This window comes from Flavobacterium cheonhonense (assembly GCF_035671315.1).
Lineage (GTDB): Bacteria > Bacteroidota > Bacteroidia > Flavobacteriales > Flavobacteriaceae > Flavobacterium > Flavobacterium cheonhonense.
This window is the reverse complement of the sequence record NZ_JAXAVY010000006.1, coordinates 1-57,671: the sequence shown is the minus strand read 5'-3', so window position 1 is coordinate 57,671 and position 57,671 is coordinate 1. Positions and strand designations below refer to the sequence as shown.

Sequence of the window (57,671 nt, the reverse complement as noted above, 5' to 3'; positions counted from 1 at the left end):
AAAGGATTCATTCAAAACTATATCCATCAAATTCAAAACAGCAATCATTCCGTTTACTTTGGCGGCTTGCAATACCGAGCTGAAAAACCTGAAAAATCACAACTGTTGCGTTGGGTTTTCGGGAAAAGTCGGGAAGAAATTCCGCTGTCCAAACGACAATCTCATCCGTATGATTATTGTTTGATTTCGAACATATTGATTCGCAAAACGGTCTTATTAGAACATCCGTTCAACACTGCCATTTACCAATACGGCTACGAAGACTTGGTTTTTATTTTGGAATTGAAAAAGCATCGCATTCCGATTATTCATTTAGAAAATGAAGCTTTTCACTTGAATTTAGAAAGTTCTGCAATTTTTTTGGAGAAATTCCACAGCTCGTTACAAAACTTACAATGGATTTTGGACCATCAAATTTTACAAGCTCAAGACACGGCTTTGACTCGAACATACGCGAAAATCAGTAAATTCGGTTTGACGAGACTGGCCGCTTTTTGTTTCCGAATCAGCCAATCGTTGATGACCAAACAATTGTTATCGGCTAAGCCTTCGTTATTCGTATTCGATTTGTATCGTTTGGGTTATTTTTGTAAACTAAATCTCCGCTAATGCCGTTTTTCTCTGTCATAATTCCGGTTTACAACAAGGCTTCTTTTGTTGGCGAAACACTTAAAAGTGTGTTGGCACAAACGTACACCGATTTTGAAATCATCCTGATTAATGACGGTTCAACCGATGCAAGCGAAACGGTAATCCAAGGTTTTAACGACAGTCGAATTCGCTATTTCCGAAAAGAAAATGAAGGCGTTGCGGTGGCTAGAAATGAAGGTATTGCAAAGGCTCAAGGCGATTTTATTTGCTTTTTAGATGCAGATGATTATTGGCTCCCGAACTTTTTGACTACTTTCAAAAAACAGATTGATGCTTTGCCCAATCACAAAATTTTTTCTTGTGCAGTTGCGATTGAAACCACCAAAAAGATTATCCCGGCGCAATATGCCTTGGACAAGATAACCGATTTTCAAATCGTGGATTTTTTTGAAGCGAGTCGTAAAGAATGCATCTTATGGACTTCCGCTACGGTCATTCATAAAAGCGTTTTTGAGAAAATCGGCACTTTCGATAATCAAATCAAAAAAGGCGAAGATACCGAGTTGTGGATGCGCATCGGTTTGCACTACACTATTGGCTTTATCGGCACTGTATTAGCCCAATACCGTTACGATGCGAACAGTATTTCCAGAAATTGGCACTACTATTTTGAACCTTATACTTTTGAAAAATATGCTGTTTTGGAAAAAGAGAACAGCAAGTTGAAACATTTCCTTGATCAAAACCGATTTTCAGCGGTCATCAAATGCAAGTTGAACGGCGATACCGAAACAGCCAAACAATTGTACAACCAAATCGATTTAGACGAATTGGGCTTGAAAAAAACTATTTTAATGGAAATGCCAAATCCGATTTTGCGTCTTTTGGTTTGGATAAAAAATACCGCTGCCGGCTACGGTTTAGGAAATTCAGTTTTTAGATAGTAGGAATTCGTTATAATCTCTGATGTAATCTGCCTCTTCAAAGATATCAGAAGCAATCACCAAACAAACCGAACCGGAAGAAAAATTTTCCAATTCACGCCAAATGCCATTCGGAATCCATAATCCTTCGTTGGGTTTATTGAGCGTAACCGAAATTTTGTCTTTGCCATCGGTTAACACTACCGTAAAACTGCCGCTCAAAGCCACTAAAAATTCCTGTTGTACTTTGTGTGAATGACCGCCGCGTTCAGCACCACTCGGCACATCGTACAAATAATACACGCGTTTCATGGCAAACGGAATCACATCGCCTTCGATGACGGAAAGATTACCACGAACATCCTGAATTTTGGGGATTGGCAGTATTTTAATGTTGGCTACAGTGGTCATTTATTCGTTTAATAATTGTTGCCAAGCTTGTGTAATGGCATTCAAAGATAAATGTTCTACGCTTTGCTTGGCGTTATTTTTACAGTTTCGGTATAAATTTTCGTCGGCTATGAACAAATTCATCGCGTTGGCTAAGGCTTGCGGCTTGTGGTTTTCGACTAACAAACCGTTAACTTCATTCCGCACAATTTCATTCGGACCGCTCTCACAATCTACTGAAATCACCGGAGTTCCGGCGGCTAAAGATTCTATTAACGACATCGGAAAACCTTCGAAACGGCTGGTTAAAAGCGTCGCTTTCGCATGCTGAATATAAGACAACACTTCTTTTTGAAAAGGAATAATGGTCACGAATTGTCCCAATTGCTTTTGCTGAATCTTAGCCGCTATTTTGTTTTTATCCGAACCATCGCCTAATAAAACCAAGTGAACGCCTTTCGCTTTAGCTTCCGACAATTCATAACCATCAAGTAAGAGCGACAAGTTTTTGATAGCATCTTCCAATCGGCCAAAAAACAAAAAATAGGTTTCAGGCAAACCGCTTGGTTTATCGCTTACCGCATCCGTAAAAATCACCGGATTGTAAATGGTTTGGGTATTGGTCAAATCATATTGCGCTTGGATTTTTTGCTCAATCGCTTTGGAAACTGTTACGATTTTAGTGGCTTTCGTGTAAAGGTATTTTGCCCAAAATCGCGATTTCGGGAAGTACATTTCCAAATTGGCGCTATGCACCATAAAGTAAGTTTTTCGTTGTCCGTAAATCCATTTAGTAAAAATTTCGCGGACTAACATCGGTCGGGAACGAAGATCGATAATCGTATCAATTTGGTTGTCGTGCAAATAGCGCGCGATGTATTTTCCCTTTTTAACCGCGCGGAAAACACCTTGTTCTTGGGCAAACATTTTTCCCAAATTGACCAATCTCCCTTCATACTCATAAGTCACAAAATCGAGAATAATAAGGTGGTGAATTTCGTATCCCAAACCGTGCAACATAGTGCCTAACATAGCTGCAAAACGCTCGGCACCGCCAACACCCAGTGAAGCGGAAACTATAGCGATTTTGCGATTGTTGTTCATTTCTTACTTATATTGCAACGTATTTAAAACGCAGCGGTTATTTTGGCTGTGTAAATATAGGAAGATAATGAAGATTTTACTCATTGGAGAATACAGTCGGCTACACAATTCTTTAAAAGAAGGCTTGCTTTCTTTGGGACACGACGTAACTATTTTGGGTTTCAATGATGGTTTTAAGGCGTATCCGGTCGATTTTCCGTTGGTAAAGAAATGGGATAGCGGATTACTGAAAAAAGTAAAATTAGCCGTTTTACAACTGACCGGTTTTGATTTAACTTCTTATTTCACTTATCGGCAATTTTGCAAAAACCAAGCTTATTTTCAAGGTTTTGATGTAGTGCAGCTGATTAATGAAAATAGTTTTTATTGCGATTATCGTTATGAAACTAAAATCCTGAACTATTTATTTCGCCACAACACAAAAGTGTTTTTGCTGAGTTGTGGCGACGATTATGTGCATGTGAATTACAATTTCAACCATCCGGACAATCCTTCGATAGTTCAGCCGTATTTAGCGGGTAAAATTGCCGACAAAGCCTTTTCGAATGTGTTGAAGTTCCGAACACCATCGTTCAAAAAACTCCACCATTTTATCCAAGAAAAATGCAGCGGCGTAATTGCTTCTGATTTAGATTATCATCTGCCATGGCAAAACCAACCGAAGTATTTGGGCCTGATTCCGAATCCGATTAACTTGGATAAACTCGACTACATCCCGATGGAAATTGACGATACCATTGAAATTTTCCATGGCATCAACCGAGAAAGTTACTTTAAAAAAGGCAATGATTTTTTTGAAAAAGCCTTGACTATTATCCAAGAAAAATATCCGGAAAAAGTGACTATCACAGTTACCGAGAATGTGCCGTATGCGGAATACATTAACCGTTACAACCGATCACACATCATATTAGATCAACTCTATGGTCATGACCAAGGGTACAATGCGTTAGAAGCGATGGCGAAAGGCAAAGTGGTTTTTACCAATGCTTCTGCCCTATTTGCAAAACACTATGATTTAAATGAAAGAGTGGCTGTTAATGCCTTATCCGATGTAGATTATTTGGTGGCGGAACTTTCGGCTTTGATTGAAAACCCGGAAATGATAATGGCTATTGGAAAAAATGCTCGAACGTTTATTGAACGAGAACATCACTACAAAAAAATAGCAGAAAAATACCTCAACACTTGGTCGAAATAAATTTACTACACACTTAACCACTTCATCATGAGTGGCATTTCACCTTCCCAATCTCTGGAAATATCGGTTTTTAAAAGCTTTGCAGGAATACCACCAATTAAAATATTCTGACCTACAGAAGAATAATCTTTGGTACACAAACTATTGGAGGCTATTGAACAATAATCAGGTGTTTTTGTTCCAGCTAAAACAGTAACACGATTACTGATATAGTTAAAATTTCCGATTCGTATAGGTGTTGTCATTGGGTATTTTTCACCGGTAACAGTGTTCATCATTTGGTGCGCTGTGGTATCGCTGAGTTGTGATTCGAAACCAATTCGGGCAAAATTACCTAACTCGATATTTTCGTAACAAATAATTTTCCCACTATTTCCTAATGAAGCCATATTACCCATTTTTAAACTAGCATTTGGACCAACAAAAACGAAATAATCTTTTCCAAATTGCACATGACCATAAAAAGTTACTGTACCCTCTAAACTTAGTTCAGCTATCCCTTTTGACCTCGACATAATTTCATAAGCTTGTCCGAAACCAATCATCCCTTTTTTCAGCGGTGCATTGATGGTTATTTTTCCTGTGAGATGCTTGAATTTTACACTACCATAAAAATAGACTGGCAATTTAATGGCTTGATTTAGCGGAAACATTCTAAAGTTAAAATATAGAGTCTTTATCCAATTTACGGATATAATAAAAATGCATCTTTGATATAATTTTCGTAATGGTCTCATCCTTGTTCTTTTTTCCTAAAAATAAAATCTTTAAAATCCAGTCTTTGATTTAATTCTTTATACGAAAACCAAATCGAAAATAACATTAAAACTGATAACAATATATATCTAAAAGTTACATTTTCAATACCCAAAGTCAAAAAAGTAATGACACAAATTGAAAAACAAAAAGCGAATAGTTTGTAAAATTCCAATGTGAACTCAAATGAATACTTCTTCTTAGTAATGATTTTCAACCCAAAAAAATGGATGATATAGTTGGCTAAAAAAGTTATTCCTAATCCTTCCAAGCCATAAAAATAATACCCTGAAATATTGGTTAACAAAAAAACCGTATTAAATCCGATTGAAGTTCTGATAAACAATTTAGAATCGCCTTTGGCTATAAGAATGTATCCCATTGACCAAGAAACCGCTTTGAGTATCATTCCTAAAATTCCCCAACAAATCAAGGGAACAATCGGTAAGAATTCTTTTGAATAAAGCAATCTTATTACATTAGGTGCGAATAACAAAAAACCAACCACTATAGGTGTTAATAATAAAACGGCTATAACAGATTGTTCTGTAACCATTTTCTTTACCTGAATATTGTCGGAACAAATCTTTGTCAGCCTAGGGTAATAATCGGTAGCCATTGCTGTAAAAACAATACCTACATATGTATTGAGGATGGTTATTGCCGCACTGTAAAAACCAACTTCGGAAATGCCTTTGTAGTTACCGATGAAAACTTGTACCAGATAAGAGGATAATGTGGTAAGTATACCTATTAAGCTTAATGAAAATCCTAGTAATATTAAATGCTTCCCTTCCATTATTACTTCTTTATTGGTCAGTTTGACTATACCAACATTTATCTTTTTACCAAAATAATAAGCAATAAACATGGCTGCCATTGAGGAAAAAAGTATTGACGGGACAATTCCATCTAATTTTAAAAAATAGTATAATGGTAACGAAATCAAAAATCCTAGTAGGCCGCCGTATAAATTGGCCTTCGCTAAAAAATGAATCTTACTCAATCCCTGTAGTAAAACCAAATTACTAGTGGTAAGTTGCCTAAACAATAGGGTTAATGAAATAAAAACAAATGCCAAAGTATAATTTTCATTACCGAAAGAAATTTTACTTAAAATTGGCGATAAGAATGCTAAAACTAATGCCCCAACTATTCCGGAAATCCAAGCCAAACGTTTTATAACAGAAAATTCTCTGATCAATAAATCGGGCTCTTTCTCGGAAGCTGATATAGCTTTTACTCCACTAGTCTCAAGACCAACATTGGTAAAACCGGAGATTAAACTAATGGCTGCATTAAAAAGACCAATCATTCCTACTCCTGTTGGGCCTATCCACAAAGCAATAAACTTTGATTTAAGTAGCGAAATTAAAATATTCAAAAACTGTACTCCTCCAAAAATTGAAGTCGACTTTATCATTTGGCGGTATGAAGATTGAGAATCCTTCATAAAATCAATACTGATTTAAAATTTGTATGATGTAATCAACTTCGGCAGCTGTCAAAACCGGACTCATAGGCAAACTCAATACTTCGCGATGAATGGCTTCGGTGATGGGAAACGAAAGCGATTGCCAAGCTGACAAGGCTTTTTGTTGGTGCGCCGGCACCGGATAATGGATTAAGGTTTCGACTCCGTTTTGTTTCAAATATTCCTGTAATTCGGCACGATTAGCCGTGCGAATCACAAACAAATGAAAAACGTGCTTTTGAAAATCATCACACTTCGGCAAACGAATTTTAGGATTTCGGATTTCCACTAAATACCTTTGGGCAATCGACCTACGAACGGCATTTTCTTTGTCTAAATGAGGTAATTTCACATTTAAAAAAGCTGCTTGAAGTTCATCGAGGCGCGAATTCACACCCAAATACTCGTTGTAATATTTCTGTTCCGAACCGTAATTGCGCAGGGCGAACAACACCTTAGCCAAGTCCGAATCGTCAGTAGTTATGCAGCCCGCGTCGCCTAAAGCACCCAAGTTTTTCCCGGGATAAAAACTAAAAGCTCTGGCATGACTTCCTAAAAAAGGCAAACCATGCGCTTGCGCTGCATCTTCAATAATCAGCAAATTGTGTTGCGAACCAATCGTTGCAATCGCTTCCATATCGGCCAATTGACCGTACAAATGCACTACTAAAATGCCTTTCGTTTTGGCGGTGATTTTGGCTTCAATTTCGTTGGGATTGAGGTTGAAGGTTTCCACATCGGGTTCCACTAAAACCGGAGTTAAGTCGGCTTGTAAAACAGCAAGTATACTGGCTATATAGGTATTGGCAGGCACTATTATTTCATCGCCTTTTTGTAATAAACCCAATTCGATGTAGGCTTTAAAAATCAATACCATCGCGTCTAATCCGTTGCCTACACCTATGCAATATTTCGATTGGGTATACCTGGCAAATTGTTGTTCAAACGTCTGAACTTCATCGCCTAAAACAAACCAACCTTTATCCAATAGCTCTTGCATTTTCTCTTGAAAAGCCGCTTGGTAAGGAAGATTTACTTTATGTAGGTCAAGGAATTTAATCATAGTGCAATTTGGAATATATTTTGAGAATAGACACTACAACCCAACTCTTTTTTTTGATTTAACAGACCTTCGTTGTAGCCTAGTTCGCTGTTGTCATCCACCGTTCCCATATCGAAATAATCATAATCGGCTTTGAAAGAATCAATCAAATACAAGAAAAGATAATCCAAAGCTCGGAATTTTTTTCCGTTTTCGGTCGTAGCGCCGTATTGCGATTTAATCACAGTAGCAGTTTTGAAAAGCGTAATTCCCGCCAAAATTTTGCCGTCACGATACAAATTGTATTGTTCAATATGGTTGGGAAATTTCGATTGTAACGAATTAATTTCAGCTAACGAATGTAAAGGTTTCGTTTGGTATTTCTCCAACAATAAAGGTTCCAATACTTCTTGCCAAAAAATAGTGCAATCGGCCTCTTTTTTCACCACCAAACCTTCCGATTGCAATCGGCGATAGTGTTTTAATTTGCTTTTCGAAATGCTATATTCGGTTCGGAAATCAATAGCCAAATTCATTTTTTGCGCTGTGATTTTCGCTTGTTTATCGGATAAAACTTGTTGTATTTCGGCATGAAAATCAGGCGCATAAAACGGTAACATCGCTTTAATTTCACACTTTACAAAACCTTGAGATTGAAGAAAACTAAAAGTTTCCGACAATACCGTTTCTATTTGACCGATTGGAAATTCATTCCGAAACACAAAGCCTCCATACGTTAGACCTTGGTGGGAAAAAATTTGATTGTCTTTGCAATTTGCCGGAACAACCGCTTGCAATATGTCTTCTTCAAAAACCAGCAATGAAAAATCCTGAAATCGGTCTGCGTGGTATTCCATAAAATTCCTGTCAAACAAAAAAGTGGCATTAGTCGCTTGGCTGATAAAATCATTCCAAAGCGCAAAATCGTCCGAGCAGTAGCGTTTAACAGTATATCTTTTCACGGTTTTCTTTAAAACTTCGGAAAATTAAACATTTATTTTTGAATGGCATTCACACTAAAAAATACGTTTTCCAAAATAATTACTTATTTTTAGCTGATAAATAGCGTTTTACCTTGAATTGGAAACATAAATTTGGTTGTTTTATGGTGCTTTTTTTTCACTTCCTCGAGGTGAAAGGACAAGACATTTCCTTATACCAACAGTTCAACGGCCATTATGATTTTACCTTTATCGGCAACACGATGAATACCGCCGAAAACAATTCCATAAACCAACCGGTAACCATCACTTCTTCAGCTGCCGATTTAAATTTAAATGCTGATGCTACTGTTGTGAAAGCCTATTTGTATTGGGCAGGATGCGGCGATGGCGACTTTTCGGTCAAACTCAACACCACCACCATGACGCCGGATAGGACCTTTAGCTATGTTCGAGATTTTGACGGTGTAGTGTATACCTATTTCAGTGCTTTTAAAGACATTACCAATTTTATACAAACCAACGGAAACGGGAGTTATACTTTATCAGAATTAGATGTTACGCCCTATGTCCCACTGCATTTGCAACGCCGAACTAACTTTGCTGGATGGGCGATATTGCTGGTGTATAGTCGCCCCGATTTGCCACTGAACCAAATCAACATATATGATGGTTTGGAAGGCGTACCGGATGATTTGACCATCACACTAAACGACCTCAATGTAATTGACAATCAGAATTCTAAAGTCGGTTTTTTGGCTTGGGAAGGCGATTCGATTTTGGCCACAGAAGAATTCCGAATCAATGGCGATTTGCTGTTCAATGCGCAAAATCCGTACAACAATGTCTTTAACAGCACCAACTCGATTACCGGAAGTACCACCTTGTACAACATGGATTTGGATATCTACAACATTCAAAACAACATACAAATTGGTGATAACAAAGCCGAAATTACGCTTTCTTCTTCGCAGGATTTTGTAATGATTAACACCGTAGTGACCAAATTTAATAGTCAGGTTCCGGACGGCACTATCGTCATCAATGAAGTGCAAAAACAGTGTAATTCAAGAACCATTACCATCGATTATACTCTTTCTAATCTGGATTGTACCGGACCTTTACCACCTAATACACCGGTGACGATTTATGCCAACAACAGTGCATTGACCACTTTTGAAATTGGCGTGGCTATCCCGATTGACGGAACATTGAGCGGGCAAATTACGGTTACCATTCCCGATACTATTCCCAATGATTTCAACCTAACCATTGTAGTAGATGATAAAGGCGACGGTACCGGAACTGTGGTTGAGTTAGAGGAAAATAACAACGTCTTTAATATAACAGTAACATTGATAAGCTCGCCACCGTTCAATCTTTTGCCCACACTAATAGCTTGTAATGAAGGTTTTACCCAAGGAACTTTTAACTTTTCGGCTTATGCCGATTGGGTGAAAGTCAATTCGGATGACACAGTTGCTTTTTATGAAAATTCAGAAGATGCGGAATACGCGGTCAATCCAATACTCAACACTACGAATTATTTGGCTAATGTAACTCCGAAAGAAATTTTTGTTCGGATTAACAATGAAAATTGCTACAGCATTACCTCATTTTTACTGACAACCCGCAACTGTCCGCCAACCGTTTACAATTACATTTCGGCCAATGTTGACGGCTACAACGACGTTTTTACCATTGACGGCTTAGACAATATTTTCCTGAATTACCGGATAGAGATATACAATCGTTGGGGAAAACTAATTTGGACCGGCAATCCCAATACCGAAAAATGGAACGGAACAGCCCAAAACGGCATTTCATCTGATCAAGTTCCGGACGGGACTTACTTTTACCTCTTGTTTTTAAACGATCCCGACTACCCGAAACCGCTCAGCGGCTATGTTTTTTTGGTGCGTTAACTACATGTTTTGGGTGTAGTAATTGTAGTCTTTTAAAACAGTTCGAATAAACTCTTGCGTACTGCCTAAATCATTTTTTATACCGGTTACTTGTTCTATTTTGGCGGTGAGTTTGTTCAACACCACAAAATCGGCTGTCTTCATGGCGTTTTGAAAAGTTTCTTTGATGATGCGAGCGTCGTTATCGGACAACTTAATCACTAACGGATAACGAGGTTGGTATTCCTGTCCGATTTCTTCCAAAATAGTACTATTAATTGTTACCTTGTTTTTAAGTGTAATAACCGCAGTTCCGGCAGAAATATCGCCTAATCTCTGAGTTTTGCTATTCACTACCATGGTTATCAAACCGATGATACCGCTTCCTATGGAAATATCAATCACGCGAAATAACCAACGAATCAAATAATCTCCGAAACCGGCTTGGTAACCATCAATTTTAACCACTTTAATCTTTACTAATTTTTTGCCTAAGGTTTGACCTTCCAACAACGCTTCTTGTACTAAAGAATAAAAAGCAATGGGTAAGAAAAACAGCATATAGACCGCAGCTTGCGACCAATTATCCAATTGATTTAGCCATCTGTCAATTTCAAAAAAACTAAAAAAGACATAATAAACGATGATAAAATAAGCCGCTTTCACCAGTAAATCAAGCATATACGCGCCAATTCGCTCCCCTACAGAAGCCGCTGTAAAATTTATAACAACATTTTGAGTAGTATTTATAGATAGTTGTGACATAATTCTTATTTTAGCCTTCCATGAGGGAAGTTGCATTCATAAAACAAAACAAACAAAAGTGGCTCGACTTTGAGCAAGCGATTTTTGGTAAAACTAAAAAAAATCCTGATGAAATGGCTAGTTTATACATCCATTTGGTCAATGATTTGTCGTACGCGCAAACCTATTATCCCAAGAGCAAAACTGTTGTTTATCTGAATTATTTGGCTTCACAAATTTATCAGAAAATTTATAAAACCAAGCGCGAAGAGCAAAATAGATTGGTTTATTTTTTCTCGGTAGAAGTGCCGTTACTCGTTTACCAATACCGCAGGTACTTGCTTTACGCCTTTATCTTGTTTTTTCTTACGGTTGGCATGGGCGTACTTTCGGCCAAATACGACGATGGTTTGGCGCGTCTCATTATGGGCGATGGTTATGTAAACATGACCTTAGAAAATATAGAGAAAGGTGATCCGGTGGCAGTTTACAAATCGGGGAGCAATTGGGGAGGATTTATCGCCATCACCCTAAACAACTTATTTGTTGGCGTAAAATGTTTTATTTACGGTATTTTCGGTGGAATAGGAACCTTTTTAGTCTTGTTTCAAAATTGCATGATGTTGGGTACTTTTCAGTATTTCTTTTACGAACATGGTGTTTTTTGGGAGAGTGTTAGGGGAATTTGGATACATGGTTCTATGGAGATTTTTGCCATTGTGATTGAATCGGCATGCGGATTCATACTCGGCGCCTCTATCCTATTCCCGAGAACTTTTTCCCGACTGAATTCGTTTAAAATTGGGTTCAAAGACAGTTTAAAAATCTTCTTAAGCACGATTCCGTTTACCATAGCGGCCGGAATGCTGGAAGGTTTTGTTACCCGATATGCATTACAAATGCCCAATTGGCTGAATGTGTTTATCATTTTAGGAACGCTTTCTTTGATTTCATTTTACTTTTTGATTTTCCCGTTCATTGTCCATAAAAAACTAAAAGCTTAACTATGTTTACCCTATTTAAAAGAAGAAATTTCGGCGACTACGTAAGCGATACTTTTGTGTTTTTCAAGCTTACCGGAAAACATTATCTCAAAAATTATTTCACTATCAACGGTGCCTTATTGTTGATTTTAGTGGCTGCTTCATACTTTTTATTCCAGGTCTATTTCGACTTTTTCCTCAAAATTGATCCGAACGGAAACAACTTTGATTACCTTGAGAATTACCTCAATAACAATATTGGTTTGGTTGTTCTAATCGCCGTAGCCCTTTTATTGTTCATGATTTTTTTGAGTATGCTGAATTATGCGGTGCCGGTCATTTACATGGATTTATACCGAGAAAAAAACGGAAACGCCTTTGGAACGAAAGAAATTTTAAGCCGATTCAAGGCTAAATTCGGGCAAATCGCCGTATTCTTTTTAGTGACTGTTTTCCTGATTACACCAATATTGATGGTTGTTTTTGCATTGCTCTTTCTGCTTTGCTTTATCCTCATCGGAATTCCGCTTTTACTTTTTGCGATTCCTACCGCTTTCAGTTGGATTACCCTTAGTTTCTTTGAATACCTTAACACCGACAAAGGTGTTTTTCAAAGTTACGGCAGCGGTTTCAAACACTTAACCAAACAATATTTCCCGATTGTAGGATCATCTATGATTATCTACATCATCATTCAAGTGGCCATGACTGTATTCACTATGATTCCGTATATGCTGGGCTTGGTTTCTGTTTTTACCGGTATCGAAGAAGGCAGCAGAGGCACAGATGCTACGGCTACGGTTAGTATCATGATGACGATGGTTATGGTATTCTCTTTGTTGATGAGCTACATACTGAACAATTTATTACTGGTTAACCAGGGATTGGTATATTACAGTCGCCAAGAATTCGACGAAAACAAAAGTGCAGATTTTTCAATTGATTTAATTGGCAGTGAATAAATTCCTTCTTCTTTTTTGGTTGCTTTTCAGCATTTCCAATTGGTCGCAAGAAACTTTAACTGTGGCCGAAAAAGACTCTTTGGCTTTACTTGAAAAAAAGTGTAAAGTCGACCAAACGCCTATGGAAAAGAGCGCCGGCTTGGCTCCTGATTTTAAATCGAAATACAAGGCTAACGAATTTCAATACGAGGTTAAACTCTCCGATAAAAGTTTATGGGATCGATTCAAAGAATGGTTGGCGTATTGGTTCAAGAAAATTTTCGGGATCTCGGATGCCAAAGTATCTTCTAATTATGTGGAGATTACCTTGAAAGTGCTTGCCGGACTTATTGTCATTTATGTTGTTTATCTCATTGTAAAAGTCATTTTAAACAAAGAAGGCCAATGGGTTTTCGGAAAATCTACCACCAAAAAAATCATCCACGACGACGACATCGAGAAGAATTTGGTACATGTTGATTTTGAAAAATTGCTCAAGCAAACCTTAAAAGAAGACAACCATCGTTTAGCTATTCGTTACTATTATTTGTGGACGCTGAAAAAATTATCCGAACGCAATATCATCGAATGGCATGTGGACAAAACCAATACGGACTACTTATACGAAATTCAATCGAAAGAGCTTAAAGATAACTTCCAATACCTCTCGTATTTGTACAATTACATTTGGTACGGTGAGTTTGAAATGAATGACACAACTTTCAATCAAGCCCAAAAGGCTTTTGAAAAAACGTTACAATCGTTGCGATAATGAACAGAACTTTAAAAATATACATCTTCTTATTGGTCATCCTGATTGCCGGAGTGATCTATGTAGATGCTGTTCGTCCGAAACCGGTCGATTGGTCGCCGAGCTATGTTTTAAGGGATAAAATTCCGTTCGGATTGTATGTTTTCGACCAAGAAAGCAAAACCATTTTGCCAAAGCGTAATATTGAGAAAGTCAGAAAATCTGCCTACGAGTTTTTAGACGAAAACTACGACTACAGTCAGGACGTCGACAGTTATAAAGTGAAAGGAACGATGCTCAGTATTTGCGATACGTACATCATCGATGACGAATCCACCAAAGAACTCTTCTATTTTGTGAGTCATGGGAATACGGCTTTTATCAGTACACAAAATCTGCCGGAAATTTTCACCGATTCGCTGAATATCAAACTTGACGCCGATTTCGAATTCAAATCACAAATCGATTGTTGGCTGGCCAATCCGAGTTTAGGCCCTCAAAAATACGATTTGTCCAAAGGCGGAAATAATGCTTATTTTTCGAGTATTGATACCTTAACCACAACCATTTTAGGTTATCAATCGGGCAAAGACAACAAACACGTGAATTTTATCAAAGTCCCATACAAAAAAGGGAACTTCTACATTCATTTGCAACCCAATGCCTTTACCAATTATCAATTGTTAAAAGACAACCATTACCAATACACCGAAAAAGTCCTGTCTTACTTACCGAAAGGCAACATTTATTGGTTGGTTAATCAACAAGAAGGCGCAGTCGAATCGGGTTCAACATTGCGTTACATCACCAGCCAACCGGCGCTAAAATCCGCTTGGTATTTGTTCTTGATTGGCATGGTAATCTTCATGATTTTCAACGCCAAAAGACGTCAACGCGTAATTCCGATTATCAAACCATTACCGAATACTACGGTCGATTTTACCAAAACCATTGGTAATTTGTACTATCAGGAAGGCAATCACCAAAACCTCATCGATAAAAAAATCATTTATTTCTTGGAACGTGTTCGCAACGAATATCTGATAGACACGGCTGTTTTAGACGAAAACTTCATCAAGAAACTGCACGCCAAAACCGGCAAAGACATTAAAGACATTGAACACTTAGTATATTTGATTAATTATCAAAAGAAAAGCTATCATCAAAGTATCGAAACTGATTTAATAGAAATCAATAAAGCAATAGAAAAAATCATCAGCTAATGGAAAATACAGAAAACTTCGAAGCTCAGGAAAATGTAAATTTCGAGTCCCGATTGAATTTGGAACCGCTACGCGCCAGCATTGATAAAATCAAAGCCGAAATGGAAACGGTTATTGTAGGCCAACACAAAATGATCGACCAATTGTTGGTATCCATTTTGGCCAACGGTCACGTATTAATTGAAGGGGTTCCGGGCGTGGCCAAAACCTTGACAGCGAAAATCATCGCCAAAACCCTTTCAATCGACTTCAGCCGTATCCAATTTACACCCGATTTAATGCCGTCGGACATCTTGGGAACTTCGGTATTCGACCTTAAAAAATCGGAATTCGAGTTCAAAAAAGGGCCGGTATTTTCAAATTTGATACTGATAGACGAAATCAACCGTGCGCCGGCCAAAACCCAAGCGGCTTTGTTTGAAGTTATGGAAGAACGTCAAATTACCATTGACGGTCATTGCTATACTTTAGAGCAACCTTTTATCGTATTGGCAACTCAAAATCCAATCGAGCAAGAAGGAACGTATCGTTTGCCGGAAGCGCAACTCGACCGTTTCTTGTTCAAAATCAATATTGATTATCCAAAACTAAACGAGGAAATCGACATCATCAACCGCGAACATACGTTGCAAAACAAAGGAAAGCTGGAAGACATCCAAACCGTATTGGCAGCGTCTGACATTATCAATTACCAACAATTGGTAAAACAAATTTTAGTCGAACCAAATCTGTTGGAATACATCGCTAAATTGGTGGTCAATACCCGAGAAAATGCGTTCTTATATTTAGGTGCTTCACCTCGTGCTTCCATCGCTATTTTGAATGCTGCCAAAGGATTTGCGGCCATTCGTGGACGAGATTTTGTAACACCGGAAGATATTAAAGACGCTGCTATTCCGGTATTGCAACACCGCGTAATTGTTACACCTGAACGCGAAATGGAAGGACTAACCAGCGTAGAAATCATCAAACAAATTATCGAAAGCATCGAAATCCCGAGATAAATCGGTTGCCGACAAAACGGAACATTATGATGAACTTTATCAAACAGCTATACCTCAACAATTTCTTTTTCTACTTGCTTATCGGCATAGTAGCACTGTTTGGTATGGCCTTTGTTTTTCCGGCTTTGTACAACGCAACTTGGTATTTGCTCTTCATTCTATTGGTCTTTTTGGTAATCGATATTTTGATTCTTTTCAGCAATAAAAAAGGCATCGAAGCACATCGAACCACACCTGAGAAACTCTCCAACGGCGATGAGAATCCGATTGTAGTAACGGTTAAAAACTTCTACACTTTTGCCATTCAAGCCAAAATTATCGACGAGATTCCGTTTCAGTTTCAAGTCAGAAATTTTGAAATCAAGCGAAAGATCAAAAACGCGGCACAAGACGAAGTGCAATACTATTTACGACCAACAGAACGAGGTGAATACCACTTCGGCAACTTAAACGTTTACGTGACTTCGCCTTTACAATTGATTTCCAAACGATACCGTTTCGACAAAGACCAAATGGTGCCGACATATCCGTCGTATATCCAATTGCGCAAATATGATTTGATTGCTTTCTCCAACAATTTATTCCAATACGGTGTTAAAAAAATCCGTCGGATTGGACATACGATGGAGTTTGAGCAAATCAAAGAATACGTTCCAGGCGACGATATTCGCACCTTGAACTGGAAAGCCACAGCCAAGAAAAACAGCTTGATGGTGAACCAATTCCAAGACGAAAAATCGCAAAACATTTACATGGCTATCGACAAAGGTCGCGTGATGAAAATGCCTTTCAACGGAATGAGTTTGTTGGATTATGCCATTAACGCGACTTTGGTTTTATCGAATGTCATCTTAAAAAAGCAAGACAAAGCCGGAATGTTTTCGTTCTCTAAAAAAGTCGAAAACCGCGTAGTAGCCGAAAAGCGTACGTCGCAAATGCAAAAAATTCTGGAGAATTTATACAACGTTAAAACCGATTATTTCGAAAGTGATTACTCGCGTTTGTATGCCGACATCAAGAAAAACATCAACCAACGCAGTTTGATTATCTTGTACACCAACTTCGAAACGATGGATGGTTTGTACCGACAACTACCTTATTTAAAAGGAATAGCTAAAAGTCATTTGTTGGTAGTCGTCTTTTTCCAAAACACCGAATTGTATCAAATCACCAACAAAAAAGCCGATACCATTCAAGATGTTTACGATAAAGTCATCGCCGAAAAATTCATCTTCGAGAAAAAACTCATCGTCACCGAACTCAAAAAATACGGTATCCATTCTGTTTTAACCCAACCGGAAAATCTTACGTTAGATACCATCAACAAATACCTTGAAATCAAGGCGCGCGGCATTTTATAAAAAGTGAGTACTTTTACGGCATGAAACAAATCACCAGCGCTCAAAATCCGTTTATCAAATCTTTGGTGCTTTTGCAGGAAAAAGCCAAAGCCCGAAAGCAATCCGGTACCTTTCTGATTGAAGGACTGCGCGAAATGGAGCTGGCTATTAAAGGGAATTACACTTTCGAAACCATACTCTTTTTACCCGAATTGGTCTCCGAAACCGAAATCAGAAAACGAATTCCTAATTCGGTAGAATTCATCGAAATTTCGAAAGAAGTCTACCAAAAATTAGCGTATCGCGATACCACTGAAGGCATCATAGCTGTTGCTCAAACCAAATCGCTGGGTTTAGCAGATTTGAAGTTACCCGAAAATCCGCTCATTGTAGTGATGGAAGCCATAGAAAAACCCGGAAATATAGGCGCCATGTTGCGTACTTGCGATGCGGCTAAAGTCGACGCCGTGATCATTGCCAACCCCAAAACCGATTTGTATAACCCAAATATCGTTCGCTCCAGCGTTGGTTGTTTGTTTACCAATCAAATTGCCATAGCTACTACTGAAGAAGCGATTGCCTTTTTACAACAAAATCATATTCATTTCTATAGCGCAACGCTGCAGAATTCGACGGCTTATCATACCCAAAACTACACTACTCCTACCGCTTTGGTCGTAGGCACAGAAGCCACCGGATTGTCACAACCTTGGCGTGATCAAGCCACTCAAAATATCATTATCCCAATGCAAGGCGCCATCGACAGCATGAACGTTTCGGTAGCTGCCGCCATTTTGATTTTTGAAGCCAAACGCCAAAGAGGATTTTGATTTCAGAATGATGAATACCAATTTTAGAATGCAGATTGTTTAATAAAGTAATCTGAAACAATATACTTTATGAAAAAAACCATATTTATCGCGATTTCCCTTTTTACATTGGGAAGTCTTTCGGCCCAAATTACAGAAAAAGAAGTAGATGTTTTGGTGGAAAACACCTTAAAAACGTTTAACGTGCCCGGCATAGCGGTTGGCATTGTCAAAGACGGCAAAATGGTTTTAGCCAAAGGTTACGGTGTTGCCAACATCCAAACGAAACAAAAAATGGACGCCAATACTTTGGTCGGTATTGCCTCAAACAGCAAAGCATTTACCTCCTCCGCTTTGGCCATTTTGGTAGATGAAGGCAAAATCAATTGGGACGATAAAGTAAAAAAATACTTGCCTGAATTCAAGATGTACAACGATTATGTGACGGAAGAATTCACCATCCGCGATTTACTGACGCACAAAAGCGGACTAGGATTAGGTGCCGGAGATTTGATGATTTGGCCCGACGGACACGATTTCACGCCCAGAGATATCGTGAGAAATATTCAATATTTAAAACCGGTTTCCGGTTTCAGAACCCAATATGACTACGACAATTTGTTATATGTGATTGCCGGTGAAGTGATTGAAAAAGTCTCCGGAAAATCTTGGTGTGATTTTGTGGAAGAACGTTTGATGAAACCTATCGGCATGACCAAAAGTGCTGCTTCATGGAGAAGACTAAAAGACACCACCAATGTAGTCGTACCGCATGTACCAACCAACGGAAAGCTCGAAATTGTACCGCGTTACACCAATCCGATTTTTGATGCAGCGGCCGGATTGTATGCTTCGGTAAACGAATTGAGCCATTGGTTGATTGTACAAATGAACCACGGAAAATATGACGAAAACCAACAACTATTCTCCGAAAAACAGTGGAAAGAAATGTGGACGCCGCAAACCATCTTACCCATGAACAATCCGCATCCGTACAGTTCTAATTTTCGCAGTTACGGTTTGGGTTGGCGTTTAGAAGACATCAACGGCCATTTGCAAGTGTCGCACACCGGCGGTTTGGATGGCATTGTAACACAAACCATCATGATTCCGGATGTAAAATTGGGCATCATCGTATTGACCAACCAACAAAACGGTGCGGCCTTTACTGTGATTTCGAATACCATAAAAGACAGTTATTTGGGCTTGCCGAAGTTTGATCATTTGGCGTATTTTGGGCAGGAACGCCGAGCCAAAGAAGACAACGCTGATAAAGTAACCGATGAAGTTTGGGCCGAAGTCAATCAGAATTTGACAGCGAAAACCAAAATCGATTTCAAACAATATACCGGAACTTTCAAAGACAATTGGTTTGGAGAAGTGACGATTTACGAGCAAAAAGGCAAATGGTATTTTGCCTCCAAACGTTCTAAACGATTGGTGGGCGAAATCTTCTGGCAAAAAGACCGCAGTTTTGTGGTGAAATGGAACGTGAGAAGTTTCAATGCCGATGCACACATTTTCTTCGATTTGGATGCCGATGGCACAATCAATCACTTCAAAATGAAAGCCATTTCGCCTATGACGGATTTCAGTTATGACTTTCACGATTTGGATTTTCACAGGGTAAAATAGTGTCTGATTGGATGTTAAATTTTCAAGATTTTAGTGCTTGGAATTTTCATCATTTATTCCTATTTTAGTGAATTGAAGACAAGGCTATGATTGAGATTGATTTAGAAGAAGAAAACAAGGCAATTGCCCGTGAATACAAAGAATTGCTCCGCATCAGTTACCAAACACTGACGGATGCTGACAAAAAGCTGATTCGCAAAGCTTTTGACGTGGCAGTAGATGCCCACAAAGACCAACGCCGCAAATCCGGTGAAGCCTATATTTTCCATCCGATTGGCGTGGCTAAAATTGTAGCCTCCGAAATTGGTTTGGGTGCCAGCAGTATAGCAGCAGCCTTAATGCATGACGTGGTAGAAGATACCGACGTGACTATCGAAGACATCGAGCGCATGTTCAATCCGAAAATTGCACACTTGGTGGAAGGATTGACCAAAATAGCGCAGGTCAAAAAAGACATGAACATTTCAATGCAAGCGGAAAACTTCCGCAAAATGTTGTTGACTTTAAACGATGACGTTCGGGTAATTTTAATCAAGATTGCTGATCGCTTGCACAATATGCAAACTATGGATTCCATGCCGGAATACAAACAAGTCAAAATTGCTTCGGAAACACTTTATATTTATGCGCCACTCGCCCATCGATTGGGATTGTACAACATCAAAACCAAACTGGAAGATTTAGGTTTGAAATATACTGAACCTGATGTTTATCTCGATATTGTCAGCAAAATCAAAGAAACCAAAGAAGAACAAGACGCCTACATCGCCACGATATCGGATGTGTTGAAAAAATCACTCAACGAAGAAGGCATTGAATACACTATCAAAGGTCGACCAAAATCCATCTACTCCATCCGCAGAAAAATGGCGGCTCAAAATGTGACTTTTGATGAAGTATACGACAAGTTTGCGTTGCGCATCATTTATAAATCCAATTTACACGACGAGAAGTTCTTGGCTTGGAAGATTTATTCCATCGTAACCGATCATTATCGTCCGAGTCCGAGTCGTTTGCGCGATTGGATTTCCCAACCCAAATCCACCGGTTACGAAGCTTTGCACATTACCGTTATGGGACCGAAAGGCCGTTGGGTGGAAATTCAGGTACGCAGCGAGCGCATGGACGAAATTGCCGAGAAAGGGTATGCAGCGCACTACAAATACAAACAAGGCGCTACAGAAGAAAGCGGTTTGGACGTTTGGTTAAACCTGCTCAAAGAAGCTTTGGAAAGTTCGGAAACCAACGCGGTGGATTTTGTGGAAGATTTCAAAATGAATTTGTACGCCAAAGAAATCTTCGTCTTTACCCCAAAAGGAGAAATCAAATCGTTACCGAAAGGCGCGACTTCCTTAGATTTCGCCTTCAGTATACACTCGGAAATCGGCATCAAAACCCGAGGAACGCGCGTGAACGGAAAATTGGTACCGCTGAATCATGAACTCAAAAGCGGTGATCAAATCGAAGTAATCACTTCGGTTCATCAAAAGCCAACGATTAACTGGTTGGATTATGTAACGACTTCTCGCGCCAAGAACAAAATACGAAACGTACTTAACGAAAATACCAAGAAAATTGCCGAAGACGGAAAAGAATTGCTGACTCGTAAACTGAAACATTTGAAGATTACTTTGAATGAAAACGTGGTAAACGAATTGGTTAATTTTTTCAAACTCAAAACCAGCTTGGATTTGTTTTATCGCGTGGGTATCGGATCGATTGAGAACCAACAGCTAAAAGATTTCGCTGCACAAAAGAGCAACAGTTTGATGAACTTCTTCAAGAGTAAAATCAAACGTTCGCCGAGCTCTAATCCGGATGACATCAATAAACAAGAGTTGAGTAAAAACTATGATTTGTTGGTTTTTGGTACAGAGCAAGACAAGCTCGATTATAAATTGGCCAGCTGTTGCAATCCTATTCCGGGCGATGAAGTTTTCGGTTTTATTACGATCAACGAAGGCATCAAAGTCCACAAAAAAGATTGTCCAAATGCCATTACACTGCAATCCAATTACGCTTATCGCATCATGCCGGCCAAATGGATTGATTCGACCCAACAGGAATTTAAAGCCACACTCAAAATTACCGGTATGGACAGTTTGGGATTGACTAACGAGCTGACCAAAGTAATCTCGAACAACATGCACGTGAACATCCAAAGCATCTCGTTGAGTGGTGAAGCCGGTATTTTTAACGGGCAAGTTTCGGTGATTGTCCAAAACAACAACATACTTAAAAAACTGATAGACAATATCAAGAAGATTGATGGTGTAGACAAAGTAACCAGGGTCTATACGAATTGAGTTAGAAGTTTTGAAACTTTGAACTCGAAACTTTGAACTCGAAACTTTGAAACCTTAAACAAAAAAAATTACCTTTGCGGCATGACACAAATTGCATCCGATAATCTAAAAAATCAAGAAACCGTAAAAAACGTTTTTACGCTCTACTTGGAAAATAACGGGCACCGTAAAACCCCTGAGCGCTATGCGATTCTTCAGGAGATTTACGATAGCGAAGAACATTTTGATATCGAAAATTTGTACATCAAAATGAAAAACAAAAACTACCGTGTTTCAAGGGCAACCTTATACAACACGATTGAACTTTTGTTGGATTGTGGTTTGGTGCGCAAACACCAATTTGGACAAAACCAAGCGCATTACGAGAAATCGTATTTCGACAAACAACACGACCACGTAATCATGACCGATACAGGCGAGGTAATTGAGTTTTGCGACCCAAGAATTCAAACCATCAAGCAAACTATCGAAGATATTTTCGGGATAGACATCCACAACCACTCGTTGTATTTTTACGCTACTAAAAAATCCTAAATACCAATAATGCCGCAACGAAATTTCTTTAAAATCACCTTTATAACTGTATTCGTATTCTCAACCGTTTACAAAGTGGTTTTTCAGCTATTTTTGGGCGATTTTACAACGGCTTTCTTTTTGAAAACCTTAGCAGTAAGTTTTACTACTGCTGTGGTTCTAGGTGTACTGAATCATTTCTTACAATGGGATTTCCTCCCGAAAAATAAAAACTAAACAACTTACAAACCACAACACAACAACACAATGACTGTAGATTTACTACTCGGATTACAATGGGGCGATGAAGGAAAAGGAAAAATTGTCGATGTACTAACTTCAAAATACGACATTATTGCGCGTTTTCAAGGCGGACCAAATGCAGGACATACCTTGGAATTTGACGGTATCAAACACGTGTTGAGAACAATTCCATCCGGGATTTTTCACAGCAATAACATCAATATCATTGGAAACGGCGTCGTGATTGACCCGGTAGTTTTTAAAAGCGAAATTGATGGCTTGGCCAAATTCAACCTCGATTTAAAATCGAAATTGATTATTTCCAGAAAAGCCCATTTGATTTTACCGACACATCGCTTGTTAGATGCTGCATCTGAAGCGGCAAAAGGAAAAGCCAAAATCGGTTCCACCTTAAAAGGTATCGGACCAACATATATGGACAAAACCGGTCGTAACGGAATTCGCGTAGGCGATATCGAATTGGCCGACTTCAAAGAAAGATACCGTGCTTTAGCCGACAAACACGAGGCAATGATTGCGTTTTATGACGTGAATATCCAATACAACTTACCCGAATTAGAGAAAGAATTCTTTGAAGCTGTTGAAGATTTGAAAAAACTCACTTTCATCGACAGTGAGGAATATTTGGCACAAGCCCAAAAAGCCGGTAAATCCATTCTTTGTGAAGGCGCTCAAGGTTCGTTATTAGACGTTGACTTCGGAACTTATCCGTTTGTCACTTCTTCGAACACCACAGCAGCCGGCGCTTGTACCGGTTTAGGTATCGCTCCAAACAAAATCAAAGAAGTATACGGTATTTTCAAAGCGTACACCACTCGTGTAGGTTCCGGACCATTCCCAACGGAAGATTTTGGTGAAGATGGCGATGTTATGGCCAAAGTGGGTAACGAATTTGGCTCGGTAACCGGCAGAAAAAGACGTTGCGGTTGGTTGGATTTAGTGGCTTTGAAATACGCTATCCAAATTAACGGCGTAACCCAATTGATGATGATGAAAGGCGATGTACTTTCAGGCTTTGACACGCTCAAAGTTTGTACCGCTTACAACTACAAAGGCGAAGTGATTCACCATTTACCATACAATATCGAAGAAGAAAACGTAACGCCGATTTATACCGAATTCAAAGGCTGGCAAGCCGATTTAACCGGTATGACAACTTACGAGAACTTACCGAAAGAATTAAAAGAGTATATCGAATTCATAGAAAGAGAAGTCGAAGTACCAATAAAAATAGTTTCGGTTGGACCGGATAGAAAACAAACGATAACGCGATAAATAAAAAACCCTTTCTCCCGAGGCTTCGGGACTGAAAGGGTTTCTTTTTATAATTTAAAGATAAACGACTCGCTTGGTTTGATATTCAAATGAATGGTTCCTTTACCGTTTACTACGTTGAGAACAGTACTACTACCATATAATTGGTCTTTTACCGTGTAACTGCCATCGGTTAATTTCCAAGCGGCTATTATATCCTCAGGCACTATTAAGTCAATTCTGCTGGTGGTAACCCAAGAGAAATTGGCAATAACAATCAGCTTTTCATCTTCGCTGTAACGTACGAAAGAATATAATCCCTGATCGTAATTTTGCGTCTCTTTGCGATTCACTGATTGAATTTCTTGGAATTTACCCAACATAGCGCTACTGTTTAAAGTAAAATTCAGCAATCGACTGTAAAAATCACGCAACGCTTTTTCGCTGTTGGATAGTTGACCTCCATCAAATTTACCACCGTTCATCCAGCGTTGGTGGTGCGGCACTCCGATATAATCAAAGATAGACGTTCGGGAACGTTTGCCAAAACCGGCGTCTTCATTGCCGGGCTCGCCCACTTCTTGTCCGAAATAAATCATAGTTGGAGAAGAACTAATCGTAGCCGAAACTACCATAAGTGGCTTCCCTTTTTCGGGAGTGCCGGCAAATTCCGGACTGGCCAAACGCTGTTCATCGTGATTGTCTAAGAAATGTAGCATATGATGTTCGATATCCGACATATTGTTTTGGATATCTGAAAGTGCATCCGGTAAGGCATTACCTTTGATCACCGCTTTCAAATGGTCATACGTTTCTACCTTATCGTATAAATAATCCATTTTACCCAACTTGATGTAATTGCGGTATTCCTTCGGATTGTAAACTTCAGCCAACAAAAAGGCTTTGGGGTTTTTCATTTTGATACTCGAGTTCATATAGCTCCAAAACTCATACGGTACCATTTCGGCCATGTCATAACGGAAACCGTCTACGCCTTTTTCAATCCAATACAACGCAATATCGCGGAATTTCTTCCAAGAATCCGGCACGTCTTTATCTTTCCAAAAAGCAAAGTGAGCGGCATAATCCTTTTCGTCATATCCGGCAGGCAATTCCGGGAAGTCTTTGGTGCCATCGGGTCTTACACCATAATTTACTTTTACCGTTTCATACCAATCATTAATATCCGGTTTGGCCATACGCGATCCGTTGCCGGTCCACTTGGCCGGAAACTCCGAAAACTTACCGTCACTAAGCGGATTTACTTCTCCGTTGAGCGGTTTATAATCCGGAGAGGTCGGCACTTCAAAAGGCGTATTCGGGATGTAATAAAAATTATTGTTTCGGGCATATTCCACCGAAGTGTCATCGTCGGCCCCAAAATCCTTTACCCCTTTCGGGTTGGTTAATCCTTTGTAGTTTCGGGCAATATGATTGGGCACAATATCGATTATCACTTTCAATCGATGCTTGTGTGTACGGGAAATTAAAGCTTCAAATTCTTCTAATCTTTTAGCCGGATCTACCGCTAAATCAGGATTTACGTTGTAATAATCTTTAACAGCATACGGCGAACCGGCGCGGCCTTTTACTACATCGGGATCATCATTAGAAATACCGTATTTGGTGTAATCCCTAATCACATCGTGGTGTGGCACTCCGGTATACCAAATATGAGTAACCCCTAATTTTTTAATTTCTTGCAAAGCGGTATCGGTAAAATCATTGAATTTCCCAACGCCGTTTTCTTCTATAGTGCCCCAAGGTTTATTGGTGGTTTTCTTATTACCGAACAAACGGGTAAAAACTTGGTACACTACATACTTTTGGGGCTTTTCTACAGCCTCTACTTTTTTCATCATTGGCACATTTTTATTGTTTTGTGCTACAGTTGCATTCAACGTACAACCCACAGCCATCAGCAGTAAAATTTTTGTTTTCATAGTATTTCGGCCCAACAATTAAAGCGTTGCGGCGTTGTGACAAATATAAAGAAATGATTGAAATATGAACACCATAAATAATTCTTAATAAAGGCTTGTATTGCTGCTATTTTCATAAATTTGCCCACTCGAATCCTTTGGATTGAGCTGTAAAAATTAAAATTCAACCATTTGAAAAAGTTACTTTTTTACATCGGATGTTGTTTGTTGGTTGTTAATGGGATGACTGCCCAAAAAAAATCATCACAAATTAACGTAGAGTATTCCGATTTTGCCGACATCAACCAAACCGAAATTCCGGACGCATTATTGTTGCGAGGCAATGTAAGAGTGAGTCATGAAGGCGTAGTTTTTACTTGTAACAAAGCTTATTTCTTTCAAAAAGAAAACTATATCAAGGCTTTCGGCGATGTCCAAATGGTACAAGGCGACACGCTTTTTTTAAACAGTAAATACGCCGAGTACAATGGCGAAATCAAGCAAGCGTATGCCACCGGAAACGTAGTCATGCGTTCTCCCGAATCAAAATTGGTGACCGATACCATCAACTTCGATCGCAATACCCAAGAAGCTTTTTACAATACTTACGGGACAATTACCAACCGAGAAAACACCTTAAAAAGTAAATCCGGACGCTATTATGCCAACGAGAAAAAGTTCCGTTTCCTGACCGCCGTAACCATTACCAATCCGAAATACACGATTAAATCGAATCACTTGGATTATTACACCAATTCGGGTCACTCCTATTTATTTGGTCCTTCTACCATAACCAGTAAAGAAAATTTCATTTACACCGAAAAAGGATTTTACGATACCAAAAAGAATTTGGCCTATTTCAAACGAAAATCCTACATCAAATACAAAGACCGCCGCATTGAGGGCGACAGTTTGTACTACGATAGAAACCGGGAATATGCATCGGCGACCAACAATGTCAAAGTCACCGATTCTATCAACAAAGGGGTAATCAAAGGCCATTATGCCGAAATTTATCGCAATCTGAAAACCCAAAAAGATTCGATGATGATTACCAAAAGAGCCGTGGCCATAACTTTAGTGGAAAACGATTCGATGTACGTGCACGGTAAGAAAATGATAGTAACCGGAAAACCCGGCGAACGCATAGTGCGAGCCTTTAACAACGTCCGCTTTTACAAAACCGATATGAGCGGTAAATGCGATTCGATTCATTCGGACCAAAAAACCGGCTTGACCAAATTGATCAAAAATCCGATTTTGTGGAATTATGAAAACCAGATGACCGGTGATGTCATGCATCTTATCGGTAATAATAAAACCGAAAAATTGGATTCACTTAAGGTATTGAACAATGCTTTTATCGTTTCAAAAGATACGCTCGGCACCGGATACAATCAGGTGAAAGGGCAAAATTTATACGGTAAATTTGAAGACAATAAGTTGCGGGAAGTCGATATCATCAAAAACACTGAAGTCATTTATTACATGCGCAATGACCAACAAGAACTCATTGGCATCAACAAAAGCGTAAGCAGTAAAATCAATATGGTTTTGGATAAAAATACTATCGAAACCATTACCAATTACAACCAGATTGACGGCGATATCTATCCCGAAAAAGATTTACCTGAAAACGCCCGAAAGTTACGCGGATTTATTTGGCGCGGTGACGAGCGCATCAAGTCGAAAGACGATATTTTCCCTCCGGAAGAAAACGAATTAGACGCCAAAATTCAAGCCGAACGCAAAGCCGAAATGGATCAAGACAACAAACCGCTTTTGCCTTCCAAAGAAACCTTGGACTACGACAAAAACAATCCGAGTCCGAAAGCCAAAGTCGCCAAAAAAGAGAAAGAGAACGGAGCAAAAGCCAAGGCACAATAGTCTCAGCATTCAGTCTTATTTCATGACCGATAACTGACAACTGACAATCTACATATCATGAAAGCAGATTTTTTAAAATACCAAGCACAAACTTCTCCCTATCCGTTAGGCATGGAAGTATCACATGCTGTTGGTTCTTATATTTACGATACTCATAATAAAAAATACCTCGATTTTGTAGCCGGAGTTTCCGCTTGTTCGTTGGGACACCAACATCCGAGAGTAAATCAGGCCATTATTGATCAATTGAACAAGTATTCACACGTGATGGTTTACGGCGAATACGCCCAACATCCGGCTGTGGCCTACTGCAAATTATTGGTGGAACATTTGCCGCCAAGTTTGAACAAAATTTATTTGGTCAACTCAGGTACCGAAGCCTGCGAAGGTGCTTTGAAATTGGTGCGTCGTGTTACCGGTAGAAGCCAATTGATTTCTTGCCACAACGCTTACCACGGGAACACTATGGGTTCGATGAGTGTGATGGGTTTTGAAGAACGCAAGCAAATCTTCCGTCCTTTGATTCCGGATGTCGATTTCATTACGTTTAACAACGAAGCCGACTTGGAAAAAATCACCACCAAAACCGCCGGAATTATCTTGGAAAGCATCCAAGGCGGAGCCGGTTTTATCGAGCCTCAAAACGATTTCTTGGCTAAGGTTAAAAAACGTTGCGAGGAAGTTGGCGCTTTAATGATTATTGATGAAATCCAACCCGGATTTGGTCGTACCGGAAAATTATTCGGATTTGAAAACTACAATGTAGTGCCCGATGTAGTGATTATAGGTAAAGGAATGGCCGGCGGCATGCCTGTTGGCGGATTTATCGCCCATGAAAAGCATATGGATTTGTTGAGTCACGACCCTAAATTAGGACACATTACCACCTTTGGCGGACATCCTGTCATTGCGGCAGCCAGCTTGGCCACGCTGCAAGAAGTACTGGAAAAAGACTACGCACAGCAATCTTTAGCCAAAGAAAAGCTATTCCGAGAGCTTTTGGTACATCCTTTGATAAACGAAATCCGAGGACGAGGCTTAATGTTGGCCGCTATGACCAGCGACCCGGAAATTACCAATAAAGTAATTTTCAAATGCCAAGACAAAGGATTGATTTTATTTTGGTTGTTGTTTGAAGGTTGTGCCATCCGAATTACGCCGCCGCTCACCATTTCTGAAGCAGAAATCAAAGAAGGTTGCGCCATCATCCTTGAAGCGATGAATGAAGTGATGAATGAAGAATGATGATTAACGATTTCAGATTGTAGATTTAAAATCTTAAATCATAAATCGTTACTCTTAAATCGACAATCATTATTGTTAATTAAATTGTTTACAACAATCAATTAACCCAACAAAAATACGAACCCCGTTTCCCTAATTTTATTAAGGATAATTTTAACACCTACTAGTATGCACCTGGATCACGACGAAGAAGACTACAACTTATCCTTAGCGAAATTTGAATCGATGTTGAAAACCAACAAAGTTTTATTTTTTGATTCAGAGGAATTCGAGGAAATCATACTGCATTATCTCGATATGGGAAAAGCCACTATGGCTAAAAAAGCACTTAAGTTAGGCTTAGAGCAACATCCTAAGTCGACAGGTCTGAAACTGGTTCAGGTAGAAATGTTGGTGTACGAAGACAAATTGGATCAGGCGGAAAAATTACTCAACGAATTGTACGCCATCGAACCTACCAACGAAGAAATATTTATTCAAAAAGCCAATATTTATTCCAAAAGAGACAAGCACGAAAAAGCGGTTGAGTTTTTACAAATTGCGTTAAAATATACCGAAGATTTAGCGGATGTGTACAACTTAATCGGAATGGAATACCTTTTTATGGACAACTTGGAATTGGCCAAAGCGAATTTCATTAAATGTTTGGAAGAAGATTTTGAAGATCAATCCGCGCTTTATAATGTGGTGTACTGTTTTGAGTTTTTAGACCAGAACTTGGAAGCCATCGAATACCTAAAAACGTATATCGACCGTAATCCGTACAGCGAAATTGCTTGGCACCAATCCGGGCGTTTGTATTATGGTGTGAAAGATTACGAAAATGCAGTTCGCGCCTTTGAATTTGCGACCTATATCGATGACGAATTTTTGGGTGCTTTCATGGAAAAAGGGAAAGCCTTAGAGCGTTTAAAACGACACGAAGAAGCCATCGAAAGCTATCAACGTACTATTGAATTAGACGATCCTACTTCTTATGCCTTATTGCGCATCGGAAAATGTTATGAGAAACTGGGCAACAAAGTCGAAGCCTTAAAATATTTTAACAAAACTGTACACGAAGATCCGCTTTTAGACAAAGGTTGGATTGCGATTACCGATTTTTATGTACGCCAAAAAAATTACCAAAAAGCCCTATTTTATGTCAACAAAGCCTTGGCTATAGACGACCAAAATCGTTTGTATTGGAAGCGTTTTGCGACCATCAACAAAGCCATGAATTTGTTTGAAGAAGCCGAATTCGGTTACCGAAAAGCAGTAGAGTTTGGTGATTACCAATTAGACACTTGGTTGTTTTGGGTGGACATGATGCAAAATATGGGCGAAACCAATAATGCGATACTGACATTGATTCAAGCTTCGGAATATTTTCCGGAAGAGTGCGAGATTGAATACCGTTTGTCCGGCTTGCATTTCTCTTTACACGAAGAAGAAAAAGGCAACTTCCATTTGAGCAACGGCTTGCGTTTGAACTCGAAACACAGCACCATTTTAGCGGAATTATTCCCGAGAGTTTGGGAAAGACCATCGGTGCAAGAGTATATTGCCAAACATCAAAAACCGGAATAAATGTCGAAGAGACAATTTGGTCTGATCGGAAAAAACATTGCCTATTCGTTTTCCAAAAAGTACTTTACCGAAAAGTTTGCTTCAGGCCATCTGGAGGATTGTATTTATGACAACTTCGATATCCAATCGATAGAAGCATTTCCGCAACTCATTACTAACAATCCTCAACTCAAAGGCTTAAACGTTACCATTCCTTATAAAGAAGCGGTTATTCCTTATTTAGACCAATTATCTGATAAAGCCGCTAAAGTTGGCGCTGTCAATGTGATTCGGTTCACCAAAAAAGGAAATCTAAAAGGCTACAACTCGGATTATTATGGTTTTATGAAATCTTTGGAACCACTGCTCCAACCGCATCATCAAAAAGCATTGATTTTAGGAACCGGAGGCGCCGCTAAAGCAGTGGCTTTTGCCTTGAAACAGCTCGGTATACTTTATACATTTGTCTCTCGAGAAGAAAAGGAAGGCGTGATTGATTATGAGCGAATTAACGCAACGACTTTCGATAATTATCACATTATTATCAATTGTACACCTTTGGGAACCAGTCCAAATACTGAGGCCTTTCCTCCTATTCCATTTGAGTTTTTTACTCACAAACACATCGCCTTCGATTTGATTTACAATCCCGAAGAAACCTTATTTTTGAAAAAAGCCAAACAACAAGGCGCCATTACCAAAAACGGTTACGAAATGTTAGTGTTGCAAGCAGAAAAGGCTTGGAAAATTTGGAATAAATAGTTTCACCATGTAAGGCATTTAAGTTCGATTAAGACAGATAAAGAACTTATGCCTTTTATGATTCAAATAAAGAATAATGAATATTAAGCTAATCGCCATTGGCAAAACCGACAACAAGGCTTTACAATCGTTAATTGACGATTATACCAAACGCTTGTCTTTTTACATCAAGTTTGATTTAGACATTATACCCGATATCAAAAACGTTAAGAATCTTTCGGAAGCACAACAAAAAGAGAAAGAAGGCGAATTGATTTTAGGCAAATTAACGCCAACCGATCAATTGATTTTACTGGATGAAAACGGTGCTACTTTTTCGAGTGTCGGATTTTCAGATTATTTGCAAAAGAAAATGAATTCGGGTACCAAAACCTTAGTCTTTGTGATTGGCGGACCGTATGGCTTTAGTGCCGAAGTTTATAAAAAAGCCCAAGGCAAAGTCTCGCTTTCCGAAATGACTTTCTCCCATCAAATGGTTCGGTTATTCTTTATAGAACAACTGTACCGCGGTTTTACCATATTGCGCAACGAACCGTATCATCATCAATAAAAGTACGAAGTTAGAGTTTAGTATATGTACTCGCGTTTGGTTTTGATGGTTACGCCTTTTTGGGTAATGTTCAGCTTCTTCAAAAACAATTTGTATTCGATGTATTTCCCAAACGACATGCCTTTGTCATAAGAAAAATAAAGGCGCGTATTCGGCATTTTATTGATAAATTCTTCCAACTGATTTTTAGAAAAAACCAATTCGTCGTAATGCACCAAATCGTTTCGGTCTAAATAAAAATGACGAATGTTAAAATCGGGTTTCTCCAATTTATAACGAATTTCAGTAAACGGTATAAACGCCAAATTTTTCTTTACGGTATCAGTATAGGTAAAATAGTTCTCCGAAGCTTCGTTCTTGTGGGCGCTGTTGTCTTTTTTGTTTTGCAGTTTTTTAATCTCCAAAATCACTTTGCGCAACGGCAAGCGCTTATCAATGTTAAACAACCAATTGGTAGAACTAATGGAATTATTACGATTCACTTCGACCAAAGTATCTTTCTCGTTAGCGTTAAAAAAGAAATAAATCGGCGAATGATCTTTCACTTCAGCCACTATTGTTTCTTGAGCAACCGGCAACAACACTTCTTTGTCTTTGCCGCAGGACATCAACAACATTGAAAATAGTAGTAAGACTGTCTTTTTCATTTTAGTTTTGGGGATTTAATTTTTAGCCATTAAACTTTGGTGCAATTTTACGCATTCTACAGCTTCTTTCACATCATGTACTCTTAAAATAGTGCTACCTTTTTGTAAAGCTATTGTATTCAACACTGTTGTACCGTTAAGCGCAAATTCGGCCGTAGTCTCTAACGTTTTATAAATCATTGATTTTCGGGAAACGCCAACTAATATTGGCAACTCCAAACGGTCGAACAACTCTAAATTAGCCAACAGTTCAAAGTTTTGTTCGGTTGTTTTAGCAAAACCAAAACCAGGATCTACAATCAAATCGTTGATGCCAAAACTTCGGGCTTGTGCTATTTTCTCCGAGAAATAAAACAAGACTTCTTTAGTGATGTTGTTGTACTGCGCCAAACTTTGCATGGTTTGCGGATTACCTTTCATGTGCATCATGATGTACGGCACCTGAAAATCGGCTACGGTTTGCATCATTTGTTCGTCTAAACCACCGGCCGCAATATCGTTTACTATACAAGCACCGGCTTCCAAAGCCGCTTTGGCTACATTGGCTCTAAAAGTATCAACAGAAATCAGGGCTTCAGGAAAATGTTGCAGTATCAGTTGTACTACCGGAACCAATCGTTCGGCTTCTTCAGCTTCCGAAACAAATTCAGCACTCGGCTTACTCGAATACGCACCAATATCGATAAATGTTGCGCCTTCCTCCAGCATTTTTTCTGCTTGGTTCAGCAAGGCTTTGTCATTGGCATACTTGCCGCCGTCGTAAAAAGAATTCGGGGTAACATTTAAAATACCCATCACTTTGGGAATCGTTAAATCGATTAGGTTTCCGCGACAATTGATCGTCATTTTCCGGTGTTTGTGGTGGTTAGACTGACTTCCGTTAAAATATGCTTAAAACTGAAATTACTAAACTGTATTCATCCCTCGGCAATCAAAAAAATTCTTTACTTTTGGGAAAATTTGATACAAAGATACACTGAAATGAGTAATACTTCTCAAGAATATGACAAGGTTATCGCAATTTGCCGACAACTGTACATCAATAAAATGAAAGACTACGGTAGTGCTTGGCGCATCTTAAGATTGCCGTCGTTAACCGACCAAATTTTCATCAAAGCACAACGCATTCGCAGTTTGCAACAAAATGACATCCGAAAAGTTGACGAAGACGAAAGTGGTGAATTCATCGGCATTATCAATTATTCTATTATGGCCTTAATTCAGTTGGACTTGGGTGTAGTAGAACAACCCGATTTAGATTTAGCGAAAGCCACCGAATTGTTCGATGCGAAAGTGGCTTTAACCAAATCGTTGATGGAAGCCAAAAACCACGATTACGGCGAAGCTTGGCGTGAAATGCGCGTGAGTTCGCTAACCGATTTGATTCTGCAAAAACTACTTCGCGTGAAACAAATTGAATACAATCAAGGTAAAACCATCGTTTCGGAAGGCATTGATGCTAATTATCAAGACATGATTAATTATTCGGTTTTTGCGTTGATTCTAATGAAATTTGGACAATAAACAGAAAGAAATCTATTGAATTTTAGTTTTCGGTTTTTGAAACTTATTTGGAATTTGCTTTTTAATATTTGAAACTTAGTATAATGAATACATCAAAAAATAACATCGCTTGGGGCATTCGAATTGTAATTTCGTTTTTGTTTTTACTTTCGGCGGTAGCCAAACTGTATCCGTCGCCTTATTTTGCCATTTCTACTTTTGAGGTAAAGCAATTGTATCCAATGGGCTTTTCTGAAGGATTTGCGCCTTACTTTTCCAGAGTACTAATCGGTATTGAATTGGCTTTGGGCTTTTTGATTTTGCAGAAAAACTTTTTGCGAAGCATTATCGTTCCGGCTACTATATTGTTATTGTTTGTTTTTACGGCTCATTTAACGATAGAAACCATTCAAAACGGTGGAAATTCAGGCAACTGTGGTTGTTTCGGAAGTTTGTTACCGATGACACCTATCGAAGCTATTTTAAAAAACGTAGCGGCTATGGGATTGTTGGTTTGGCTGTTAATGATTGTGCCAAAAAACAATGAAAAAGGACATAACTTTTGGATGCTTACAACGGTAACTTTAGCATCCATTTTAGCGCTATTCATGCTGGCACCGATTCAACCTTTGGAAAGTCAGTTCACTGTTTCCGAACCGGAAGAAAGCGTAAATGATACCGTTGTTGCCAGTCCTATTGATACTGTTGCTACTCAGGTTATCGTAAAAGATACTGTAAAAAAGACAACTGAAGTAAAACCCGAGATAAAAGCGGAACTGAATGAACCAACCAAACACAAATCGGGTTACGCTCAGTATTTCTCACACATCGACAAAGGACGTAAAACACTTTGTTTCTTTGTTCCGGGTTGTGATCATTGTAGAGATGCCGCTAAGGAATTGACCGAATTGCGCAAGAAAACTAAAGATTTTCCGGAAATCTCCATCATTTTCATGAATGAAGAGGCCGATTTGATTCCGAATTTCTTTAAATACGCCGGAGCGGAATATCCCTATAAAATCATCGAAGTGATTCCGTTCTGGAAAGTCTTAGGTTCCGGTAAAGATACGCCGGGTGTCAAATATTTATGGAACGGAAACGAATACAAATACTATTGGGGCATTACCGATAATAAATTCGATGTGATTGATTTTGAGAAGCTTATCAACAAACCTTACTCGGAATTAAAAAAATAAAATAAACGTCACGGCTTAATATCTTTCATAATGTTAAAAACTAAAATTTATTTTAATATTTTTATATCATGGATGTTTTTATGCTTGGGAATTTATTTGTTGTTCTTTAGTGAAAATAACACCCTGCTTTATGAGTTTCCACTCAGAATCATTTTAGGTCTATTACTCGTACCGGTAAATGCCGTTTTGTGTTTGAGATGGATTAATATTTTGAGAACCAATTAGTTTTTTGACACTAAATACCACTTTATGATCAAATACATTATGTCAAGAAAAGACAATGAAAAAGCCTTTTGGGGAATTCTCCTGAGTGCTATTGTCTTTGGGATTGGCTATTATTTTTTGAATTATATAGCCACCATGGAAGAACCACCTTTGGGACATACCATTCACATCCTTATCGGTACCACTTTAATGGCCGTTAGCGGCTTGGGAGTTGTGCTTATTCTAAAATACCTATACGATCAAAAAAGAAGAAAAAAAAGAAAAGAAAACAAAAGAAGAAAGCATAAAATTGTGTTTCTGAAGCATCAAAAAAAAGAGAGTTCAACCATATAGCTAAGTAAAAGAAAACCATGAAAAAAATAGCGTTATACCTTGTGGCTGCCATAACTACCTTGTCGTGTTCCAATGCTCAAATTAAAGAGTTTTCAAAGGAAACCATGCAAAAAGAGTTGGTATTGCCTGACAACAAGAAAGTCACTTTTAAAGAACTTCTAAAAAAACACAAAGGTAAAGTTACCATTATTGAAATTTGGGCTTCTTGGTGCAGTGATTGTGTCAAAGCCATGCCTAAGGTAAAAGAAATGCAAGCCAATCATCCAACTGTTGACATGGTTTTTATTTCGATGGATAAAGCTTTTGACAAATGGCTGGCCGGAATTGAAAAACACGAGCTCAAAGGCGACCATTACTGGGTAACAGACGGAATGAAAGGCGAATTCGGAAAATCGATTGATGTGGATTGGATTCCGAGATACATCATTTTAGATAAAAACGGAAAAATCATCACCTATCGCGCCATAGAAACCGATTTTGAATCGATTAATGCTACTTTAAAAACCCTAGAATAATGAGACAAAAAATTGTTGCCGGAAACTGGAAAATGAATAAAAATGCGGAAGAAACCGAAGATTTGTTAAACGACTTGATAGACCAATTACCTCAGGATGTTGACGCTCAAATTATAGTAGCGCCTACGTTTATCAATTTGGCTTCGGCAGTAGATCATTTGGAGTTTACCAATATAGCCGTGGCTGCACAAAATATGCACCAAAACGAAAATGGTGCCTACACCGGCGAAATCTCGGCCGACATGCTCAAAAGTATCGGCGTAAACATCGTTATTCTTGGACATTCTGAAAGAAGAGCCTATTTTCATGAAACCGATACTATTTTGGCCCAAAAAGTAACTACGGCTTTAAAACACGACATGACGGTAATTTTTTGCTTCGGAGAGGAATTGAAAGACCGCCAAAACAACCAACATTTCAATGTAGTGGAAAACCAATTGCGTGATGGCTTATTCCATTTAGAAAACAACGATTGGGAAAAAATCATTTTGGCTTACGAACCCGTTTGGGCTATAGGAACCGGAGAAACCGCTTCACCGGAACAAGCCCAAGAAATGCACGAATTTATCCGCGAAACCATTCGTAAAAGATACGGCAGTAACGTGGCAGAAGAGGTTTCAATCTTATACGGCGGTAGTGTAAAACCGGACAATGCCAAAGAAATTTTTTCAAAACCCGATGTAGATGGTGGCTTGATTGGCGGTGCTGCTTTAAAAGCCAGTGACTTCGCCGCTATTGTAAACGGCGTATAAAAATTATAAAACTGAACGACTTGAAACCTTTCATTAATTTGAAAGGTTTTTTTTATAATAAAAAGAATAAAAGTGTTTTTTATCGATTTTATTTGCATTTTAACGATTATATGACTTATATTTACTGCGTCACAAATCAAACAAATACCGATGAAATCAAAACTTTTACTATTACTTCTCTTGCTTGGATTTAGCCAATTGCAAGCCCAATTGGATACACAGAAACGATTTCAATCTGATACCCGCAAATATTATGTTTGGAATGCCGATTTTCAAAAATACGAATTAGTAGAAACGGAATACGAACATTCGATCATCGATATACGTGAAATTGGCTCCAAAACCAACGGCTATATCGTAATCAGTATGGTGGATAACGGACAAGTTCGCATGCACCATGGTTCGATTTACAACTTCACTAAAGACAGTGAAAACGAAGGCGCTTGGTCGATACAATCAAAATTCATGCGTGCCCGATTGATTTACAATCCGAAAGAAAACACCATGACTTATATGTATGACAGCAACGACAAGCGCTACAAAAAGCTGATGGTCTTTACAGTCGCACCGGATGAATTACCCGACGCTAACTTAAAAAGTGTCGTAAAAATGGACTAAATTTCTTTTTGACAAAATGCTTTCCTCAAAGCTACGGGATAATTACCTTTGTCAAAAATTACAGTCATGTCAAACATATATTTGGGATATCATTTTACCGTTGAACCGAAAGAACTAGGTTCTGAAATCTTAATCGCCGAATTAGGCGAAAAACCGTTCGAGAGTTTCATTGAAACCGAAGATGGTTTTAGTGCTTACATTCAGAAAGATTTGTGGACGGAAGATATTTTAGAAGATATATACTTGCTGACTTCCCCCGAATTTAAAATTTCTTATACCATAGAAGAAATCGACCAAGTGAATTGGAACGAAGAATGGGAAAAGAACTTCGAACCGATTGATGTGGACGGCAAATGCCACGTACGCGCTCCGTTTCACGCCAAAACCGATGCCGAATTCGATATTGTAATCGAACCGAAAATGAGTTTCGGAACCGGTCACCACGAAACCACGCACATGATGATCCAACATTTATTGGAAACTGATGTAGCCGGAATGAAAACACTCGACATGGGTTGCGGAACAGCCATCTTAGCCATCTTAGCCGAAATGAAAGGCGCTAAACCTATTGATGCTATCGACATTGACAATTGGTGTTATTTGAATTCTATTGAAAATGCAGAACGCAATCATTGCAAAGAAATCACCGTTTACGAAGGTGACGCCGCTATGTTAAAAGGCAAAAAATACGACTTAATCATCGCCAATATCAATCGCAATATCTTATTAAACGATATGCAACAATACGTGGATTGTTTGAACAAAGACGGCATCTTGTTATTAAGTGGTTTTTACACCGAAGACATTCCGTTTATCGACGCCAGTTGCACGGAAAAAGGACTAACTTTTGTAAAGCAATTCGAAAGAAACAATTGGGTTTCTTTGAAATACCGTTATTAATAACACGATCAAGTTTAGTCAATCGAACCCGAAACCATAAACTCGAAAGCGGAAAAATGAGCACGATAGAAAAAATACAAGAAGACGTTTTAGTCGAAGAACAAATCGGAACCAACAACGAAATTGTATTGTACAACGACGATGTAAATACTTTCGACCACGTGATTGATACGTTAATTCGCGTATGCCAACACACCTCCGAACAAGCCGAGCAATGCGCTATCTTGGTGCATTATAAAGGGAAATGTACGGTAAAAACCGGTCCTTTCGACGAGTTAAAACCACAGTGTACACAATTGTTAGAAGCCGGTTTAAGTGCGGAAATCGTGTGATTGCTGATTGCTGATTGCTGATTTTTGATTTTTGATTTCAGAAGTCTAAAATCAGCAATCTTAAATCTTCATTCTTCATTCTTAAATCTTCATTCTTAAATCTTCATTCTTTATGCTTCCAATCAAATTCGTCGTTGTCTTTGATGATAGCGCCAATTTCCACGCGCACAACATCACCAAACTCGGCTTGTAAAATCAACCAGTTGCTTTCGTTGAAATGATTTTCGAAAGAATCAAAATCCTCCGTTGACCACGATTTAAAAGGCAAGTCAGATTTAAGCGTTTCAATATTCTTACCAATCACTTTATTTCCTAAAACCGTACTATCCGGATGGGAACAAGCCATATAACCTAACCTAAAATCTTCATCTTCATAGAAAGTCAGACTCAACTTTTTGGCATTGTACAAATACAGCACATTGCCGTCTTCATCTTTGAATTGTTTCGAAGGCTTACCGTAAAGCGCTTCCACATGGTTTTGCTTCATTCCGAATAGCAGTTGGTCGATACCGTTTTTAGGATTAATTATCATAATTCTAGTTAATTTGAATAAGATGAACGATTAAGATAATGCGTTAAATATTATGAAGAAATTCGACGCATTTAACTATTTTTACACGACAAAAATACAATTTATATGGGACTTTTTTCAGCACTTATGGGCAATGCCGGACAAGCCAGTTCGGAAGATTTACTAAAGCAATACAGCCAGTTATTATTAGACGACGAAAAAATTGAAATGGGCTTCAAACTCATACGCGATGTTTTCATCTTTACCAACAAAAGATTGATTTTGGTCGAAAAACAAGGACTAACCGGAAGCAAAATTGAATACAAATCCATCGCTTACAAAGCCATCAGCCGATTTAGTGTTGAGACCGCCGGTACCTTCGACTTAGAAGCGGAATTGAAAATCTGGGTTTCCAGCGAACAAAACCCAAGCATCACCAAACAATTTACCAAATCGGTTAATGTGTATGAAGTTCAGAAGGTTTTGGCCTATTACGTACTCTAAACCGATTAATATTCAAACACCCCAAACTCACTTTGAATAGTGAGTTTTTTGTTTTCGGACGCTTCCACTCTACCCACAATTCTGGCTTCAACACCAAAAGATTCCGAAATCGAAATGATGTCGTTCGCAATTTCTTCCGGCACGTATAATTCCATACGATGGCCACAATTGAACACTTGGTACATCTCTTTCCAATCGGTTTTGGAATTTTCCTGGATGAGTTTGAACAAAGGCGGTACCGGAAATAAATTATCTTTAATCACATGTACGTTGTCTACAAAATGTAACACTTTCGTTTGCGCACCGCCGGAACAATGTACCATACCGTGGATGTCTTTTGAAGAGTAGTTGGACAAAATAGCTTTGATAATCGGAGCGTATGTTCGGGTTGGCGACAACACTAATTTTCCGGCATCAATTGGAGAATCTTGTACGGTATCAGTCAATTTAGTTTGGCCGGAATACACCAATTCGTTTGGCACTGCAGCATCAAAACTCTCGGGATATTTTTCGGCTAAATAGTTAGCAAAAACATCATGTCTGGCCGAAGTCAAACCGTTACTGCCCATTCCGCCGTTATAACTCTTTTCGTATTTCGCCAGACCGAAAGAAGCCAAACCTACAATCACATCGCCGGGTTGGATATTCGCATTATCGATCACATCATTGCGTTTCATTCGAGCCGTTACGGTAGAATCGACTATAATGGTTCGCACTAAATCGCCCACATCAGCCGTTTCGCCTCCTGTAGAATGAATGGTAACACCGAAAGATTTCAATTCGGCTATCAACTCTTCCGTTCCGTTGATGATGGCAGAAATCACTTCGGCCGGAATCAAATTTTTATTTCTTCCGATGGTGGAAGACAGTAAAATATTATCGGTTGCTCCCACACACAATAAATCGTCGATATTCATGATTAAAGCATCTTGAGCAATGCCTTTCCACACCGAAATATCGCCGGTTTCTTTCCAATACAGATAAGCCAACGAGGATTTGGTTCCGGCACCGTCGGCATGCATGATCAAGCAATAGTCGTTGTCGTTGGTCAAATAATCGGGAACAATTTTACAAAAAGCCTTCGGAAATAAACCTTTATCGATGTTTTTGATGGCGTTGTGCACATCTTCTTTAGAAGCGGAAACGCCACGTTGGTTGTAGCGTTGACTGTTATCAGAACTCATGTTGTGTTGTTAGTTGTTGTGTCGCAAAGGTAAGAGTAATGAAGTAAAATCACAATGCGAAAAAGAAACAATTTGGAAATGTTACCATTGGATTAATTCTCCAAAATCAAAATTTCTACCCTTCGGTTTTCATCGGCTTCGGTTTCGTTGCGTTCCGGGATTTTATGTATAGGACGAGACACACCGAATCCTTTAAATTTCATGCGCTTTCTATCGATACCGTTACGCAACAAATAACTGTAAACGGCGCGAGCTCTTGCGGTAGAAACATCGTTTACATCAACTACGGTTTGGCAACAAATATGGCCTTGAATTTCGATTTTTAACTTCGAATTTTCTTGCAAGATGCAGAGCAAATCGTATAGCACGGTTTCCGATTTCGGTACAACACGCGCAGAATTGTTAAAGAAATAAAGATTGGGCAAAGCTATAGTTTCTCCGGCTTTGGCATTTTTGACCTTTTGCGACAATTCGCTTTCAGTAATTTTAGGAGGAATTTCTGTGTAGAAAATAGTCACACGTCGGTTTTCAGCTTGAACAACAGCTTGCTTAAAGTCCTTTCCGTAAGCCACTTGTTGCAAGGTTTGGCTGAATGGAAGACCGCTCTTTTCCAATAAGATTTTGACATTGGCTATGCGGCGTTCCGCTAAATGTTTGTTGTAATCTTTAGTGTCGATACTGTCGCAAAAGCCTAACAATTGGGTGATTTCAATTGCCTTATGATTGGCAATCCATTCGTTTAAAGCTAGTATCGAATTTTGATTGGGGAAATCTTTATTGAAATCGAAAAATACGTCAAACTGCTTTTGAGTAAATCCCAAAACAGACCAAAAAAACAATACTATGACGCATTTGATTTTCATATTAATTTTCGACAATCAGAATTTCCACTCGGCGATTAGCGGCGCGTTCCACCTCGTTTTTTTCCGGTAGCGGATAAATGGGTTGCGTGCTTCCGAAGCCTTTGTAAGACAAGCGTGCGCGATAAACATCGTTGGTGATTAAAAAGTTGTAAATCGCTTTGGCTCTTTGCGTAGACAAATCGGTTCGGTCGACCGGCATACAACACAAATGGCCTTGGATTTCAATTTTGAGCTGCGGATTATTTTGCAACACCAACAACAGTTCATATAATTTGCCTCGAGATTCCGGTACAATAGCAAAAGTATTGATGACAAAATTAAGATTGTCAATTTTCAGCTTTTCTCCGGATTTAGTATTGCCAACCAGCTTCATAAACGCGCGGTCTAACTTGTACTCGGTTTTGGTACCATTGGGATTTTCGAAGACCAATTTTTCGGGATATTCAATTTCGGGTTTGGATTCTTCAACAATAGGGGTTTCTTTTTTTAAGCCGAGAATCTCTTCTTCTCTGGGAATGTCTTTTTCTAAGATGTAGAAGATTGTTACCCTACGGTTTTCGGCTTTATTGGCCGACTGCTTGAATTTTTCGCCCAAGCTTAAGGTTTTAAAATCGGCTCTGATTTGGATTTGGTCTTTGACTTTGTTGAAAATAAAATCGACTCTTTTTTGGGCTAAAGTATCGTTGAATCCGCTGGTGCCATCTTCATCGGTAAAACCGTGTATGGCAACAATTTTGTTGTTACTGTTAGCCAAAAGCCATTGGTTAAGTCGATTTTCTTCTTTTTTAGTCAGCTCAAATCTATTACTGTCGAAATACAAACTCACCTGCTCTTGAGAAAAGACGGCAGTAAAATAAAACAGTAAAGCAAAAGTAAGGCAATGACGTAACATGAGTAGTTATTTAATAGTATAACGAAGTTACGGCATTTTTTATATAAAAACACCCGACATTTTATTAAACGTCGGGTGTAATTTGAAAGTAAAACTATGCTTATCGTGTAAACAACAATTCTCTGTATTTGGTTAACGTCCAAACTTCATCGTCTACTAACAACTCTAATTTGTCGCAATGTTCTCTGATGATTTCAAAGTATGGTTTCACTTTATCGCAGTAAGCTTCGGCCATTTTTTGTGCATCGGTTAAAGCGTTGGCTTTTTTACGAGCTTCAGTCATGGCTTCTACATTAGAGTTGATGCCTTCAATGTGAGCCGAAATTTCTTTGATTAAGAAGATTTGCTCTTTGGCAATTTTCTCAAAATCTTTACCGAAGATTTCTTTCAAACCGCGTACGTTTTCGATTAAAGTATTTTGGTAACGAATAGCTGTTGGAATCACGTGGTTACGAGCAATATCGCCTAATACTCGACCTTCAATTTGGATTTTCTTAGTGTATTCTTCCAATTCGATTTCGTAACGCGCTTCCACTTCAACGTGGTTCATTACGTTCAAATCATGGAATAATTCCAAGGCTTTTTTAGATACTTTAGCTTTCAACGCAGCCGGAGTGGTTTTGTGATTGCTCAAGCCTCTTTTCTTAGCTTCTTTTTCCCAAGCGTCGCTATAACCATCGCCTTCGAAAAGGATATTTTTAGTTTGCTTGATGTATTCTCTCAACACATTGAAGATGGCTTCGTCTTTTTTCAAACCTTTAGTATCGATCAATGCATCTACTTCTTTTTTGAATTCTTTTAATTGTTTGGCCACAATGGAATTCAAAGTAGTCATGGCATTGGCACAGTTAGCCGAAGAACCTACAGCGCGGAATTCAAATTTGTTTCCGGTGAAAGCAAATGGTGACGTTCTGTTTCTGTCGGTGTTGTCCAACATAACATCCGGAATTTTACCTACAACGTTCAATTTCAAATCCGTTTTTTCTTCCGGAGATAATTTACCTTTAGAAACGCCTTCCAATTCAGCCAAGACTTTAGTCAATTGTTCTCCGATGAAAACAGAGATAATTGCCGGTGGTGCTTCATTGGCGCCCAATCGGTGATCGTTACTGGCAGTAGCGATAGAAGCTCTTAATAACTCTTCATACTCATTAACCGCTTTAATCGTATTGATAAAGAAAGACAAGAATTGCAAATTACTCATAGGCGTTTTGCTTGGAGACAATAAATTTACTCCGGTATCGGTAGCCAAAGACCAGTTGTTGTGTTTTCCTGAACCGTTTACTCCTTTGAACGGTTTTTCGTGGAATAACACTTTAAAATCGTGACGCTCGCCCACTTTAGACATTACGTCCATCAATAATGAGTTGTGATCAACCGCCAAGTTGGTTTCTTCGAAAATCGGAGCCAACTCAAATTGGTTTGGTGCCACTTCATTGTGACGGGTTTTTACCGGTATGCCTAACAACATACACTCTTCTTCCAATTCGCGCATATAGTTTAAAGCTCGTGACGGAATAGAACCGAAGTAATGATCATCTAATTGTTGTCCTTTAGCAGAAGTATGGCCTAACAAGGTTCTTCCGGTTAACAATAAATCGGGTCTTGAGTTAGCCAAAGAACTGTCAACCAAGAAATATTCTTGCTCCCATCCTAAAGTGGCGGTAACTTTTTTAACGTTTTTATCAAAATATTTACAAACTTCAGTTGCTGCCTCATCTACAGCATTTAAAGCGCGCAACAAAGGTGTTTTGTAATCTAAAGCCTCACCGGTGTAAGAAATAAATACCGTTGGGATACACAAAGTAGTTCCGAAGATAAAAGCCGGAGAGGTTGGATCCCAAGCAGTATAACCACGAGCTTCAAAAGTATTTCTGATACCACCATTCGGGAAAGAAGAGGCATCCGGTTCTTGTTGAACCAATTGGCCTCCACCAAATTTCTCAACCGGATCAGAACCATCGTAAGAAGTTTCAAAGAAAGCATCGTGTTTTTCAGCGGTAGTTCCAGTTAACGGTTGAAACCAGTGTGTGTAATGGGTAACGCCTTTAGTCAAAGCCCATTCTTTCATTCCCATAGCAATATAATCCGCCAACTTTCTGTCGATTTTAGTACCGTGCTGGATGGCATCTTTTACTCCTTTGTAAGCATCGGCAGTTAAGTACTGCTTCATGGCTTTATCATTGAATACATTAGAACCGAAAAGCGCCGATTTTTTATCGGCTTCTTCAAATTTTACCGGTTTTCTGCTCGAGGCATCTTTTAAGGCTTGAAAACGCAAAGTTGACATAAAAAGTGATTTTAAATGATTATACCCTTATTAATTTATTGCAAATATAGCAATATTTTGATTTCAAAATAAGGATACCCTATTTTTTTTAGGGGTATTTTAAAAATAAAATATAATAACCAAAATCAACAGCACCCAGACTTGTTGTTATTATTTAATATCTTTTCACAAGGCAAAATCCTATATTTGCATTACCTTTAAATATAGCATCATGACTGTTTGGATTGTTTTTTTAGCACTGATTTTTTTGTTCTTAGCCTTAGACTTAGGTGTTTTCAACAAAAACCCTCATATCATTAAACCTAAAGAAGCCGGAATCTGGACCGGAATCTGGGTTTCCTTATCTTTTATATTTAGTATAGTTGTAGGTTGGATTTATAAAAACGGACTAATAGACAATCCGACGGACATCACTCCATCAGTGGCTTCCATGAAGTTCATCACCGGTTATTTGATAGAACTATCCTTGAGCGTCGACAATATTTTTGTGATTGCCGTGATTTTTGCTTCTTTTAAAATTCCACAAAAATACCAACATCGCGTACTGTTTTGGGGCATTTTAGGTGCCATAGTCTTCCGAGGATTGATGATTTTCTTCGGTGTAATTCTGATTAACAAATTCAGTTGGATGACCTATTTATTTGGTGCGTTTTTGATATTCACCGCTTTCAAGATGTTGTTCAAAGGCGATGAAGAAGAATTCAATCCGAAAAAATCTTTTGTTTACAGAAACCTGCGCAAAATAATGCCTATCACCAGTCATGCCGATGGCGAGCATTTCTTTGTAAAACGCAAACACATTACTGCGGCAACGCCTTTGTTTGTGGCATTGATTGTGATTGAAGTGATGGATATGTTGTTTGCTTTAGACAGCGTTCCGGCTATTTTAGCCATTACTTCGGATCCGTTTTTGGTATTCAGTTCCAACATCTTTGCCATTTTAGGATTGCGTTCGATGTATTTCTTTTTGGCCAATATGTTAGAAAAATTCAGCTATCTGGAATACAGTTTGATTGCCATACTGACTTTTGTCGGAATCAAAATGCTTATCATTCATTACTACAAATTCCCGGAATGGGTTTCGCTAGGCTTTATCGCTTTATCACTTGCTGCCGGCATCTTGGTTTCAATCAGCAGAAAAGACAAAGAATAGTTTATTGGTAAATCCACATTAAAACGGGTTGGGCAGAACCTTTTAGTATTGGATCGATGATTTTCATATTGGCATTAGAAATGGTAGGACAACCCCAACCTTCAGGCGTGCCGTTTGGATACACTTCCTTGTCGGACACTTTTTCCCAAGAATGAAAAACGATATAACGCGATTGTGCATTGCTATTGGTTTCTTCCAAGCCATGCAAAACGTATTTAACGTTGATTCCCCAATCGCTCCAAGCCCTTTGCCCAATTTTATATTTTCCCATAGAAGAGCAATGACTACCGTCTTTATTGCTGAAAGTCGGATCGTCCTTTGACCAAGTTTGACTCCACGGATAATTACAACAACCGTGACCAACAAGCATTTGTCGAGTAATCTTATTTTGTTTGAAATCGTACACAAAAAAACGATTCAATCCCGAGTGAATACTCATGTCAATTAGTATACAAAAATCTTGGTTGAAGTTGTTTTTACGACAAAAAGTAAAAGCCTCCTTAGCCTTTTCATCGGTTTTGGAAACATCGACTTTAGGTTTGTGTTCACTTTTATACTTATGGTTGATACTATTGTAGCCGTAAGCAACAACCACTGCTATTAGCAACAGAAGAAAAATCTTTTTTTTCAAGAGTTGTTTTTTTTATGTATAACGCAACAGTTTGGTTTATAGTATAAAAGACATACAATAATTTAGGCTGGGGGATTTTCATCAAAATTCACCATCCAGTTGATGCCGAATTTATCTTTTAACATCCCGAAATAAGCACCCCAAAAAGTTTGTGTCATGGGCATGAAGGCATTTCCGCCTGCTGCTAATCCATTGTAAATGCTATCGGCTTCTGCCTTACTCGATGTATTAACCGAAACAGAAATATTGGTTCCGATAATCGCATCACCGCTAGCAGATGTACTGTCGCTTCCCATAATAACAGTATTCCCAATCGGTAAAGATACGTGCATAATTCTATTGGCTTCATCCTCGGAAATCGGAGGACAATTGTCATCGGCCGGCATATCTTTGAATCTGCCTAAATATGGAAATTCACCTCCAAAAACGGATTGGTAAAAAAGAAATGCTTCTTCACAATTTCCGTTGAAAATTAAATAAGGATTTACTTGAGTCATTGTATTTTAAAAAATTATAATTAGACATTTTCACAAAACCACCTAAGGAATATTGCTCAACTGAAAATTTTGATAAAAATCATTTTAAACACTTGAAAATCGGAACAAATGACCTCACCTCAATGTCAATTTGAAACTTAAATTAAAGCTATTCTTTGTTGTATAAACTAAAGGTACAAAAATGATTTTAACGAATCACTCGTTTGAGCTGTTTTTCGATAACCGTGTTAATCTCCGGAGACAAATTGGCTTTGTAAACTAAACCAACATAAACCAATGAAACTAAAACCGATTTCAATCCGATATTAACAATGGGATGAAAAGAAAAATCCCAAAAATAGAAAAGGAAGAAACAAACCAACCCGATGACAAACGCATGAATAGTATTGACTGTAAAAGGGAATAATTTCATTCTCAAAACCACAAATAGTAATTTGGCAATACTATATAAAGTGATAGAAATCAAAGTAGCGATTGCAGCGCCTTTAATATAGTACAACGGAATAAATATGGCGTTAAGAGTTATGGCAAAAAAACCTAACAGCAATCCCAAAAACAAAACGGCTCTATAGTATTTAGAATTGAAAATGATGGCATTATTATTTCCTAAAATCAAATCGAAATACTTAGAAAATCCAAGTACAAAAACCACAAAAACACCTTCTTTGTAATTGCCCGGCAGTAACAAATAGACCTGATTAAGATTCACCAAAATCCCAACAAACACTAAACCTCCAACAATTTGCAACGTAATCGAAGTCTTTTTATACAAGTCGTTTAATTCCTCATGTTTGCCTTGAGTCATCAGTTTGGCCGTAATAGGATAGGTAATTTGGTGCATTGCTCGACTCGGCACCGCAATCACAGTAGCCATAAATCCCGCGACAGAGTAATAGGCAATCTTTTCAATCTCCAAGTATTGATTCAACATGGTTTTATCGATGTCAATCAACATATTGGCCACACTACCGGATAAAATAATAAAAGCCGAATAGGTAAAAATCGCTTTAGCATTCCTGGGTATTTTAAAACTGAAAACAATTTTTTTGACATTATTGGCATATCCAAACATCAAAAGCATACTAATCAAATAAGCAATCATTGTAGCAGTGATAAATTGTTCTACCGAGATAACATTAAAATACACGCCGAAAAGGAAGATGGAAATTAATATTCTTAGCCCGACTTCCTTCAAGAAATTGCCATAAACCGATTGTAAATGCACCTTTACCCAAGCGTAAAATATCTCGAAATAGGCCATACATATTCCTATGATCGGAATTTGCCAAATGTAATCGTAAACGATGTCATTTTTTGTTGCCGAAAAAGCAGCAATAGCATCATAAAAGCAAAAACCAAGAATAAAAATCGGGACTATCGCCAGCATAGGAAGCAACAACACAAAACTTAAAAAGGAAACTTGCTCTTGCTCGGATTTGTGCTCTGAGAAGAATTTAACCAAGGTATTGTGTACTCCAAAAGCCATTAACGGAAAAATAACATTGGCCGAAGACAACAAATAACTCGTTAATCCATAAAACTTATCCCCTAAAAAATGCGGATACATGAACAAGGTATTGGCCGCACCAATCGCAAACCCAATATAGGTAATGATGGTGTTTTTGATGGACTGGTTGACAACGATACCCATTTTGAGTTAGGAGTTTGGTGTTACGAGTTTGGAGAGTTGTTCGGTTAAACTCTTGCGGGAGTATTGCTGTAACCCAACCGCATGAACTTTCAAATTATTCGCTTTATAGTCTTGGTAGTATTTCAAAAGTAGTGCTTTTAGTTTTTCTTTCTCGTCATACGTAAAGAAAACGCCGGTATTGGTTGAAGTAATAATTTCGGCAAAATCTGAATCTTCCGGACCAATCGCTATTATTGGTCTTTCCGAAACCATATATTCGAAAACTTTCCCCGGAATAATGCTTTTAGTGTCTTCGGAATCAATTTCAATCAACAATAAAACCTGAGACTTTCTTTGATGCGCTACAGCTTCCTGGTGTGATACATAGCCCAAATTCAGTACAAAATCATTGAGTTTAAATTCGGCTATCGTATCTAAAACTTCCTGACTCACGGCTCCGAGTAACTTCAACTGAAAATCAGCCGCAAAATCCTGATTCTCCTTGGTCAATTCCTTCAAAGCTTTCCACAAAATTCTCGGATTACGCTCCGACAAAAAAGAACCGATATGAGCTATCGTAAACTTTTCATCCAAAGGTTGTTTGGTCACTTGCTCCACATCATAACCATTGGCAATTACGGCTATCGGTTTAGAAGTTATGGCTTCAAATTCGGCTTTAGTAGTTTTGCTAGTTACGATAATGGTATCGGCAGTATTGAGCACTTGATGTTCTAAAGCCTTATGTTTTGTTTCGGCATAAGACGACAATTTCAAGGCTTTGTGATACCCAATAGTCGTCCACGGATCTCTGAAATCAGCTAACCAAGTCACACCTAACTCTTGCTTCAGTTGTAAACCAATGAGATGCAAACTGTGCGGCGGACCGGAAGTCACTATAGTATCTATATTGTTTTCCTGAAGGTACTTTTTCAAATACTTCACCGAAGGTTTCACCCACAAAAATCGGGCATCCGGTATAAAAATATTCCCGCGCACCCAAAGTAGCGCTTTTTCTAAAAACGACTGTTTCTTTTGATTGGGTATAATTCCGGAACTGATTTTCTTGGTTTTATTTTTACCAAAAAAAGAAGCCAATCCGTAAGGTTCAAAGATTTTATGCTTCAAAATGACAGCCTTCTCCGAAACTTCGCTTTCCAAACCACGGTCAATAATGGGATAGGTCGGATTCTCCGGAATATAAACGATAGGTTGAACATTAAAATCAGGCAAGTATTTCACAAACTTCAACCAACGTTGCACGCCAGGTCCGCCGGCCGGTGGCCAGTAATACGTGATGATGAGAAGTTTTTTGGGAGCCGACATTATGCTGCTTTCTTTCCTTTTTGTTCAAAATAAACCACACCAACTATTGCCAAAATCATCAAAATCGAACTGACTAAAGCGATGGTACTTCCTGTTTTTACCACTTGTGGCTCAAAGGTAAACTCAATGGTGTGTTTCCCTTTCGGAATGGCCAAACCACGCAACACATAATCCACACGATGAATGTCAACTTCTTTGCCGTCGATAGTAGCTTTCCATCCGTTATAGAAATTTTCGGAAAAAACCGCAAAACCATCTTGGGTATTGTTAGAGGTATATTTAATGGTATTAGGCAGGTGTTCTTCCAATTTTAAAGTCGCCAAACTGTCTTTTGCGAATCTGGCCGGCAGGGCCAATTTCCCTTCCTCTGTACCACTTACTGTGGCCACGTTTTTGGTATCGATTTTACCCAGAACCTTCATTTCCTCATCGGCTGAATTGACTGTTTTCAACTCGGATACAAACCAAGCATTACCGTTAATGAAAGGATTGGTTACCGCTACGCTTTCGCCGTCATTGGTTTGCAACAACAAGTATTTGATATTTAAGGCATTCATAATAGGAATGCTTTTCTTTAACGTCATGGTTTGCGGGTCGATAATTTTACCTAAATCATTCAATTGTCTGTCGATATGATACTCAAACAACTGCTCGTAACGGCGCGGTCGAACAGCACTGTAACCGCCAACAGATTTGTGGAAATAAGATGTTCTCCCTTGCAATCTGCCCTGAATTTCGTAGACTCTGAAAACAGAATTGTCTTTTAGTATTTGATTATCGGCGTCTGTTGGTTCGAAAGGTTGATCGATTTCGCGAGCGCTTCGGAATTGCTTACCATCGTTGCTTACATAATTCTTATCGATGAAGAACAAATCGCCAACCATAAAAATCCCGATAACAATAACCGCTGTAGTTTGCGCCAATTTGCCTTTCAAATAAAACCACAACAATCCGAATGTAACCACCATAAAAAAGCCGGAACGCAACAAATCGGTTTTAAACAAATCCATACGGTCTTCTTTCAAAGCATCGATAAAACCCTGTCCGAAGGTTTTGTCTTGACCTTGGCTCAACATATCGGCAATTTGACCGTCTAAAGCGCCCGAGAATGAGAAAGCGCCTTTGCAGATAAAAATCAGTACTACCAATCCGATGGAAGTAGCGGCAGTGTACAACAATGATTTCTTTTGATTTTCGGAATTTTTAAAAAACGATTGCAAGCCCATGATGGCCAAAACCGGTATACACAACTCTAAAATAACTTGAATGGATGAAACCGCTCTGAACTTGTCATACATCGGCACATAATCGATGAAGAAATCGGTCAAAGCCGAGAAATTTTTTCCCCAAGACAATAATAAGGAAATGATGGCGCCCGCTAAAAAGGCATACTTAATTTTGCGCTTATCGTGAAATAACGCCAAGACACACAAAAAGAAAACAATGGCTCCAATATAGGCCGGCGCAGCCACTATAGGTTGATCACCCCAATAGGTTGGCGCGTAATTTTCGGTAAACGTTTGAGCTTCGGTTTCGTTAGCTCCGTAAGACAACATATAATTGTAAACGTGTGAATCAGTACCTAATTTTTCACTATTACCGCCACCATACAAGCGAGGCGCGATTAAGTTCAAACTTTCACCTACACCGTAACTGTATTCTGTGATATAGTCTTTCGACATCGAAGCCGTTTCAGTGTTTTTAGAACCATCGGGATTAAAAGTCAACTCGCTTTTACCGCGCATACTAAAATCGGAATACTCTTTAGTAGCCATCAACCCGGAGGCATTGGCACCAAGAGCTAAAAGAACTGCTGCTACAAAGGTTCCGGCGATTTTGGGTAAAGATTTCAATTCGTTTTCTTGTACCAACTTGTATAAAAAATACACGGCTAAAACCAACAACAAAATCAGCAAATAATACGTCATTTGAAAGTGGTTGGCATTGATTTCGAGTGCTGTAGCCAACATGGTCAACAAGCCACCGTGCAAATATCTTCGCTTGAAAACCAAAATAAAACCGGCCACAACTAGTGGCATATAAGCGATAGCGTGGGCTTTAGCATTGTGCCCTACGCCTAAAATGATAATCAGATAAGTGGAAAAACCAAAAGCCAAAGCTCCGAAAAAAGCTTTCAGCGGATCGACTCTAAACACCAATAACAAACCGTAGAACCCTAAAAAATATAAGAACAAATAATCGGCCGGACGTGGTAAAAACCGGAGTGCGTCGTCTAATTTCCCAATAAAATCATTAGGGTAATTGGCGCCTAATTGATAGGTTGGCATACCCCCGAAAGCGGCATTGGTCCAAAAAGGCTCAGTATCAAACTCGGCTCGGAAGTCGTTTTGCTCTTTGGCCATACCAGTATACTGAACGATATCGGATTGGTAGATTTTTTTGCCTTGTAAAACCGGGTAAAAATAGAGTAAGGAAATAAGAATAAAACCAAAAATGGCTAAAAAATGAGGGTAAAACTTTTGAAGTTGTTTCATGCTTTTGGGTTAGGTTTTCAAGTGAAATTACTTAATTTCTTCGAAATCGATGTACTCACCAACAATTTTCTTTTCTTTAGGCTTTTCATTTTTGGAAGCCTGAGCTTGTTGCTGTTGTTGGTACTGCTGTTGCTGTTCTTGAAATTGTTGGGTCGCTTTTTCTACTACTTTCTTGGCTACCACCGGTAAAAATAATCGCGCCAAGAACTTAAATATGTAGTAGAAAGCTAAAATATAAAGTAATGTTTTTAACAATCCGCTAAAAGAGGCCGTATCCATGTTGTAAAATAATTTTTGTCAAAAATACTAAATTCCTTGTTGTAAAATTCGCTTCAGCCTCTTAAATAAATGATAAATTGTATTACTTTTGGGAGACCTTATTCACTTGAAAACCGATGTTATGCTTAAGATAAAAAACTTCAGAGTACTGTTTATTACACTACTCTCTTCTACTGCATTTGCACAGTACACCGATCTTATCAATTCCAACAGACCCGGAAAATCGATGTCGGCTTTCTCTGTTGGAAAAACCGTAATTCAAGCTGAAGGTGGTATTTACGGGATTCAGGAAAAACACGACTTATTGCGATACGAAGCCAACGGATTCGGTACGGAATTAAGTGTGCGATACGGAGCATTTTTTGATCAATTTGAGTTCAATTTAGAAAGCCAATACCAATACGATTGGTACAAAGCACCTTTGGTGAACGATACCCGCGGTGGTTTCAAGCAAATGACATTCGGAGCCAAATACTTGGTTTTTGATCCGTTTTTAAAACTGAAAGATGACAAGCCTAATGTATACAGTTGGAAAGCCAATCACAAATTCAGTTGGAAACAATTCATCCCGGCAGTGGCCGTTTATGCCGGATTTAACCTAAACTTAGGCACCAATCCGTTTTCGTTCGAAAGCGATCCTACTATTAGTCCGAAATTGATGCTAATCACCCAAAATCAATTTGGCACCAAATGGGTTTTTGTGACTAATATTATCGCCGACAAATACATGACTGATTATCCGAGTTTGGGTGTTATAGCAACCTTAACCCGTGGCTTTAATATGCGCTGGTCCGGTTTTGTTGAAATGCAAGGTTACAAAAGCGATTATTATGCCGACAATGTTTTCCGTTTCGGTGCCGCCTATTTGGTTAGAGAAAACATCCAATTGGACGCTTCTATTGCTAAAAACATCAAAGATACACCGGCCATATTATACGGTGGTGTTGGTTTGTCTTGGCGATTCGACAGCAACTACGAAACCAATTACACTCGCATAAAAAACGAGAAAAAAGACGATAAGAAGAAAGATAAAAAATCGAAACGAGACAAAGGTAAAAAACGCAAAGACGAAGTTGAATTAGAAAAAGCACCATAATGATTACTGTAAAAGAAGCCAATACCAAAGCCCTTCTCAAAGACTATGTTAAATTTCCGTTTTCATTATATCAGCATCATCCTTATTGGGTTCCGCCATTAATAAGTGACGAGTTAGAAACCTTCGATAAAACTAAAAATCCGGCTTTTACTTCGGCAGAAGCTTACTTTTATTTGGCCTACAGAGACAGTAAAGTAGTTGGTCGAATTGCGGCCATTATCAATTGGGACGAAGTAAATCAACAACACAAAAAGAAAGTTCGATTTGGTTGGTGGGATGTGATAGACGATATAGAAGTGACCAAAGCCTTGTTAGAAAAAGTATACGAACTGGGCAGAAAAAATCATTTAGAATACGTAGAAGGCCCGATGGGCTTTTCCAATTTGGATAAAGTAGGCGTGCTTACAGAAGGCTACGACGAATTAGGCTCAATGATTACTTGGTATAATTTCCCATACTATAAGGAGCATTTGGAACAACTGGGTTATGTAAAAGAAAAAGAATACCTGGAAAGCAAATTTCCGTTTTCGAATGTGAAGCCAGAGTTCTTCTTTAAAGCACAAGAACTGATAAAAAAGCGCTATGAATTGAAAGCGGTGAACTTTAAAAACACCAAAGACATCATGCCTTACGTTGATGAAATGTTTGACTTATTCAATACCAGTTATGCTAATCTTTCTTCATTTGTGGCCATAACCGACATACAAAAAGAATACTTTAAGAAGAAATACATTGGTTTCATCAATCCGGAATACATCAAATTCGTTTTAGATAAAAATGATAGAATTGTAGCCTTCAGTATTGTAATGCCAAGCTTTTCAGAAGCCCTAAAAAAAGCCAACGGTAAACTTTTCCCTTTTGGGTTTTACCATTTATTAAAAGCCAAAAAGGAGAGCAAAGAAGTACTTTTCTACCTTATTGGAGTTGATCCGGAATACCAAAGTAAAGGAGTTACCGCTATTATTTTTAATGAATACTATAACACCTTTAAAGAAAAAGGCATTCAAAATTGCATTCGAACACCGGAATTAGAAGACAATCATGCCATTCAAAACCTCTGGAAGCACTTCGATCCTGTCACTTTCAGGAGAAGAAGAACCTATCGTATTAATCTTTAAAATAGAATCCCTTTATCAAAAAGGGATTTTTTATTTATAGCATTATCTAAAAACCATTAATCGGCTAAAAAATGCAAGTCATCGGATAAAAAGTGTTGTTCATAGAAAAGTTATGACATTTTTAACATTTATAGCCAAATCTGCATAATTTTATCAAACCAAATAAATCTACACTATTAATTATTAGAATTTTAAATATTAGACTCCTTGTTTTTTATTTAGATTTTTGTAATTAAAAAACTACCAAATTGAACCTATTCATGATGTGGTATTATCTAAAAAATACTAAACATTATGAAAAAAAGTACATTACTGAATCTCTCTTCTAATCGAGACTATGTTTTGATTAGAAAAGAAAATGGTTTTAAGATGGACTTTAGTGGAGAAAGATATTTTTCCACTTTGTCAGATTCTGAGAAGATCGGACAAACCAAGAAAAAGGGTATGCTGAATATTCTTTTATTGTTGTTTGTGTTCCTCTTTACCAACTTTTTGTTTGCACAAGCGCCCGCTTGTAATTTGTCCGGACCTTTAAAAGCTAAGCCTCATCTGGGTAAGGTCCTAAAAAACCCTCTCAAGTTTAGTGCGGAAGTCATTAACGACAAACCCAACACTATCTACAATTGGAGTTTTAAAACGAACAACACGGAAGCCAAATTAGTTTCCAGAAACGGTGTCAAAACAATAAGTGTTGATCCCGGAGAAAATGTTGGGAGTTTTACTATTCAACTGACTGTTACTAACGTTAATGCCAATGGGCGAAACGAGAGTTGTACCTGTACACAATCAGTATCAGTCTATAAAGGTTGATCGAATCCTAAACAATAAATAAAAACATTCAATTATGAATTTAAATTTACACAACAATAACTTGAAAGAGGATGGTTGTTGTTTCCAATCTAAAAATAAAGGTTGGAAAAGCAACTTAACTACTTTTGTGCTGTTTGTGGCCATTTTGTTTACAAATGCCATTTATGCAGCTACTCCAACAGTATCCTCCTTTTTCCCGGCCTCAGGGGCTCAGGGTCAAGTTGTAACGATTATTGGTGCCAATTTTACCGGTACCACTGCCGTTTCATTTGGTCTGACTCCGGCTGCTTCATTTACGGTTGTAAATGATAATACCATTTCGGCTGTAGTAGGTGCTGGCTCTACCGGATCTGTAAGGGTTACTAACCCATCCGGATTTGGACAAAAATCCGGATTCACTTTCTTCCCGGCGCCATCCTGTAACTTATCAGGTATATTAAAAGCCTGTTTAGCCGATGGCAATATTGCCATTACGACTACTGTACAATTTAGTACAGGAGAACCAACATTAAATTATAGTTTCCCGGCAGGTCTTCAAAATACTACGGGTGCTTCTATCGTTTCAACAGGCCCATTTATTTATGATCCTGTAAATGACTTGGGAACGCAAACTACTATAATCAATCCGGGTACTTCCGGTGGTCAAATTCTTTACCAATTAAATGTTTTAAACGATGGTGGAGAATGTACTTGTAGTAAATCCATAACGATAATCGATTTAGGTTTAGAAGCTTACTTCAATCCTATTACATGTTACGGAGGTACAACTGATTTATTCGTTGATGCTACCTCAAGTGGCTCATCTAAATACACTTTTACACTTCAACCCGGTAATGTCGTTATCGGACCTCAATCTAATCCTTCTGTAGAATTTCAAAATATTGCGGCAGGAAATTATACTGTTACCGTTGTAGACAATAACGGATGCTCTAAGCAAACCGAGGTTACTATTACCCAACCTCCTTTAAATCCTGTTGTTTTAAATTGTCCCGAAAATAAAACTGAGACCTCATGTAAAACACAAGAGGAAATCAATACTTCATTTGCTGCTTGGTTAGGATCATTCAGTTACACCGGTGGTACAAACCCGGTTTTAACAACTCTTCCTGCTACACCAACAGCTCCATCAACTTGTTCTTCCGGTAATGGAAATAGCGTTCAAGTTACATGGACGGTTACTGATGATTGTGGGCAACCTCAAACTTGTACAAGAACATTTACCGTTACTCCTTCTACTCCTGTTAATGTTCAAGGCCCTGAGAGTGTAACTGCTAGTGCTTGTGACTATGCCAATCAAGCTGCTGTTGATACAGCGTTTGCTGCTTGGGTAGCACAATTCCAAACTATCAATGATGGTTGTGATGCTT

The 57,671-nt window shown here is 38.6% G+C and carries 56 protein-coding genes (1 of these 56 running past the window's edge); 35 read left to right on the top strand and 21 right to left on the bottom strand.

Annotation, left to right across the window (positions count from 1 at the left end):
* Positions 1-609, top strand: the 3' portion of a protein-coding gene (locus SK086_RS11940) for a glycosyltransferase family 2 protein (RefSeq protein ID WP_290876166.1). It extends 288 nt beyond the left edge of the window; 609 of the gene's 897 nt are visible here — the last part of the coding sequence; its start codon lies beyond the left edge, outside the window; its stop codon occupies positions 607-609.
* On the top strand, positions 609-1,535 hold the full coding sequence (locus tag SK086_RS11935) for a glycosyltransferase family 2 protein (protein ID WP_324691896.1): 927 nt from the start codon (positions 609-611) through the stop codon (positions 1,533-1,535). The genes SK086_RS11940 and SK086_RS11935 overlap by 1 nt, the downstream gene beginning before the upstream one ends.
* On the opposite strand, the gene SK086_RS11930 is transcribed toward SK086_RS11935, so the two are convergent.
* Positions 1,521-1,925, bottom strand: coding sequence for a sugar 3,4-ketoisomerase (locus tag SK086_RS11930; protein WP_290876170.1), 405 nt, complete (start codon positions 1,923-1,925; stop codon positions 1,521-1,523). The two genes, SK086_RS11935 and SK086_RS11930, sit on opposite strands and share 15 nt — an antisense overlap.
* Positions 1,926-3,008, bottom strand: coding sequence for a glycosyltransferase (locus tag SK086_RS11925; RefSeq protein WP_324691895.1), 1,083 nt, complete (start codon positions 3,006-3,008; stop codon positions 1,926-1,928).
* 67 nt (positions 3,009-3,075) lie between these two features.
* Between SK086_RS11925 and SK086_RS11920 the strand changes: the two genes are divergently transcribed.
* Positions 3,076-4,209, top strand: coding sequence for a glycosyltransferase (locus tag SK086_RS11920; RefSeq protein WP_324691894.1), 1,134 nt, complete (start codon positions 3,076-3,078; stop codon positions 4,207-4,209).
* A 5-nt stretch (positions 4,210-4,214) separates the two neighbouring features.
* Here the strand turns inward: SK086_RS11920 and SK086_RS11915 are convergent, their stop codons facing one another.
* From SK086_RS11915 to SK086_RS11900, 4 genes are all read right to left on the bottom strand, one after another.
* On the bottom strand, positions 4,215-4,862 hold the full coding sequence (locus tag SK086_RS11915; protein WP_324691893.1) for an acyltransferase: 648 nt from the start codon (positions 4,860-4,862) through the stop codon (positions 4,215-4,217).
* An 80-nt stretch (positions 4,863-4,942) separates the two neighbouring features.
* Positions 4,943-6,418 carry an O-antigen translocase gene (locus tag SK086_RS11910; RefSeq protein WP_324691892.1) on the bottom strand — a complete coding sequence of 492 codons (1,476 nt, stop codon included), beginning with the start codon at positions 6,416-6,418 and terminating at the stop codon, positions 4,943-4,945.
* A gap of 4 nt (positions 6,419-6,422) precedes the next feature.
* Positions 6,423-7,502: a DegT/DnrJ/EryC1/StrS family aminotransferase gene (locus SK086_RS11905; protein WP_324691891.1), complete on the bottom strand. Its 1,080-nt coding sequence runs from the start codon at positions 7,500-7,502 to the stop codon at positions 6,423-6,425.
* On the bottom strand, positions 7,499-8,443 hold the full coding sequence (locus SK086_RS11900) for a FemAB family protein (RefSeq protein WP_324691890.1): 945 nt from the start codon (positions 8,441-8,443) through the stop codon (positions 7,499-7,501). Before SK086_RS11900 ends, SK086_RS11905 begins: the two co-directional genes overlap by 4 nt.
* A 143-nt stretch (positions 8,444-8,586) precedes the next feature.
* Between SK086_RS11900 and SK086_RS11895 the strand changes: the two genes are divergently transcribed.
* Positions 8,587-10,347 carry a gliding motility-associated C-terminal domain-containing protein gene (locus SK086_RS11895; RefSeq protein WP_324691889.1) on the top strand — a complete coding sequence of 587 codons (1,761 nt, stop codon included), beginning with the start codon at positions 8,587-8,589 and terminating at the stop codon, positions 10,345-10,347.
* Here SK086_RS11895 and SK086_RS11890 read toward each other — a convergent pair whose 3' ends face one another.
* The gene (locus tag SK086_RS11890; RefSeq protein ID WP_290875277.1) at positions 10,348-11,091 is read right to left on the bottom strand and encodes an RDD family protein; all 744 of its coding nucleotides are present in this window, start codon (positions 11,089-11,091) and stop codon (positions 10,348-10,350) included. It abuts the gene before it with no gap.
* A gap of 20 nt (positions 11,092-11,111) precedes the next feature.
* On the opposite strand from SK086_RS11890, the gene SK086_RS11885 reads away from it, so the two are divergent.
* From SK086_RS11885 to SK086_RS11830, 12 genes are all read left to right on the top strand, one after another.
* The gene (locus SK086_RS11885; RefSeq protein ID WP_290875279.1) at positions 11,112-12,074 is read left to right on the top strand and encodes a stage II sporulation protein M; all 963 of its coding nucleotides are present in this window, start codon (positions 11,112-11,114) and stop codon (positions 12,072-12,074) included.
* Between the two features lie 2 nt (positions 12,075-12,076).
* Entirely contained in the window at positions 12,077-13,015 is a 939-nt protein-coding gene (locus SK086_RS11880) for a hypothetical protein (protein WP_324691887.1), read from the top strand.
* Positions 13,008-13,766 carry a DUF4129 domain-containing protein gene (locus SK086_RS11875; RefSeq protein ID WP_324691886.1) on the top strand — a complete coding sequence of 253 codons (759 nt, stop codon included), beginning with the start codon at positions 13,008-13,010 and terminating at the stop codon, positions 13,764-13,766. The genes SK086_RS11880 and SK086_RS11875 overlap by 8 nt, the downstream gene beginning before the upstream one ends.
* Positions 13,766-14,968 (top strand): DUF4350 domain-containing protein, encoded by a 1,203-nt coding sequence (locus SK086_RS11870; protein WP_324691884.1) that lies wholly within the window; start codon positions 13,766-13,768, stop codon positions 14,966-14,968. The genes SK086_RS11875 and SK086_RS11870 overlap by 1 nt, the downstream gene beginning before the upstream one ends.
* Complete coding sequence (locus SK086_RS11865; protein ID WP_324691883.1) at positions 14,968-15,972, top strand: AAA family ATPase; 1,005 nt, start codon at positions 14,968-14,970, stop codon at positions 15,970-15,972. Before SK086_RS11870 ends, SK086_RS11865 begins: the two co-directional genes overlap by 1 nt.
* A gap of 29 nt (positions 15,973-16,001) precedes the next feature.
* Positions 16,002-17,333, top strand: a complete 1,332-nt coding sequence (locus tag SK086_RS11860) for a DUF58 domain-containing protein (protein WP_324691967.1) — start codon at positions 16,002-16,004, stop codon at positions 17,331-17,333.
* Between the two features lie 20 nt (positions 17,334-17,353).
* Positions 17,354-18,142: a TrmH family RNA methyltransferase gene (locus tag SK086_RS11855; protein ID WP_324691882.1), complete on the top strand. Its 789-nt coding sequence runs from the start codon at positions 17,354-17,356 to the stop codon at positions 18,140-18,142.
* A gap of 69 nt (positions 18,143-18,211) precedes the next feature.
* Complete coding sequence (locus SK086_RS11850) at positions 18,212-19,756, top strand: serine hydrolase (RefSeq protein WP_324691881.1); 1,545 nt, start codon at positions 18,212-18,214, stop codon at positions 19,754-19,756.
* Positions 19,757-19,842: 86 nt separating this feature from the next.
* Complete coding sequence (locus SK086_RS11845) at positions 19,843-22,062, top strand: RelA/SpoT family protein (RefSeq protein WP_324691880.1); 2,220 nt, start codon at positions 19,843-19,845, stop codon at positions 22,060-22,062.
* Between the two features lie 81 nt (positions 22,063-22,143).
* Complete coding sequence (locus tag SK086_RS11840; protein ID WP_290875296.1) at positions 22,144-22,596, top strand: Fur family transcriptional regulator; 453 nt, start codon at positions 22,144-22,146, stop codon at positions 22,594-22,596.
* A gap of 9 nt (positions 22,597-22,605) precedes the next feature.
* Complete coding sequence (locus tag SK086_RS11835) at positions 22,606-22,812, top strand: hypothetical protein (protein WP_324691879.1); 207 nt, start codon at positions 22,606-22,608, stop codon at positions 22,810-22,812.
* A 30-nt stretch (positions 22,813-22,842) separates the two neighbouring features.
* Complete coding sequence (locus tag SK086_RS11830; protein WP_324691878.1) at positions 22,843-24,114, top strand: adenylosuccinate synthase; 1,272 nt, start codon at positions 22,843-22,845, stop codon at positions 24,112-24,114.
* Between the two features lie 47 nt (positions 24,115-24,161).
* Here the strand turns inward: SK086_RS11830 and SK086_RS11825 are convergent, their stop codons facing one another.
* Positions 24,162-26,036 (bottom strand): alpha-amylase family protein, encoded by a 1,875-nt coding sequence (locus SK086_RS11825; protein WP_407652328.1) that lies wholly within the window; start codon positions 26,034-26,036, stop codon positions 24,162-24,164.
* A 222-nt stretch (positions 26,037-26,258) separates the two neighbouring features.
* On the opposite strand from SK086_RS11825, the gene SK086_RS11820 reads away from it, so the two are divergent.
* From SK086_RS11820 to rlmH, 5 genes are all read left to right on the top strand, one after another.
* Positions 26,259-27,902, top strand: a complete 1,644-nt coding sequence (locus tag SK086_RS11820; RefSeq protein WP_324691965.1) for an OstA-like protein — start codon at positions 26,259-26,261, stop codon at positions 27,900-27,902.
* A 57-nt stretch (positions 27,903-27,959) separates the two neighbouring features.
* The gene (locus SK086_RS11815; protein WP_324691877.1) at positions 27,960-29,147 is read left to right on the top strand and encodes an aspartate aminotransferase family protein; all 1,188 of its coding nucleotides are present in this window, start codon (positions 27,960-27,962) and stop codon (positions 29,145-29,147) included.
* A 168-nt stretch (positions 29,148-29,315) separates the two neighbouring features.
* On the top strand, positions 29,316-30,716 hold the full coding sequence (locus tag SK086_RS11810; protein WP_324691876.1) for a tetratricopeptide repeat protein: 1,401 nt from the start codon (positions 29,316-29,318) through the stop codon (positions 30,714-30,716).
* Positions 30,717-31,457, top strand: a complete 741-nt coding sequence (locus tag SK086_RS11805; protein ID WP_324691875.1) for a shikimate dehydrogenase family protein — start codon at positions 30,717-30,719, stop codon at positions 31,455-31,457.
* A 76-nt stretch (positions 31,458-31,533) separates the two neighbouring features.
* Complete coding sequence (gene rlmH / locus SK086_RS11800; protein ID WP_290874831.1) at positions 31,534-32,007, top strand: 23S rRNA (pseudouridine(1915)-N(3))-methyltransferase RlmH; 474 nt, start codon at positions 31,534-31,536, stop codon at positions 32,005-32,007.
* 17 nt (positions 32,008-32,024) lie between these two features.
* Here rlmH and SK086_RS11795 read toward each other — a convergent pair whose 3' ends face one another.
* Both SK086_RS11795 and folP read right to left on the bottom strand, forming a co-directional pair.
* Positions 32,025-32,654: a hypothetical protein gene (locus tag SK086_RS11795; RefSeq protein WP_290874834.1), complete on the bottom strand. Its 630-nt coding sequence runs from the start codon at positions 32,652-32,654 to the stop codon at positions 32,025-32,027.
* A gap of 15 nt (positions 32,655-32,669) precedes the next feature.
* A complete protein-coding gene (gene folP, locus SK086_RS11790) occupies positions 32,670-33,500 on the bottom strand; it encodes a dihydropteroate synthase (RefSeq protein ID WP_290874837.1) in 831 nt (276 codons plus the stop codon).
* A gap of 135 nt (positions 33,501-33,635) precedes the next feature.
* On the opposite strand from folP, the gene SK086_RS11785 reads away from it, so the two are divergent.
* The 8 genes from SK086_RS11785 to SK086_RS11750 all read left to right on the top strand — a co-directional run bounded on the left by SK086_RS11785 (position 33,636) and on the right by SK086_RS11750 (position 39,028).
* Positions 33,636-34,178, top strand: a complete 543-nt coding sequence (locus SK086_RS11785; RefSeq protein WP_324691874.1) for a DUF1599 domain-containing protein — start codon at positions 33,636-33,638, stop codon at positions 34,176-34,178.
* An 83-nt stretch (positions 34,179-34,261) separates the two neighbouring features.
* The gene (locus tag SK086_RS11780) at positions 34,262-35,353 is read left to right on the top strand and encodes a MauE/DoxX family redox-associated membrane protein (protein ID WP_324691873.1); all 1,092 of its coding nucleotides are present in this window, start codon (positions 34,262-34,264) and stop codon (positions 35,351-35,353) included.
* Positions 35,354-35,602: 249 nt separating this feature from the next.
* Positions 35,603-35,911, top strand: coding sequence for a hypothetical protein (locus SK086_RS11775; protein WP_324691872.1), 309 nt, complete (start codon positions 35,603-35,605; stop codon positions 35,909-35,911).
* A gap of 17 nt (positions 35,912-35,928) precedes the next feature.
* Complete coding sequence (locus SK086_RS11770) at positions 35,929-36,426, top strand: TlpA family protein disulfide reductase (protein WP_324691871.1); 498 nt, start codon at positions 35,929-35,931, stop codon at positions 36,424-36,426.
* The gene (gene tpiA / locus SK086_RS11765; protein WP_290874852.1) at positions 36,426-37,178 is read left to right on the top strand and encodes a triose-phosphate isomerase; all 753 of its coding nucleotides are present in this window, start codon (positions 36,426-36,428) and stop codon (positions 37,176-37,178) included. The genes SK086_RS11770 and tpiA overlap by 1 nt, the downstream gene beginning before the upstream one ends.
* Positions 37,179-37,328: 150 nt before the next feature.
* Positions 37,329-37,796, top strand: coding sequence for a hypothetical protein (locus SK086_RS11760; RefSeq protein ID WP_290874855.1), 468 nt, complete (start codon positions 37,329-37,331; stop codon positions 37,794-37,796).
* Positions 37,797-37,862: 66 nt separating this feature from the next.
* Positions 37,863-38,696: a 50S ribosomal protein L11 methyltransferase gene (prmA, locus tag SK086_RS11755; RefSeq protein ID WP_324691869.1), complete on the top strand. Its 834-nt coding sequence runs from the start codon at positions 37,863-37,865 to the stop codon at positions 38,694-38,696.
* Between the two features lie 56 nt (positions 38,697-38,752).
* Complete coding sequence (locus SK086_RS11750) at positions 38,753-39,028, top strand: ATP-dependent Clp protease adaptor ClpS (protein ID WP_290874861.1); 276 nt, start codon at positions 38,753-38,755, stop codon at positions 39,026-39,028.
* A gap of 103 nt (positions 39,029-39,131) precedes the next feature.
* On the opposite strand, the gene SK086_RS11745 is transcribed toward SK086_RS11750, so the two are convergent.
* Complete coding sequence (locus SK086_RS11745) at positions 39,132-39,560, bottom strand: hypothetical protein (protein WP_324691868.1); 429 nt, start codon at positions 39,558-39,560, stop codon at positions 39,132-39,134.
* Between the two features lie 105 nt (positions 39,561-39,665).
* On the opposite strand from SK086_RS11745, the gene SK086_RS11740 reads away from it, so the two are divergent.
* Positions 39,666-40,043: a PH domain-containing protein gene (locus SK086_RS11740; RefSeq protein ID WP_324691866.1), complete on the top strand. Its 378-nt coding sequence runs from the start codon at positions 39,666-39,668 to the stop codon at positions 40,041-40,043.
* A 5-nt stretch (positions 40,044-40,048) separates the two neighbouring features.
* Here SK086_RS11740 and SK086_RS11735 read toward each other — a convergent pair whose 3' ends face one another.
* The 4 genes from SK086_RS11735 to SK086_RS11720 form a co-directional block, all read right to left on the bottom strand.
* Positions 40,049-41,227: an AIR synthase related protein gene (locus SK086_RS11735; RefSeq protein WP_324691865.1), complete on the bottom strand. Its 1,179-nt coding sequence runs from the start codon at positions 41,225-41,227 to the stop codon at positions 40,049-40,051.
* Between the two features lie 92 nt (positions 41,228-41,319).
* Positions 41,320-42,090 (bottom strand): OmpA family protein, encoded by a 771-nt coding sequence (locus SK086_RS11730; protein ID WP_324691864.1) that lies wholly within the window; start codon positions 42,088-42,090, stop codon positions 41,320-41,322.
* 1 nt (position 42,091) lies between these two features.
* Positions 42,092-42,982: an OmpA family protein gene (locus SK086_RS11725; protein WP_324691863.1), complete on the bottom strand. Its 891-nt coding sequence runs from the start codon at positions 42,980-42,982 to the stop codon at positions 42,092-42,094.
* 100 nt (positions 42,983-43,082) lie between these two features.
* A complete protein-coding gene (locus tag SK086_RS11720) occupies positions 43,083-45,272 on the bottom strand; it encodes a glutamine synthetase III family protein (protein WP_324691862.1) in 2,190 nt (729 codons plus the stop codon).
* Between the two features lie 211 nt (positions 45,273-45,483).
* Between SK086_RS11720 and SK086_RS11715 the strand changes: the two genes are divergently transcribed.
* Positions 45,484-46,425, top strand: a complete 942-nt coding sequence (locus tag SK086_RS11715) for a TerC family protein (RefSeq protein WP_324691861.1) — start codon at positions 45,484-45,486, stop codon at positions 46,423-46,425.
* Position 46,426: 1 nt separating this feature from the next.
* On the opposite strand, the gene SK086_RS11710 is transcribed toward SK086_RS11715, so the two are convergent.
* From SK086_RS11710 to SK086_RS11685, 6 genes are all read right to left on the bottom strand, one after another.
* The gene (locus tag SK086_RS11710) at positions 46,427-47,056 is read right to left on the bottom strand and encodes a murein L,D-transpeptidase catalytic domain-containing protein (RefSeq protein ID WP_324691860.1); all 630 of its coding nucleotides are present in this window, start codon (positions 47,054-47,056) and stop codon (positions 46,427-46,429) included.
* Between the two features lie 62 nt (positions 47,057-47,118).
* Positions 47,119-47,553, bottom strand: a complete 435-nt coding sequence (locus SK086_RS11705) for a VOC family protein (RefSeq protein ID WP_324691859.1) — start codon at positions 47,551-47,553, stop codon at positions 47,119-47,121.
* Positions 47,554-47,740: 187 nt separating this feature from the next.
* Complete coding sequence (locus SK086_RS11700) at positions 47,741-49,204, bottom strand: lipopolysaccharide biosynthesis protein (RefSeq protein WP_324691858.1); 1,464 nt, start codon at positions 49,202-49,204, stop codon at positions 47,741-47,743.
* Between the two features lie 6 nt (positions 49,205-49,210).
* The gene (locus tag SK086_RS11695) at positions 49,211-50,506 is read right to left on the bottom strand and encodes a glycosyltransferase family 4 protein (RefSeq protein WP_324691856.1); all 1,296 of its coding nucleotides are present in this window, start codon (positions 50,504-50,506) and stop codon (positions 49,211-49,213) included.
* Positions 50,506-53,001 carry a YfhO family protein gene (locus SK086_RS11690; protein WP_324691854.1) on the bottom strand — a complete coding sequence of 832 codons (2,496 nt, stop codon included), beginning with the start codon at positions 52,999-53,001 and terminating at the stop codon, positions 50,506-50,508. The genes SK086_RS11695 and SK086_RS11690 overlap by 1 nt, the downstream gene beginning before the upstream one ends.
* 27 nt (positions 53,002-53,028) lie before the next feature.
* The gene (locus SK086_RS11685; RefSeq protein ID WP_290875881.1) at positions 53,029-53,280 is read right to left on the bottom strand and encodes a DUF4834 domain-containing protein; all 252 of its coding nucleotides are present in this window, start codon (positions 53,278-53,280) and stop codon (positions 53,029-53,031) included.
* A gap of 121 nt (positions 53,281-53,401) precedes the next feature.
* Here SK086_RS11685 and SK086_RS11680 point away from each other — a divergent pair, with 121 nt between their 5' ends.
* The 4 genes from SK086_RS11680 to SK086_RS11665 all read left to right on the top strand — a co-directional run.
* Positions 53,402-54,376 carry a transporter gene (locus SK086_RS11680; protein ID WP_290875883.1) on the top strand — a complete coding sequence of 325 codons (975 nt, stop codon included), beginning with the start codon at positions 53,402-53,404 and terminating at the stop codon, positions 54,374-54,376.
* Positions 54,376-55,494, top strand: coding sequence for a GTP cyclohydrolase (locus SK086_RS11675; protein WP_290875885.1), 1,119 nt, complete (start codon positions 54,376-54,378; stop codon positions 55,492-55,494). The genes SK086_RS11680 and SK086_RS11675 overlap by 1 nt, the downstream gene beginning before the upstream one ends.
* 294 nt (positions 55,495-55,788) lie before the next feature.
* Positions 55,789-56,304, top strand: coding sequence for a hypothetical protein (locus tag SK086_RS11670; protein WP_324691851.1), 516 nt, complete (start codon positions 55,789-55,791; stop codon positions 56,302-56,304).
* A 34-nt stretch (positions 56,305-56,338) separates the two neighbouring features.
* On the top strand, positions 56,339-57,671 hold a 1,333-nt coding region (locus SK086_RS11665; RefSeq protein ID WP_324691849.1), incomplete at its 3' end, for an IPT/TIG domain-containing protein.

Coding starts and splice junctions, on each gene's coding strand:
- rlmH (WP_290874831.1), top strand. CDS start 31,534: ATGAATATTAAGCTAATCGCCATTGGCAAAACCGACAACAAGGCTTTA.
- SK086_RS11895 (WP_324691889.1), top strand. CDS start 8,587: ATGGTGCTTTTTTTTCACTTCCTCGAGGTGAAAGGACAAGACATTTCC.
- SK086_RS11835 (WP_324691879.1), top strand. CDS start 22,606: ATGCCGCAACGAAATTTCTTTAAAATCACCTTTATAACTGTATTCGTA.
- SK086_RS11745 (WP_324691868.1), bottom strand. CDS start 39,560: ATGATAATTAATCCTAAAAACGGTATCGACCAACTGCTATTCGGAATG.
- SK086_RS11935 (WP_324691896.1), top strand. CDS start 609: ATGCCGTTTTTCTCTGTCATAATTCCGGTTTACAACAAGGCTTCTTTT.
- SK086_RS11785 (WP_324691874.1), top strand. CDS start 33,636: ATGAGTAATACTTCTCAAGAATATGACAAGGTTATCGCAATTTGCCGA.
- SK086_RS11820 (WP_324691965.1), top strand. CDS start 26,259: ATGACTGCCCAAAAAAAATCATCACAAATTAACGTAGAGTATTCCGAT.
- SK086_RS11770 (WP_324691871.1), top strand. CDS start 35,929: ATGAAAAAAATAGCGTTATACCTTGTGGCTGCCATAACTACCTTGTCG.
- SK086_RS11905 (WP_324691891.1), bottom strand. CDS start 7,502: ATGATTAAATTCCTTGACCTACATAAAGTAAATCTTCCTTACCAAGCG.
- SK086_RS11925 (WP_324691895.1), bottom strand. CDS start 3,008: ATGAACAACAATCGCAAAATCGCTATAGTTTCCGCTTCACTGGGTGTT.
- SK086_RS11915 (WP_324691893.1), bottom strand. CDS start 4,862: ATGTTTCCGCTAAATCAAGCCATTAAATTGCCAGTCTATTTTTATGGT.
- SK086_RS11880 (WP_324691887.1), top strand. CDS start 12,077: ATGTTTACCCTATTTAAAAGAAGAAATTTCGGCGACTACGTAAGCGAT.
- SK086_RS11705 (WP_324691859.1), bottom strand. CDS start 47,553: ATGACTCAAGTAAATCCTTATTTAATTTTCAACGGAAATTGTGAAGAA.
- SK086_RS11910 (WP_324691892.1), bottom strand. CDS start 6,418: ATGAAGGATTCTCAATCTTCATACCGCCAAATGATAAAGTCGACTTCA.
- SK086_RS11750 (WP_290874861.1), top strand. CDS start 38,753: ATGAGCACGATAGAAAAAATACAAGAAGACGTTTTAGTCGAAGAACAA.
- SK086_RS11850 (WP_324691881.1), top strand. CDS start 18,212: ATGAAAAAAACCATATTTATCGCGATTTCCCTTTTTACATTGGGAAGT.
- SK086_RS11760 (WP_290874855.1), top strand. CDS start 37,329: ATGAAATCAAAACTTTTACTATTACTTCTCTTGCTTGGATTTAGCCAA.
- SK086_RS11860 (WP_324691967.1), top strand. CDS start 16,002: ATGAACTTTATCAAACAGCTATACCTCAACAATTTCTTTTTCTACTTG.
- SK086_RS11870 (WP_324691884.1), top strand. CDS start 13,766: ATGAACAGAACTTTAAAAATATACATCTTCTTATTGGTCATCCTGATT.
- SK086_RS11670 (WP_324691851.1), top strand. CDS start 55,789: ATGAAAAAAAGTACATTACTGAATCTCTCTTCTAATCGAGACTATGTT.
- SK086_RS11775 (WP_324691872.1), top strand. CDS start 35,603: ATGATCAAATACATTATGTCAAGAAAAGACAATGAAAAAGCCTTTTGG.
- SK086_RS11825 (WP_407652328.1), bottom strand. CDS start 26,036: ATGAAAACAAAAATTTTACTGCTGATGGCTGTGGGTTGTACGTTGAAT.
- SK086_RS11810 (WP_324691876.1), top strand. CDS start 29,316: ATGCACCTGGATCACGACGAAGAAGACTACAACTTATCCTTAGCGAAA.
- SK086_RS11715 (WP_324691861.1), top strand. CDS start 45,484: ATGACTGTTTGGATTGTTTTTTTAGCACTGATTTTTTTGTTCTTAGCC.
- SK086_RS11720 (WP_324691862.1), bottom strand. CDS start 45,272: ATGTCAACTTTGCGTTTTCAAGCCTTAAAAGATGCCTCGAGCAGAAAA.
- SK086_RS11815 (WP_324691877.1), top strand. CDS start 27,960: ATGAAAGCAGATTTTTTAAAATACCAAGCACAAACTTCTCCCTATCCG.
- SK086_RS11685 (WP_290875881.1), bottom strand. CDS start 53,280: ATGGATACGGCCTCTTTTAGCGGATTGTTAAAAACATTACTTTATATT.
- SK086_RS11805 (WP_324691875.1), top strand. CDS start 30,717: ATGTCGAAGAGACAATTTGGTCTGATCGGAAAAAACATTGCCTATTCG.
- SK086_RS11735 (WP_324691865.1), bottom strand. CDS start 41,227: ATGAGTTCTGATAACAGTCAACGCTACAACCAACGTGGCGTTTCCGCT.
- SK086_RS11680 (WP_290875883.1), top strand. CDS start 53,402: ATGCTTAAGATAAAAAACTTCAGAGTACTGTTTATTACACTACTCTCT.
- SK086_RS11675 (WP_290875885.1), top strand. CDS start 54,376: ATGATTACTGTAAAAGAAGCCAATACCAAAGCCCTTCTCAAAGACTAT.
- SK086_RS11865 (WP_324691883.1), top strand. CDS start 14,968: ATGGAAAATACAGAAAACTTCGAAGCTCAGGAAAATGTAAATTTCGAG.
- SK086_RS11725 (WP_324691863.1), bottom strand. CDS start 42,982: ATGTTACGTCATTGCCTTACTTTTGCTTTACTGTTTTATTTTACTGCC.
- SK086_RS11695 (WP_324691856.1), bottom strand. CDS start 50,506: ATGTCGGCTCCCAAAAAACTTCTCATCATCACGTATTACTGGCCACCG.
- SK086_RS11690 (WP_324691854.1), bottom strand. CDS start 53,001: ATGAAACAACTTCAAAAGTTTTACCCTCATTTTTTAGCCATTTTTGGT.
- SK086_RS11920 (WP_324691894.1), top strand. CDS start 3,076: ATGAAGATTTTACTCATTGGAGAATACAGTCGGCTACACAATTCTTTA.
- SK086_RS11700 (WP_324691858.1), bottom strand. CDS start 49,204: ATGGGTATCGTTGTCAACCAGTCCATCAAAAACACCATCATTACCTAT.
- SK086_RS11930 (WP_290876170.1), bottom strand. CDS start 1,925: ATGACCACTGTAGCCAACATTAAAATACTGCCAATCCCCAAAATTCAG.
- tpiA (WP_290874852.1), top strand. CDS start 36,426: ATGAGACAAAAAATTGTTGCCGGAAACTGGAAAATGAATAAAAATGCG.
- SK086_RS11780 (WP_324691873.1), top strand. CDS start 34,262: ATGAATACATCAAAAAATAACATCGCTTGGGGCATTCGAATTGTAATT.
- folP (WP_290874837.1), bottom strand. CDS start 33,500: ATGACGATCAATTGTCGCGGAAACCTAATCGATTTAACGATTCCCAAA.
- SK086_RS11840 (WP_290875296.1), top strand. CDS start 22,144: ATGACACAAATTGCATCCGATAATCTAAAAAATCAAGAAACCGTAAAA.
- SK086_RS11795 (WP_290874834.1), bottom strand. CDS start 32,654: ATGAAAAAGACAGTCTTACTACTATTTTCAATGTTGTTGATGTCCTGC.
- SK086_RS11855 (WP_324691882.1), top strand. CDS start 17,354: ATGAAACAAATCACCAGCGCTCAAAATCCGTTTATCAAATCTTTGGTG.
- SK086_RS11830 (WP_324691878.1), top strand. CDS start 22,843: ATGACTGTAGATTTACTACTCGGATTACAATGGGGCGATGAAGGAAAA.
- SK086_RS11740 (WP_324691866.1), top strand. CDS start 39,666: ATGGGACTTTTTTCAGCACTTATGGGCAATGCCGGACAAGCCAGTTCG.
- SK086_RS11890 (WP_290875277.1), bottom strand. CDS start 11,091: ATGTCACAACTATCTATAAATACTACTCAAAATGTTGTTATAAATTTT.
- SK086_RS11885 (WP_290875279.1), top strand. CDS start 11,112: ATGAGGGAAGTTGCATTCATAAAACAAAACAAACAAAAGTGGCTCGAC.
- prmA (WP_324691869.1), top strand. CDS start 37,863: ATGTCAAACATATATTTGGGATATCATTTTACCGTTGAACCGAAAGAA.
- SK086_RS11730 (WP_324691864.1), bottom strand. CDS start 42,090: ATGAAAATCAAATGCGTCATAGTATTGTTTTTTTGGTCTGTTTTGGGA.
- SK086_RS11845 (WP_324691880.1), top strand. CDS start 19,843: ATGATTGAGATTGATTTAGAAGAAGAAAACAAGGCAATTGCCCGTGAA.